Origin of the sequence: Qipengyuania oceanensis (assembly GCF_009827535.1) — a bacterium.
Lineage (GTDB): Bacteria > Pseudomonadota > Alphaproteobacteria > Sphingomonadales > Sphingomonadaceae > Qipengyuania_C > Qipengyuania_C oceanensis.
Genome location: NZ_WTYN01000004.1, coordinates 1 through 57,671 on the forward strand (window position 1 = coordinate 1; position 57,671 = coordinate 57,671).

The following is a 57,671-nucleotide window of genomic DNA, read 5'->3' on the forward strand; positions in this document are numbered from 1 at the left end:
TCAGGCCGCCCAGCAGGGCGACAACAACCGCCGGAACTCTAACTTAACCGGTGGACCACCCTAATGGGGCAGGTCAGGGATCGGACCCAACTATCACAAGTTCGGCGGTAGTGTTCGCTATCATATGGACGAGATCAAGCGCTTCGAAGAAGCGTGGTCCACCTGCCTCAAAGACATCTGACGAGTTCGCTTCCGCAGCTCCGCTGCGGTCGGCGCATTCGTTTGGTTTGAAACGTTTGGGGATGCGCCCAAAACATTTCCGCTACCAAATGGGGTGAGATCATAGCGGAAGCCCGAGTCCGAAAGGCAGAGCGGGGATCTCCGGATCGGCACATAGTTTCGAGAAGCAGCTGCTAAGCAGGTGGGCCAGTGCCGGCACCACTTGCGCCCGAATGCGACGGCTGGCTCCGAGGAGCATCTCACACGCATCTGGGGAGGGCCAACCCGGCCACTTGGCGGGGGTTGGTCGTCCTATGCCCTCCGCTCCGACTTCACCAAGGATCATTGAGGGATGTTCAGGGAGGAGGTCCAGGGAATGCCTGCGACGCGGGAGTAATCCAAATAGCGGAGCGGCGCAGGCATTCCCGTTGGCCAAACGATTAAGAAAGAGGAGCGAGCGCGCATGCGTCAGCATGCGCGCTCGCTCGATAGCTGGAGAGGGGGAGGGGGGGGATTCAAAACCCTGGCACCTTTTGAGCGGACACCGGCGTGGGGCAAAAATTTGTCTAAGGACGATATTTTCAATTTCGCATCGGTACCGCCGACCACTTTGGTGTCCGTTTCTACAACGCCCAACGTTTTCAAACTTTCTCCCGTGCTTACCGCAGCAGTCGAGCGATTCAGCTCTTGGAGGAAAGATAAATGGGACGTCGTAAAAAGCCCACCAATCTGAAACTGATCGAGAACTCTCGCGATCGAAGGCATCTGATGTTGATCAAGGGCGAACCACTTCCATCAACACCAATTGGCAGCGCACCCGCTCATTTCTCATTAGAGGAGCGAGCGACATGGGACGATGTCGTCGAAAACGCCCCCCGCGGGATGCTGAAGGCATTGGATCGATACGTTCTGGAGGCATTCGTTGAAGCCTGGGAAACGCGCAGACAAGCTCAGGAGAAACTGCGGAGGTCGCCGATGGTCATCCGCACGCCGTCCGGCAGTGCGGTGCCGTCGCCCTACGTGCGCATCGTGAACCAGCAGACGGTGATTATAAAAAGCTTGATCGCTGAGTTAGGCTTCTCTCCCGCTGCTCGAACCAGCATCGCGATTGAAGAAGAACCTGACGAAGATCCGACCGATCGCTTTTTCCGGTAATAGGTCCCGCGAGCGGCAGCCTGGCGCGTATTTTGCGCACGTCCAGGGCCATGAACGTTTGAGAGACGGATGACCCTTTAGTTGCCGCCTGCTACCACCGAGTTTCGTTTGGCATTATTTGGGCTCAATGCGCGCTGCTTTGGCTTTTTTACTGGCGGGCAGTCGTCGGAAAGTGGGCCGATAGCGGAAGGTCTGCTGTTGGCTTTACCTCCGGCGATATCGACTTCCACGGGCCCATAAGTTGGTGCGAGACGTTACCATTACATGACCATGTACTACACGCGCGCAGGGCGCGGAAAACCCCTCCTCCTTGTCCATGGACTGGGGGCAACTGGCGGCTCGTGGGACACGATCTCGCCTTCGCTTTCTCGAGTCAGGGAGGTAATCGCCGTGGACTTGCCTGGCCACGGGCAGACATCCGAAGAGGCCGACAGCGGTACGTTCAACGGGCTGGCGCGCAGTCTGGACGACTGGCTCCGCACCGAAAATCTCGTCGGGATCGATATGGTGGGCAGTTCGCTGGGTGCTCGCCTGGTGCTCGAGATGGCGCGGCGCGGCCAAGCGGGGGCGGTTGTCGCACTCGACCCGGGCGGCTTCTGGCAGGGGTGGGAGCGCACCTTCTTCAAATCCACCATAACGCCATCGATTGCTTTAGTTCGCGCTCTGCGACCGGCGCTTTCTGCCATCACCGGAAATGTCGCAGGCCGGACCGCGCTCATGGCCCAGCTCTCTGCAAGGCCGTGGGCGCTCGACCCGGCCTTCGTTGCGCGTGAACTGAAGTCATTGGCTGCTACGCGCACCGTCAATTCGCTTGTGAAAGATCTCGCCAACGGCGCAATGCAGGAGGGCCCTGCGAACACGGCTGCGCCCGTTGTCATCGGCTGGGGGCGCAAGGACCGGCTGTGTCTACCGCAGCAGGCGGATCGCGCGATGAAAGCCTTCCCTGAAGCGACATTGCATTGGTTCGAGCGTAGCGGACACTTCCCGATGTGGGATCAGCCGGAGGAGACCGTTCGCGTGATCCTGGATGCAACGAGCATCTCGAAATCGACGTAATGCTGCTGCACATGAGCGGTTAGCAAGACGAGGGCTATGCAGGAGCTGCCCCTATCGTAGGGTCCTTTGTTGGGCCGGTTTCGCACCGCCCGCTTCCACGCGTGAGGCGTGACGATGGGCTCAGCTGCCGTTTGGTCGGTTAGTTGCGTTAGTCGGTACCGCTGACAAAGCCGTCATTCACTGGAGGCTTCATGTGGATTGCCGTGTTGTCGTGTCGTTGCCTCCGGGTGGTGTACCCTGCGCAGCGGCCATGGAGTCTCTAGACCATAACAACAGGAGCAGCGTGGCTGCAGCCAGAAGGCCGATCGTCAGCACACTGCTCTCCGGCCCAGCGGGTCCGCCGGTAAGGACGTCCGGGCCGGAAGGCGTCAGTTGCACAAGCAAGGCCGGCAACTGCAGATCGAGCCCGGTTATCGGCACGGCGAAGCCGACGCCAGTGAACCAGTTCCAGCCCGCATGCCAGCCCATCACGCCCCAGATGCTGCCAGCACGCCAGGCCCAGGCGCAGGCAAACATCCCGAAGGTGAACGTCATGACAATTTCGCGGACCGGCTGGTGCGGTGAAAAGTGAAGAAATGTGAAAGCAATCGAACTGGCGATGAACCCGGCTGTCAGGTTCCAGCGGCGCGTGGCCGCCGATAGCAGCCAGCCGCGAAAGATGAACTCCTCCGCGCCTGACTGGAAGGCGAAGCAGGGCAGCAGGATCGCAATCCAGAACAGCGATGCTGGCGAGGAAAGGGCGGGAAGGATATCTCCGCCGACATAGCCACCGGCGAGCCAGACCGAGCCGACCGCCAGGGCGATCATGCCGACTCCTATCGCCAATCCGGTCAGATACTTGCGCAGCCTTTGCCCGCCGGTGAGGCCCAAGGTAGCAAGGCTGCGGCGCTCGACAAACCGCGACCAGGCCCAGACGGCAGCGCCCATCGCCGCGAATGGCAACAGCAGGAACACGCAAAGCTCGAATGCGGACACTGGCTTTCCCTCGGCATCGACCACGCCGATCCATTCAAGACCAATATCGATCGGGACACTGGAGAAGGCGACAAGCAGGATGCAGACCACTGGCGAAATCCAGGCCCAGGGCAGCCAGCCGCGATGCGGTTCGGGCGAAAAGATTGTATGTTTCATTCCGGCTGTTTAGCCCGGGGGCTGGTCAGGCTTATAGAATGATTGTGCGCGGCTGCCCGGGCCGGTGCCAGGCCAATGGCGTGGTCCCGAAAGTGCGCCTGAAGACCCGGCCGAAGTGGCTCTGATCCGCGAAACCGGCCTCGTGGGCAGCTGCGGCCATGCCAAGCCCGCTGCGCAGAAGCTGTCCAGCTAGCTCAAGTCTGCGGCATTGCAGATAGCGATAGGGACTGGTCCCAAGCAGCGCACGGAAGTCGCGCGAAAGTTGCCAGCGGTCATAGCCGGCGAGTTCTTCGAGCTGATCGAGGTTCGTCTCGGGGCCCGGAACGCCGTCGAGGAATTCCTGCACCCGCATCACGGCTTCGCGATTGACACTCCGCCTGGCCGGCGGGCCGTCTTCGCACCGCTGCATCGCAGACACGAACTGGTGGAGTGCGTCCTGATAGCCGAACAGCTCATTCCCGGCAGAACACATCGCGATCAGGCGAAGCACCGAGCCGACCAGATCGGCGTCGGTTGAAACCCCTTCGGCCAGAAATGGAAGCGCCGCGCCCCCGATCACGGTCTGGACATGGGCAGGCGGCAGATAGGCCGCCCGATAGGAAAAGCCCGTCTGGTTGCAGCAGTACCCATCGTGCACTTCGTCAGGATGCAGGATCACCACTTGCCCGGGCAGCGACTGCCAACGCTTACCGCGGTAATTGAACGACTGGACGCCAGACGTGGTCACCGCGATTGTATAGGTATCGTGGCGGTGCGGCGAAAACGCACCCACGCGAAGCTGCGCGTCAATCAGCTCAACTCTGGAACCATGCAGGCCGACATCTTGATTTTCCGATTTGGACTGCATCCAAGCGATATTGCCCCGGAACCGGGGGTTCGCAAGTGCCTTGACCTTCCGCCAGTTTCGAATTGATGTCCGCTTTCAGGCAATCGGTTGCAGATCGCCAATTGGGGTGCAAAGCGGACCGTCTGGAACTGGGCCGTAAGTTGTTAGTCAGCTTCGGGTGATTGAGCTTCGGAAGGGGCCATTCCGCGAACGACCCAATGCGGACGCTGCCGGACAATTTGACCGCTTCTCAACACGGTCATTCAGCTATCAACGACGTTGACGAGATTTCCTGCCGGATCGCGAAAGAAGAAACGTCTCAGCCCCCACTCTTCTTTCACTGGACCGTAAACGATCTCAGCACCCGCAGCTCGGATCGCTTCTTCGCATCCTTCGAGATCGTCCACTCCAATTGAGATTACCGGCACGTCGGTTCCATTGCCGCCCTGGGAAGCCGCGTGCATCTCCACTTTCTGTTGGGAGTCGCCTTCCAGAAATGTGATCCAGCCCATGTCCAATGCCAAATGAAGGCCGAAGACCCGACGGTAGAAGTCAGCAATTCGGGCTGGATTTTCTGCTCGAAGGTTTGCGACGATCCGCGTGACAGCCATGAGGTTTTCTCCGATCGAAGAACATTGATCTGGCAAATTCAAATTACGGTCAACTTCCGGTTCTCCTCCAAGAACCAGACTGTCCGCTTTCCACCTACTTCTCGCCGTTCCAAAGTTCTTCGGATTTTATTGAAAGCGGTCGTCGAGAAAGCTTCATGTGCTTGTTATGCAATTTGGCCGCTGGCCGTCCGCGTATATGCCGATGCTCGGTATGAGCAGCCCTTTTGCAGGGGTTAAACACAAAGCCTTTTTGGTATCTGACTGTGAGACTTCACAGATCACTTCGAACACTTGCTTGCAGCTACAAACCGATTATATGATGCCTATCATATAAAAAAGGGCCGTTTGATGCGCTACCCGAAGGATCAGAAGGCTGACACCAAGCGACATATCCTCGAGGTGGCTGCGCGAAGCTTCCGGGCGAAGGGGCCCGACCATGTTTCGGTCGGCGAAGTCATGTCCGAAGCCGGACTGACCCACGGCGGGTTTTACGCGCACTTCAAATCGAAGGATGCTCTGGTAGCTGAATCTGTAGCCGCTATGTTCAGCGACGCCCGAAGCCGGACCTCACCACTCGACGACGCATTGGCCGGAGCGGGAAGCGACGTGCGCGACGCACTTCTGCGGTACTGCCGATCGTACCTCTCCTCCGCCCATCGTGATCGACCAGAGCGTGGTTGCCCGCTGCCATCGCTGTCGGCGGATGTCGCGCGAAAGGGCGGCGCGGCAGCAGACGCACTAACGCGGGGACTTGGCGCCATGTCGGATCGCATGGCCCGCGTTCTCGACCGGCTTGGAGAAGACGATGCAATCAACAAGGCGACAGCGATAGTGGCGCAAATGGTCGGCGCAATCACCCTGGCACGGACGCTTGGCCAAACACCTGAGTCCGACACACTTCTGAACGCCTGCTACGATGACTTGGCGCGGAGATACGGAGCGTGAGTGCTGTGACTGAACTCACCGGGCTCGAAAAAGTCAGGGTCTTGCTCGCTACGGGCGGACGCCCCCCGATCGGGGAACGGCTGGAATTTTCGCTCGTCGAAGTCGAATTGGGCAGTGCAGTGTTCGAAAGCGTGCCGGGTCGTTTCGCTTACAACCCTATGGGCATAGTGCATGGCGGATATGCGGCAACACTGCTCGATTCGGCATGCGGCATCGCGACCGCCAGCATGCTGGATCCGGGAGAAAGTTTCACGACGCTAGAGCTCAAGGTCGCCTATCACCGCTCGATGAACGAACTGACAGGGATGGTCAGAGCCCAAGGGAACGTCGTCACGTTGGGAAGGCGTATCGCCTATTGCGAGGCGAAGCTGACGGACACGAGCGGACGGTTGCTCGCGTCGGCGACATCTACCCTGCTGAGGATCCCAGCATGACGCAGCTCGAAACAATCGAGATTCCGGCCGAGGGACCGGAACTGGCGATCGAGGCAGAAAGCCCGGCCGAGCGGCGCGCCCGGATGATGGTGGAGGGCCCGATCCTGGCGACGCTCGCCAAGTTGAGCGTGCCCAACCTGATATCGTTGTGCTCGGCAACGGTCGTATCGATCGCAGAGACGACATATGTTGGGCGTCTCGGGCTCGCCTCGCTGGGCGGCATCGCCCTTGCCTTTCCGATCTTCATGCTCATGCAGATGCTATCGGCGGGCGCACTTGGCGGCACCGTTTCCGGTGCGGTCAGCCGCGCTTTCGGCGCCCACGACAAGGCGCGGGCGGAATCGGTGGCGATCAGTGCGCTTGCCATCGGTCTTGCCTTCGGGCTCGCGTTCGCCACCCTGATCCTGCTGCTTGGGTCGCCGATGTTCCGCCTGATGGGAGGCCAAGGCGACATCCTGCACGAAGCGGTCGCGTTCTCGAGCATGGCTGCCTTGGCGGTCATTCCGATCTGGGCCACCAACATGCTGGCTTCGGCGGCGCGAGGATCGGGAAATATGGTCGTGCCCGCTTATACCTTGCTCTTGGCCGGATTGGTTCAGGTCGGCGTGGGCGGAGCGCTCGGGTTGGGCCTGGGGCCATTCCCCCGTTTTGGCATCATGGGTGTTGCCCTGGGCCAGGTCGTCGCATTCACCGGATCGGCGCTCTTTCTCGCCGCCTACCTGAGATCGGCCCGCTCGCGCCTGCGGATGACGTTCGACTTCCGCAAGGTATCGATCGCGCAGATCGGGGCGATCATGCGTATCGGCGGGATCGCCATGTTGTCGCCTTTGCTCTCGGTTGCCGCGGTGCTGACGTTGACGACGATTGTCGCTCGGTATGGCGATGCGGCGCTTGCGGGGTATGGCGTCGCTGTCCGGCTCGAATTCCTGCTCATACCCATAGCGTTCTCGGTTGGGGTTGCCTGTGTTCCGCTCGTCGGAACAGCAATCGGACGCGGAGACGTTACAAGGGCACGTGCAGTTGCTTGGACCGCAGGTTCACTCGCAGCGGGCGTGCTCGCAATCGTCGGCGGGCTTTTGTCGCTGTATCCAGGTCTATGGGTAGCTATTTTTACAAGCGACCCTGCGATCACGTTCGCTGCAGAGACGTACTTTCGTATCGCCGGTTTCGGCTTCCCGTTCTTCGGGCTTGGGCTGTGCTTATATTTCGCGGCCCAAGGCGCGGGGAGAGTTGGGGGACCGATCTTCGCACAGGGCCTGCGCCTCTTTCTCGTCCTGGTCGGGGGCGCATACCTGGCAATTTTCGAGACACCACTCTGGTCGGTGTTCGCCATCTCTACCGCCGCGATGATCACGATGGGAATCGGCACGGCTGTCTTCGTCAAACGGGCAAGGTGGTGAATCGTCGACTGATTTTCGATCAATGCAGTTTCTCGATTGACTGAGATTGGGCCGAGAGCAGAACTACGGCTTCCGACGCCAAGCACGTGTAAGCTGCCTTTAGCGAGGAGCGCCGAGGCCTTAGCGAAATTTCGCTATCGGGGGATCGACTGGGCCACACTCGATTTCAAACCAGTCATCGTCATAGCGGCCTGCGCTCACAACCTTCATCGAGGTCGGCAGATGTCCCTGATCCAGCATGAGTTGGAATGAGTTGGTCTTTTTGGCAGGCGCGCTTTCTCTACGCGCCTTCCAGTGGCGCATCTTGTTCATCCGTTCGACCGGCATATCTCCCGAGAGCAGCTCCGTTAGCTCGCGGGCCCTTATGGTTATCTTCGATATCGGAACACCATTTCCTCCAGAAGTTCAGCCACCACCTCAGTGTAAACCGAGCTTGTAAATCGGATCTCGAGCTCGCTGAGCCCCGTTTACCGGTGCGCAGACCGGCGGTTGGAGCTCAGCGATGATGGCTCGAAAAATTTTTCCGGATTATCGACGGTACCTAGAGTAGGTTGAGTTCGAAAGATGGCACGACCGACGCGGCTGGGAGACTTCGTGTGGCCGAACTTCCGCTGCTCCTTATCGACGGTGATCGCGAGAATGGTATCTGCGAAGATGGACAATTTGGTCATTTGAGCGCCAAATTCGCGCTGGGACGTGCACCGCCATGGTCGAGCGAACAGGACACGCGTTCAAAATAATCGGTAAGTCTCCACCCGAGCGATACCCGTCCAGAACTTCACGGTGGCTTCAAAAAAAGACGGGGCGGGTAGATCCCGCCCCGAGTGGTCGAGGATGACCTCTCTCGATGGTATTTAGCCGATGCGTGGAAATAAATCCGATTCGACAGCATAATCAGGGTGGTTACTGTTTGGGACCATTGTAATTTCCTGAATCGCCGAAACTGCCGGAATACTGATCTTGCTATTCATTTTGGTCAGGTAATCGTTGGTCGGAAACTGGCATCGATTATTGATTCCGCCGACTAACAAAAATGAGGCGTCTCATATCTTTTAGATAGTCGGCGCAAATCGCCGATGCCGATTAAGCTTGTCCGAACGCGTGGCGCGCAAGCCATCGCAATTCGGGAGAGGAATTGAAATGGGAAAATGTGGATCGAGGGCTTACTATCTGCTCGCCACAACTGCTGTTCTGGCAATGGTCGGAACGCCGGCCCTTGCGCAGGACGCAAGCGCTGACGACTCGCAGGTCGACCGGCAGGAGGCTGCCCCGGCAGACCGGGCGGGTGGTCTGGAAGAGATCATCGTCACGGCGCGCCGTCGCGCCGAGACAGTCCAGTCGATTCCTGTATCCGTTCAGGCCATTAGCGCGGAACAGATCCAACAGCGCGACCTGACCAGCTTGGAAAAGATCGCCGCAGCGACCCCGCAGTTTTCCATCGGCCGCTCCTCCAATGGCGCCGGTGCGCAACTCACCTTGCGGGGCATCGGTTCATCGGCAACTTCCATCGGGATCGAGCAATCGGTCGCCGTGGTCGTCGACGGAGTGTATTACGGACAGGGCCGGACCATTAACGAAGGCTTTTTCGACCTGGCGCGTGTCGAGATCCTGAAGGGCCCCCAATCGCTTTTCTATGGCAAGAATGCCACCGCCGGCGTGATCTCACTCACCACCGCCGATCCCGGCTCATTGCCCGAATACATGGCCCGCGTGGGCTACGAATTCGGTGCAGAGAATCTTTACGGCGAGGCCGTCGTCTCCCAACCGCTGACCGACAATCTCGGCGTCCGCGTTGCGGTGCGTGCATCGAAGATGTTCGGCGGCTACTATAAGAACGAGCAGGTACCGATCGATTACGGGACCCTCGATATCGCCACCGGCGACTTCAATCCGCATGTCGCGGCGGCGGCGGCTGAAGACCAACCGCAGGAGCGCAACCTGATCGGCCGCGTGACCTTCAAGTACGAGCCGGATTCTCGTCTCACTGCAACGCTCAAGGCTAGTGGCACGATCAACAAGACCGACGGTAACGGCTGGAACTATGTCGCGATCCGCTGTCCCAGCGGGTCGACTACGATCGCCCCCAGCTATCCGTGTGACGGCGGGTTCGTCCTCCACCAGAACGACATGCCCACCGATATTGCGGCCGTGTACCCCTATGCAAAACCCAATGGCGGCCTCTTCAACGACTACAAATCGTGGCAGGTTACCGGCAATCTCGAGTACGGGCTCGATAATGTCACGCTCACGTCGGTGACGAACTACAACAGGAACACCAACGAGTTCCTGTGCGACTGCGATTTCCTGAGCGGCGCAGTCTGGGCAACGGAGAACGCGGGCTACCGCGCCTTCAGCCAGGAATTGCGAGCGCTCACGAGCTTTGACGGACCGGTCAACTTGCTGGTCGGTGCGCTCTATCAGGATACGCGGCGCGACTTTTTCCAAGCGGTCATGTTCGCCAATATCGAGGATTCCTCGGCCGCGCCCGAAGATCGGTATGTCGCCTACAACAAGTTGTCACAAACGGATGGCCGCACATGGTCCGCTTACGGCCAGGCGATCTGGGAAATCACTCCGACGCTCGAGGCGACTGCGGGCGTTCGGTACATTCACGAAACCAAGGACAGCTTCTTTACCCAACCTTACGTCAACGCGGCTCTGACGGGGATTTTCAGGCCCGAAGGCGCCGGGCCCAACGGCACGCTCTACGGCGATCAGACCTTCAACGATTGGTCGCCCGACATTACGCTGAGCTGGACGCCGAATGCCGACATCCTCGTCTACGGCGCGTATAAGGCGGCCTACAAATCGGGCGGCTACTCGAACAGCGCGATCAATTCCTCGCTTGCACCAAATCCCAATGCCGATCTGCAATTCCAGCCGGAGAAGGGCAAGGGCTTCGAGGTTGGGATCAAATCCACAATCCTCGACAACCAATTGCGCGCGAATCTGACGCTTTACGACTACAAGTACACTGATCTGCAGATCGATTACTTCAACGCGCAGATCTTTGCCTACGTGACGTACAATGCGGGCCGCGCGCGAACGCGTGGGGCCGAACTCGAGCTCGAGTTTGCGCCACGTGCTGCTCCCGGGCTGACACTGTCGGGGACGCTCAACTACAACAAGGCCCGCTATTCGGACTTCATCGCGCCTTGCTATTCCGGCCAGTCGATCGCGCAGGGCTGTACGTCGATCGACGCCGATGGCGTCCCCCGCCAGGATCTCAACGGCGTCCCGACGGCGAATGCGCCCAAATGGACTGGCACGGCCGGCGTCTCCTACGAAAGCGATATCGGGACGAATTTCCTCGTCGGCGGCAATCTCAACATGCGCTACAGCAGCTCGTATCTCGGCTCCAGCTTCGGCGACTATTATACGGAGCAGAATGCCTACGCCGTGATCGACGCGGGGCTTTACTTCGGCCCTGCCGACGAAAGTTGGCAGCTTGCGCTGATCGGCAAGAACCTGACCGACAAGTTCTATTTCATCGGCGGCGGAACGGCACCGCTCACCGGCTCGGGTACCGGCACGGCTGCCGCGGTTCCAGGCGATAACATCGGCTATGGTTCGGTGCCGCGGACCGTGGCGGTCCAGGCAACGGTGCGCTTCTGACGATGGACGCAATCGAGCACCAGCGTCGGAATCCGGGAGAGGATCGATGCCCCGGGCCAAGCACCCGGGACATCATCCTTGCTGACGGGTGCGAGGTCCCGGACGCGCTGGTGGCCGAAAGCTACGAATTTCTCGGCGATGGCGAGATTGCCTACGATCGCTACACCTCGACTGACGCGATGCAGCAGGAGATGGAGCGGCTCTGGCCAAAGGTATGGCAATGGGCCTGCCGGATCGAGCACGTCCAGGAACCGGGCGACTTCATCACCTATGATATCGGTCGATATTCGGTGATCGTCACCCGGACCGAGGATGGCCGGATCAAGGCCTACCGCAATGCCTGTCTCCATCGCGGGACGCAGCTGAAACCGCCGGCGTCGTCCGGCGCGGCAGACGATCTGCGCTGCCCGTTCCATGGTTGGACCTGGAACCTTGACGGGTCGTTGAAAAACATTCCTTGCCGGTGGGATTTCCCGCATGTGAAGGACGAAGAATACAGCTTGCCAGAAGTGCGTGTCGACACGTGGGGCGGGTTCGTCTTCGTCAATCTCGATCCCGATTGCGCACCGCTGATCGATCACCTGGGCCCCTTGGCGGAGCATTTTTCCGACCGCTGGGACCTAACCGATCGCCGCATTCGCCTACACATCCAGAAAGAGCTGCCGACCAACTGGAAAGCCGCGCAGGAGGCGTTTCTCGAAGCCTACCACGTCTACGAAACTCATTCCCAGGCTCTGGCGACTGCGGGCGATGCCAACGCCCAGTATGACGTATTCTGCGATACGGTGACGCGCTTCGTCCACACGATCGGAACTCAGAGCCCGCACTACGAAGGCGAGCAGACCGAGCAGGATATCCTCGATAAGATGCGGCTGCCGGAACAGGCTAGCGTGCCGGAAGGCAAGTCGGCTCGCTCGGTGGCCGCCGACATCCTGCGCCGCCAGATTGGTGCGGCCAGCGGCGTCGATCTTGCACGATATTCGGACAGCGAGATGCTCGATTCAATCGAGTATCATCTATTCCCCAACATGTGCCTGTTTCCGGGCGTTTCGCTGCCGATGATCTATCGCTTCCGTCCTGTCGGCGAAGACCCCGGGCGTACCGTTTTCGACCTCCTGTTTCTCGACATGGTCCCCGACGGTACGCCAATGGATTATCCGCCCGACCCAGTCGTGCTCGGCGTAGATGCCTCCTATGCCGATGCGCCGGGCATGGATCCGGGCCTGGGCGCGGTCTACGACCAAGACACTGGCAACCTCGCGCTGCCGTCGCGAAAATGAAGGGAACCTACCTGCCGATCACGATCGACGGCACGGAGCCGCCGCTCGGTTTCAGGCAAGTGCAGGTTCTCCCGCTGGCCGGGTGGGACGGCGTCCAGCAAGCGAGCGAGTTCAAGGCCCTCGTGCGGGCGATCCGGGCGCGGCTCGGCCACAGCTCGGTCCCCAAGCGTGTCGCGCCTTCGCCCGACCAGCCGCAAACGGTATCCGCAAGGGCAATTGCCGATCATCTCGACCGACCGTCGATCGCGGTCCTTCCGTTCCGGCATCCGCCGAACGACGAAGACCAGGCCTATTTCGCTGAGGGCATGGCGGACGACATCATCGCCGGCCTGTCGCGATCGCGCCTGCTGCGCGTCACCTCGCGCCAGTCATCGCTGTCCTACGATGCCGAGTCGGCGAGCACGGCGCAGGCCTGTAGCGACCTGTCGGTCCGTTATCTCGTGCGCGGACAGATCCGGCGCATGGGAGACAAGGTGCGGGTCCGCATCGATCTCATCGACGGCGATACCGACGAAATCGTCTGGACCGGCCACCAGGACCGGCCGGTCGACGAGGTATTCGAACTGCAGGACGAGATCACGCAAGGGATCGTCTGCACGATCGAGCCGGCCTTGCTCGGGCGCGAACAGGAACTGGCTGCGCGCCATCCGCAGGACGTCAAGCACTGGGACCTGTTCATCAGGGGGCGCCACCACTACTGGCGGTCGACCTACGAGGATTTCCGCAAGGCCGACGAACTGCTGCTGGCGGCGCTGGAACAGGATCCCGATCACGCCCCGACACTGGTGCTGCTGGCTCTGTCGAAACTCGGCAACATCTGGGGCGGCAAGACCAAGAACTTCGACAAGACCATCGGCGAGGCATTCGATTATGCCTCCCGGGCAGTCGCCGCCGATCCGCGCGATTCGGCCTCGCACCAGGCGCTGGGTGTCGTCCTTACGCTGACCGGGCAATTCGAACAGGCCACCGCGGAGCAGCGCCGTGCGCTCGATCTCAATCCCAGCAACGCGCCTGCGCTGGGCGAGCTGGGTCGACTGCTCGCCTTTCGCGGCGATCCGGAGGAGGCCATCGTGCTTTCCTCCGAGGCATTGCGGCGCAGCCCGACCGATCCGCACGACTGGCTGTGGCTGCGCGCCATGTCGACGGCGGCGCTGCGGGCAGGCCGCCCGGTCGAGGCGCTGCGGCACGCGCATGACGCGCTATCCCGTCGGCCGGACTTCTTCTTCCTGCATTTCCAGGTGGCCGTGTGCAGTCAGCTGCTCGGCGAGACCGAGGCGGCGCGATTGGCCTGCGAGCGGGGCGTGGCGCTCAACGAGAACTATTCGCTCAAGGCGCTTCGTCTCGGATATCCCTACGCCAACGAAGAAGATCTGGACACATTCGTGAACGCGCTGCGCGCATCGGGCTGGCAGGGGTAGCGCTTACAACAACAAGAGGGGGGGATATTATGGATCAAGGCACGACGAGCAGGAAGGTGGCGATCCTCGGCGGGGGGATGGCTGCACTGGCGACCGCTTACGAGCTGAGCGCGCAGGACGACCTCGACATAACGATCCATACCCTCGGTTGGCGGCTTGGCGGCAAATGCGCATCCTCCCGCGGTCCGGATGACCGGATCGAGGAGCACGGCATCCACGGGTTCCTCGGCTCCTACTACAATGCCTGCCCGATGCTGGCGGACGTTTACGCCGAACTCGCTCGCCCGGCGGGCTCGCCGCTGGCGACGTTCGACGAGGCGATGGTCGGCATGGATGCGCTGCAGATGTACATGTACAAGAACGGCGTACCGCAACCGTTCTACGCGCGTTTCCCGCCGAACACCGACTTTCCCGATCCGGCCAAGCCGCTCGCCATCATCGGCGTCGAGGAACTGGTGCAACGCGTCATCGCCTTCTTCGAACGCGCGCACTCAATGGCAAGGCCACACCCGCACACGACCTTTCTGCGCCGTTTGTTCGACCGCGCGCTAGCAGCGCTGGAAGACGAGATGATCCGCGAGATCGGCGCAGTCTCGAAAGCGATCCTGCCCATCCTCGACGAGGGGCACAAGCTCGTGAACGAGGTGCTCAAGCCGCTGGTGGAAGGCAACGAGCTGTCGCTCGAGATCTTCACCATCCTCGACTGGGGCTTCGCCATCCTCCGCGGCGCTCTGGCCGACGACGTGGTCGAAAACGGCTTCGACGCGCTCGACGAGTTCATCTGGTCCGACTGGCTGGCGAAGAATGGCGCGGACCCGATCACGATCGCCTCGCCGATGGCGGTCAACACGATCAATCTCGCCTACCAGTATCCCCACGGGAACACGAAAGAGAAGGCGACCATGGGGGCGGGCGCCTACCTGCACTGGTCGCTGCGCGGCCTCGCCTTCTGTGGCCACGCGATCTACGCCTTTGCCGCCGGGACGGGCGAGACCGTGATTGCGCCGTTCTACGAAGTCCTGCTCGCGCGCGGCGTGAAGTTCGAATTCTTCTCCAAGGTGACCGCGCTCAATCTCGATAGCGACGGCACCAGCATCGCCTCGGTCGACATCGATCTGCAGGCGACGCTGAAGCCCGGGATCGATGCCTATTCGCCGCTCATGGATCCTGCGCCGCAAGGCCTCCCGTCCTGGCCCGGGGAGCCGAACTACGAGCAGCTGAGCGAAGGCGAGGCGATGAAGGCGGCAAAGGTCGACCTGGAATCGTGGTGGACGCCGTGGCAGTCGGTCGGGAAGAAGACCCTGACCGCGGGGGAAGATTACGACGAACTGGTCTTCGCCCTGTCGATCGGCGCGGCTCCTTACGTGTGCCAGCAGCTGATCGCCAAGTCAGACGCCTGGTCGAAGATGGTCGAGGCTTTGCCCGCAGTCCAGACCCAGGCGTTCCAGATATGGCTGTCAGATTCTATGTTCGATCTCGGCTGGCCGACTCCGCTCAAGGGCCACGATACAGCGCTGGCCGATACCTACATTCCCCCGTTCTCCGGCCATTGCGAGATGCGCCACCTGATCAAGTGGGAGGGCTGGCCGAGCGACAACAAGCCCCAATCGCTATGGTATTTCTGTGACGAGATGGCGGAAACCGGCTGCCCGCCGTCGTTCACCGACCACGACTATCCGGCACGCATGGCCGCAAAGGTCGCTCAGAATTCGGTCGATTATCTGAACCGTGCGATCGGTCCGATGATGCCGAAGGCGATCAATCGCAATTCCGGCGGAAGCGGTCCGCCCGAAGCGCTCGATTACTCGCTGTTGGTCGATACCAGGCCCGAGCCGGGCGTCGGCGTGGAACGCTTCGCCAGCCAGTTCTGGCGCGCCAACATCGATCCGACCGAGCGGTATGTGCCGACCCCTGCGGGCAGCACGAAATACCGGCTGGCACCGTGGGAAAGCGGCTTCTCCAACCTCACGATCGCGGGTGACTGGGTCTATACCGGTCTCAATGTGGGAAGCGTCGAATGCGCTGTGATGAGCGGGCGTCTCGCCTCGCATGCATTGACTACGCAGCCGCCGCTCGACCAGATTTGGGGCTATTCGGTCAACGGCCGGGCATCGCCGCATGATTCTCCGTCGGATCGGCGCGGGGCCTGAGGAGGTTCCGGCATACCAATCGTTTGAATTGTCTTCGCGGCGCTTGCAATCCCGCTGCACTTCGACCTAATCTTGCCCGTACTCCGGAATCGAAAGCGATCCGGTGAAGGGAGAGAAGATGGCTCTACGTTTGGCTACCCGACCGGCTTGGGTGGGCGCTTGAAGATGGCGACGCAGGAAAAGAATCTGGCGACTGCGATCGGATGGGTTCCGCCGCCGGGCTGGCCCGCGCTCAGCCGTGCCGAATGCGCAGAGAAGCTTACCGCTCCCGGAATGCGCTTTGAGATGGAGACGATCGACATCGACGGGGTTCAGACCCGCGTGTGGAAGAACGCGCCGTCGAGCCTGCGCGAGATCGCCCTTGCCGGGCGCAGTCACGGCGATCGCCTGTTCACCATCTACGAAGACGAGCGGGTGACCTACGATGCCTGGTTTCGCGCCGTCGCCCGTTTGGCGGTTGAGTTCCAGGCGCGCGGCATCGCCAAGGGAGACAGGGTTGCCATCGCCATGCGCAACCTGCCCGAATGGCCCGTCGCCTTTTTCGCAGCGACCACGATCGGAGCGATCTGCGTCCCGCTCAATGCCTGGTGGACCGGGCCCGAGCTTGCCTACGGGCTCGCCAATTCGGGTACGAGGCTGCTGGTCTGCGACGAAGAGCGCTGGGACCGCATCGCCGAGCACAAGGCGGACATTCCTTCGCTCGAAACCGTCTTCGTGGCGCGCGCCGCGGGTTCGCTCGAAGGGGCCGAAACACTCGAGAGCGTGATCGGTACGCCGCCGGAATATGCCGGATTGCCGGACGCCGAATTGCCGGACGTTTCCATCGCGCCGGACGACGAGGCGACGATCTTCTACACCAGCGGGACCACCGGCAAGCCCAAGGGCGCGCTCGGCACCCACCGCAACCTGTGCACCAATCCGCTCTCCAGCGCCTATGGCGCGGCAACCGCTGCCCTGCGGCGCGGGGAAGTGCCACCTGCACCCGTGCAGAAGGTCGGCCTCACCGTCATTCCGTTGTTCCACGTGACCGCCTGTTCGGCCGGGCTGATGGGGTCGATCCTCGCCGGCAACACGATGATTTTCATGTACCGGTGGGACCCGGTCGAAGCCTTCGGGATCATCGAACGCGAGAAGGTCAATTCGACCGGCGGCGTGCCGACGATTGCCTGGCAGCTGATCGAACATCCCGAGCGAAAGAACTACGATCTCTCCAGTCTCGAGGCGATCGCCTATGGCGGCGCGCCCTCGGCCCCGGAACTCGTGCGCAAGATCCGCGAGGTTTTCGGTGCGCTCCCCGGCAACGGCTGGGGCATGACGGAGACCATGGCCACGGTGACGAGCCATTCTTCCGAAGACTACCTCAACCGGCCGGACAGCTGCGGCCCCCCGGTGCCGGTCGCGGATATCAGGATCATGAGCGAGGATGGCTCTCGCGAGTTGCCCACTGGCGAAATCGGCGAGCTGTGGGCGCGTGGGCCGATGGTGGTGAAGGGCTACTGGAACAATCCGGACGCCACCGCGGAAACATTCATCGACGGCTGGGTACGGACCGGTGACCTTGCTCGCGTGGACGAGGAAGGTTTCTGCTACATCGCGGACCGGGCGAAGGACATGATCATTCGCGGCGGGGAGAACATCTATTCCTCCGAAGTCGAGAACGTGCTTTACGATCACCCGGCGGTGACGGATGCCGCGCTGATCGGCCTGCCGCACCAGCAACTCGGCGAAGAGCCGGCCGCGGTCGTCCATCTCGCTCCGGGAATGACGGCGACCGAGGAGGAATTGCAGGCGTTCGTCGCTGCCAGGCTTGCCAAGTTCAAGGTGCCGGTCAAGATTGTCTTCGTGGAGGACACCTTGCCGCGCAATGCGAATGGCAAGATACTGAAAAAAGATCTCTCATCCCTGTTCGCCAGGGAAACGGAGAGCGGCGCGACCTAGGAAACCGGGTCGACGGCATGGGAAATGGGGATCCTGTGGCAAGCAAGAGTGCGGAAACGAAGCGATACGGCGAAAAGCGGCAGGCCATAGTCCATGCCGCGTCGGTGCTGATCAACGAAGCCGGGGTCAAGGCAACGACTTTGTCCGAAGTCGCGCGCGCGATCGGGCTCAATGCGACGAGCATCACCTATTACTTCTCGCGCAAGGAACAGCTGGTCGTCGCGGTTTACGAAGAGACGCTCGACCTGATGGAGCAGATGGCGCGCGAGGCCTTGCGCGAGCCCGACCCGGAAAGCCGCCTGCGCAAGTACATCTCGCTTCATGTCTCGCTGCGCAGGCGCATCCGCAAGGGTGCGCAGGGCCTCGTCACGGCGCTTTCGGAAATCCGCACGCTCGATCCCGAATGGCAGGACCATCTGCTGCTGCGCTATCGCGCCATCGTAGAGACCATCCGCGCCTTCTTCGGCCCGGCGAACAGCGATGCGGAACGTGCCGCCCAGTCGGCAAAGGCCCATATCCTGCTCGAGACGATGATGTGGTGGCCGGTGTGGTCGCTGCGCTATTCGATCCTCGACTTTCCCCGGGTCGAGGACCGTCTGTTCGATGTCCTCGCGCATGGCATCCCGTCGCAAAAGGGTGCGTGGGAGCCAGTGCCGTTCGCCGAGCGGCCATGGCGCACCGACGAGGATCACCCGCCGAGCCAGAACGAGGAGTTCCTGCGCGCGGCGACGGTCATGATCAACCAGCGTGGCTATCGCGGCGCCTCGGTCAACCGGATCGCGGAATCGCTGAACGTCACGAAGGGCAGCTTCTACCACCACCACGACGCCAAGGACGATCTGGTGCTCGCCTGTTTCCAGCACAGTTACGATCGGCTGTCGGCTGTCCAGATGGCTGGCGTGGAGGGCGAGGGCAGCTACTGGCAAAGACTCGTGAGCGTGCTGCACGAACTGCTCGACCTGCAGTTCGCAGACCCGACGCCGCTCCTGCGCACGACCGCGCTGCAGTCGCTCGATCGCGATCAGAAGACAGACGTGGTGACTCGCTCGAACAGGTTGGCCCGCCGCTTTGCCGGCATGCTGATCGACGGCATGGCCGACGGATCGGTGCGCATGATCGACCCGCTCGTCGCCAGCCAGGTGCTTATGCCGGCGTTGAACGGGGCCTACGAGGCGCGCCGTTGGGCCGAGCGGTTCGACGATCGCGAACAGGCCATTCGCACCTACGTCGAGACGCTGTCGAAGGGCCTTCTCGACTGACGCACCGGTCGCGGCTCAGTTGCGGTGGCGCGGCTCGCGCACTTTCCACACGAGCAATCCCAGCGCCGTCAGCAGCGTGCCGAGAACGAGCGCGAACAGCGGCCCGAAGCCGGTGGCGGCCACCATCAGCCCGATGGCGACCGGCGCGACGGTCGCGATGGCCCCTTCGGCGGTAGTCATGAGTGCCAGACGCATCGGCGTGTCGGCGCTGCTGCCGAATTCGAGGACCATGGTGGTCGAGGCCAGCATCCATCCCGACGCGCCGAAACCCAGCAGCATGAAGCCGAGATAGATGGGGATCGCGCTCGATCCGAACAGCAAGGCGAGGACGCCTGCGGTCGAGCAACTCAGCGCCAGCACATAGACGCGCTTGAACCCCAGCCGGTCGCCCATCGGCCCCCAGATGGCGTTGGCGATCGTGTCCGACGCGAGAAACGCGAAACTCAGCCCGCCGATCAACGCCCCGTCGAGGCCGAGCTGGCGCCCGGCATAGACCGTCCAGAAGGGTGCGCCCGCACGGGACATCGTGGCGAAGCACTGGACCCAGAGGAAATTGGCGAAGTCGCGATCCTCCAGCATCTCGGGAAACTGCCGGATCCGCTGCACCAGCGGGATTTGCGGCCGGGAAATCGGCGCGGTCGGTTCCCGGATCATGGTCTTCAGCACCACCAGCCCCATGCTGGTCAGCACAAAGGCGAGCAGGAACGTGGTCGCGTACCCGTTGCCCAGCCATTTTTCCTCGATGAAATAATGACCGGCAACCCAGGCGAGGACCGCGGCGATCGCGCCCCCGGCAAGATTGCGATAGCCTTGCAGCCGCCCGCGTTTGGAAATCGGAATAAGCTTTCCCATCAGCGCCTGGAACGCGACCCGCTGTGCCCCGGTGAAGAAGCCTAGCAGCAGAAAGCAGACGAAGGTCGCCGCCAGCAGGGCATTGCCCGTCAGGAACCAGCCGGACAGCGCCAGGCCCAGGATCATCAGCCGCATCAGCGAACCGACCTTGATCGCATAGGGCAGGATATGCGTGCGATGCTCGATCCGCGCTCCGCTGACGATCGGGCTGATGGTCGCGCCAAGCTGCAGCAGCGCCGTACCGAGACCCACGGCCGCCGCGCTGCCGGTCAGCAAGACGATGTAGGCAGGAATGATGGTCGGTGCATAGATCAGCCGGAACCCGGTCATCCCGAGCACGCCGTGGATGAAGTTCGCGCGGTAGTTGCGCTGGAGGTTCTCGTCCATGAAGCGCGCGTGATCGTCCAGCGCGCGCTGATGCTCGTCCACTTGCGGAGTCAGTCCTTCGGGATCGTCAAGCGGGTCCAAGAGTACGGTCGGCTGTTCCAGTGGTTTCGATCCGGCCTAGGCCCGCCACTGCGTCTCCGCCAGTCGCAACTTGCCAATCATCGCGCCGGTCCTCCGATCGGCGCATCGCGCAGCTGCTGGTCGCGCGCCTCCGCCTCGCGCGCACGCAGGATCTCGATGTTCCGCTCGTGCCGGGCCCTGGTGATCGGGTAGAAGGCGAGCATCAGTGCGCCGATCGTCCACAAGGTGATCGAGGTCGGGATGTAATGGATCAGCAGGCTGTCGACGACTGCACGCGGTAGTGTTTCCGGGTCCGCGCGTTCGGGGAAATCGGACCAGGCGAGCACTTGGCCGGCCATGAAAATGCCGAGCGCGTTGGAGCATTGCTGCATGAAGCTCGACGCGGAGAAGAATGTGCCGGCCGTGTGCCGGCCGGTCTCGACCGCGCTGTCCTCGACGACATCGGCCAGCATGGCGGAGGTGTTGATGAGCGAGATCGCGACCATCGCACCGTAGACGGCCCCGACGATGAACAGCGTCGGCACCAGCAGCGGATCGCCCGGCACGAAGAACAGGTCGAAATAGCTGAGCACCAGCGGGGTCAGGCCGATCGATACGCCGAGAACCGCGAAAATCATCGAACTCGCGCGCTTGCCGATGCGATCGGACAGGATCGGCGCGAGCGGCGCGGCGAGTGTTGCCGCGACGAAGCTGTCGAGCGTCAGCAGCGCCAGCGCACCGGTGCTCAGCTTGAACAGGTAGGTGCCGAAATAGAGCGTCGTCGCGCTGTAGAGGCCGATGGCGGTGTATTTGAATACGCCGAAGCCGAAGATCGCGAGAAACCCGCGGTTCTTGAAAGCAGCAAGCATTTCGCCTGCGTGCTGGCGCAACGTGAGCTTGGGCTCGCCGGTCCGCGCGTCGGCCTGCCGCATGTAGGGGATGCGGTTCTTCGTGCCGATCCCGCAGACCATGATTGCAAGGAAGATCAGCAGCGCACCGAGCCCTGCGAAATTCACGTAGCTCGCAGGGTTCAGCTGACCTTGCGGGAAGGCCTCGCTCTCGACGAAAATGAACGCGAGACTGAAGCTGGTGAAGCCGTATGCGCCGGCATAGCCGAACCAGTAGCGCAGGCTGAACAGCTTGGTCCGCTCCGAATAGACCTCCGTCAATTCCGAACCCATGGCGGAGGTGTTGATCTCGAAGGCGCTGATCGAGGCGCGCGTCGCGGCGGCGAGCGCGAAGATCCACAGGCCCAGCTGGACATGGCTCAGCCCGCCGGGCGGAAACCAGGTGAGGAAGAAGAATACGGTCGTCGGGATCGCTGCGGCGAACATGAAAGGGTGGCGACGGCCCCAGCGCGAGCGGGTGACGTCGGCCCAGCGCCCGAGGAACGGGTCGACGATCGCATCGACCAGCAGCGTGCAGGCAAGCGCCGTGCCCACGATCGCGGCGGGCACGCCGACGACCTGGTTGAAATAGAGCATCAGGTAACTGGAGAATGCGGCGCTCTTCACCCCGTTCGCCATGGCCCCGGCGCCGAACGCCAGGCGCGTCGTGCGCGTCAGCGGCGGGATGGGTGCGGACCCGTCGATCGAAGCGGTCATTCGGCGGCTTCCGCAGCGTCGGCAAGCTCTTCGACGGGATCGTACATGTCCCTGGCGCGCGCGCGCCGCTCCAGCAGCGAGTAATCGGGGAACATGGGATCGGCGACGTCGCGATAGGCGCGCAGATGCTGCTTCGCGACGGTGACCTTGTGGACCTCGGTCGGACCATCGGCGATGCCCATGACCAGCGAGCCGATCAGGCTGCCGACGAAGGGCATCTCGTTCGATACGCCAAGCGATCCGTGGATATGGATGCAGCGGTGCGCGATGTCGTGATAGACCTTCGGCATCAATGCCTTGATCGCGGCAATGTCCTTGCGAACCTTGCGATAATCCTGGTACTTGTCGATCATCCACGCGGTTTTGAGAACGAACAGCTTGAACTGCTCGAGTTCGATGTAGCTGTCGGCAATCTGCATTTGCACCGCCTGGTAATCCGCGATCGTGCCCGTGCGCGTAGTCCGGCTGACGGCGCGGCGGCTCATCGCGTCGAGCAATCGCCGGCAATTGCCGACGGTGCGCATCGCATGATGGACGCGCCCTCCACCGAGCCGGGTCTGCGAGATCGCGAACGCACCGCCCTGCTTGCCGAGCAGGTGGTCGGCCGGCACACGCACATCGGTGTAGCGGATGTAGCTTTCCGAGCCTTCTTCCTGCCCGTAGACCCCGACATTGCGGATGATTTCCACGCCCGGTGTATCGACCGGCACGATGAACATGCTCATCCGCTCGTGGCGTGGCGCATCGGGATCGGTGACAGCCATCACGATCAGGAAATCGGCCCACTTGCCGTTGGTCGAGAACCATTTCTCGCCGTTGATCTTCCAGTGATTGCCGTCGAGTTCGGCCTTGGTGACGAAGGCGGTCGGATCGGAGCCCCCTTGCGGCTCGGTCATGGAGAAGGCCGAGACGATCTCGTTATTGAGCAGGGGTTCGAGATACCGCTCTTTCTGTTCGGGCGTTCCGTAATGCGCGATGATCTCCGCGTTTCCGGTATCGGGAGCCTGGCAACCGAACACGATCGGCGCAAAGCTGGCGCCGCCCAGGATTTCGTTCATGAGACCCAGCTTGACCTGGCCGTAGCCCTGGCCGCCCAGTTCCGGGCCGAGGTGACAGGCCCACAATCCCTTGTCCTTGACCTCCTGCTGGAGAGGCCGGACGAGTTCGTTGCGGCGCGGATTCTTCACGTCGTAGGGATGGATGCCAAGCAGGCCCAGCGGCTCCACCTTCTCGCGGACGAATCGCTCCATCCAGTCGAGCTTTTCCTGGAATTCGGCTTCGGTCTCGAAATCCCACGCCATCGTCTCTCTCCCAACGGCCATGCTTTGCACGTGCGCGAATCGAGCATACCCGAAATTTAGAAGACGGCAATCTACCTATTTTCACGGGCAGTCGTGCAAACGTCCCAGAGGCCATCCCGAGATTGTTCATGGACCTATGCATCTGTCTTTCGGCTCCTTGGGCGGTAGCTGATGCCGATAGTTGCCGGAAAACTTCGACGACAGGCTCATGCGCACTGGAAAACCCTTCCTGCCTGTGCAATCCACGCGCATGGCCGGGTCGCGCAGATTGGGGCCGAAGAACTGATGACCAAGGCGTACAGCAACAAGGCATTGCCTTCCGGCACCATCCTGCGGGAATGGCGGCTCGAGGAAGTCCTCGGCGTGGGCGGCTTCGGCATCGTCTACAAGGGCCGCGGGATCTATTTCGACGAGCTCGTCGCGATCAAGGAATACTTCCCGAGTTCGATCAGCGAGCGCGACGCCGAAGCGACCGTCGTACCGATCGATTCCGATGCCGAGGAAGTCCACGCGCTCGGCCTGAAAAAGTTCGTCGAGGAAGCGAAGCTGCTGTGGAACCTGTCCACGCCCAGCCGCCATCCGAACATCGTGAGCGTGCGCAGTCTCTTCGAGGTTCATGGCACCGCCTACATGGTCATGGATTTCGAGGACGGCGTTTCGCTTACCGACCTGCTAAAGAAGGGCGAGACCTTCGACGAGGACAAGCTGCGCGAAATGGTGCTGCCCGTCGCTTCGGGCCTGGAACGTGCGCACCGTGTCGGCGTGCTCCACCGCGACATCAAGCCATCCAACATCCTGATTTCGGAAAGCGGCGCCCCGGTGCTGATCGACTTCGGATCGGCCCGCTTCGAAACCGAAGGCGTGACCAGCACGACGGTCACCTTCCACACGCCGCCCTACGCGGCGATCGAGCAATATGTGAAGACCTACGCGCAAGGGCCGTGGACGGATATCTATGCGCTCGGCGTGGTCCTCTATGGCTGCATCACCGGAGAGAAGCCGGCCGAAGTGCTCGAGCGGCTGCATGGCGAACAGGAACCGCCGTTGGTCGATGGCGACTGGCCCGGATACAGCCGCAAGTTCCTTGCCGCGGTCGATGCCGCGATGATCATCAAGCCGAGCGATCGACCGCAGTCGCTGGCCGAGTGGCTGGCGATGTTCGACGACGAGGGAGCGGATGCAGGTGCGGTCACGGCTGCAACCGGTTTCGACGAAGACGACGACGAGGCGACCCGGATCGTCCCCATGACCTCGAGCGAGACGATCGTGCCGGTCAAGCCGCCTGAACCGCAGGCCGAACCGCCTGCCGCTGTCGAGCCACCTGCGCCGGTGCCACCGCCTGCGACGAGCGCGGCGAAGCCCGAGACGCCGCTCGATCGCAAGGCCGAGGCCGTGATGGCTGCCGAAACCGCCGCAGCTGCCGCCGCGAGCAGGGGTGACACCGGATCGCGTGGCCGTCCGCCGATTGACCCGGCAGACGACACCGCGAAACCCGCTTCCGCAGGTAGCGACAAGCCGGTCCGGAAAAGCGGCACCGAGCCCGCCGCACCCAAGAAGTCGAAGATGCCGCTGTTCCTTGCCGGTGCCGTGGTCGTTGCGGGGGGTGCCTTGATCTGGGGTGCCATGGGCACAAGCGACGAGCCGCCGGCACCGGAGCAAACCGTCGCGGTGGAAGAAATCTCGCACGACGACGGGTTCGGGCCGGCGCTTACTCAGTTGGTCGCGCTTGCCCGCCAGAACGGCATCGACACCGATGCGGTCGAACTGCTCGAAACCCGAGCCCAGCGGATCGCTGGGCTGGAAGCCGAGAACGTGGCGATCGCGGAGGATCCGGCGCGCGAGAAGGACGTCAGCTTCAACCGCTTGCGGATCGCCGACATCACCCGATCGAGCCTGGGCGCGCTGGCTATGAGCCTCGCACGCGATCTCACTGCCGAAACGCGCCGGCTGGTCGCCGCGGCTCCGTGGGCCGATCCGCGGGTGGAGAATTCGGCGGCGGGCGAGAGCGTGCAATTGCAACAGATCGCCGCGCGGCTGGAGCAGTCGATGCGGGCATCGCGCCAGTCGATCGAGGCCCTGCGCGGAGCGGAATCGGCAGAGGATGCCGTCCCGCTGGCTCAGGCGATGATCACCAATTACGCGGCTTACAAGGCAGCGGTGGACGATGCGATCGAAGCCAGTCCGCAGGTCTCGGTCGAACCCACCGCGACCGCATCCGCACGCCCTGCTGCCACCGCCACCGGGACACCGATCGCGACGGAATCGCGCGAGGTCGTTCAGGAGACGAGCAGCGGCGGACGCCCCGTCGATGCCATCCGCGCCGATCTCGACCGGATTGCCGATACGGCTGAACGCTCAGCCAACGAGGTGATCCAGATTGCGCGGGCGCGCGACCCCGGTCGCAACGCCACCCCGGACCAGAAGCAGGCCTACGACACGCTGCAAGTCAACGCCAAGGCGGCCCGCGACTACAAGTCCTATCTCGACACGCTGAAACGGTCGGCCCGCGGCGCAGCCACCTCGGCCGATGCCGAGCGCTTGCTGGCGCAGGGGCGGCAGACCAACGATTACCTTTCGGCGGTGGTCAGGAGTTCGCGAGCGGCCCGCGCCAAGCTCGACTGAGCGCCTGCCGCAGGGATTGTGCCCGGCGGCTAGACCACCCGGACGACGATGACGCTGACATTGTCGGGTGCGCCTCGCTGCAGCGTCATTTCGACCAGGGTTTCGCAGGCTTGGCCCGGATTGGCAGTCGAAACGACGCGGCAGATCTCATCGTCCGCGACGCAGCGGGTCAGCCCGTCGCTCGCGAGAATGAAAATGTCGTTCGGCTGCGCGACGTCGACGACGTGATCGATTTCGAGGTCCTTGTCCGCACCCACCGCGCGCGTGATGACATTGGCGTCGGGATGGTGCACCGCCTCTTCGGGCGAGATCAATTTGTTGTCGACGAGCTTCTGCACCAGGCTGTGGTCGCGGGTGACTTGCGCGATCTCGCCGTTCCGTACCCGGTATCCCCGGCTGTCCCCCACCCAGAACATCACGTGTCGTCCGTCGTCGGCGATGAGCAGGCCGACCGCGGTGCTGCCCATCTTCTTGTTCGCCTCGCCGATCATCGCCTGGACCATCCTGGTATTGGCGGCCTGGAGCGCGGCCTCGATCTGTTGCAGCGCGGGGCCCAGTTCGATCTCGGTCACTGCGCTCTCGAGCGCGTCCACGACCATGCCGCTCGCGACCTCGCCGGCTTCATGGCCGCCCATTCCATCGGCAACGACCCACAGCGACTGGTCCGGTCGTTCGAGCAACGCGTCCTCGTTTACCTTGCGCTTGCACCCGACATCGGTGCGACTGGCAGACTGGAACCGCATGACGATTTCCTAGGCCTGCCCGGGGCGCTCTGGCAATGGCTCTCGTAGCCGCGAGCCTGCATTTGCGAGCAGGGCTTGGCCCATGCGCCCCCCGCATGGCATAAGATGGTCCGGACGCGTTATCATCCAAGGGGGGAACGAGAGCGTGCTGATTACGCTGGCTATCACGGTCGCGGCCATCGCTGCGTGCAATGCGGTCCATTTCCTGTCGCTGCGCCGACTGGCCCACGTGTTTCGCGACGAGGTTCCACCGGTCAAGCATCCGATGCTGGTCGTCTCTTTCGTGATCATGCTCATCCATCTGGTCGAGGTCATGATCTACGGGCTGGCGATGTGGGTCCTCGCCATGCTGGAGCGCGGCAAGCTCGCCAGCACGCACCCGATCGACTTCCACGGCCCGGCGGAATTCTTCTACTTCTCGATCGCAAGCTACACCACGCTCGGGATCGGCGACATCGTTCCCACCGGTCACCTGCGCATCGTGGTCGGGATCGAGGCCTTGCAGGGACTGATCCTGATCGCTTGGAGCGCGTCGTTCAGCTACCTCGTCATGGAGAAGTTCTGGAGCCGCCACGGCGGCAAGCTGCTCGACGACGCGTGAGCGATCGCCGCCCGGCTCCTCAGGCGGGAACCTCGAGCGAGCGTTCGCTGTAGGCGGTGGTCCATTCGTTCAGGTCGGCCAACATGATGTAGGACGTGGTCTGCAACTCCTCGGCGAGGCCTTCGATCGTGTCGATCTCGGACAGTCGGCGGGCGTTTTGGCGCAGCGCTGCTGCCGATTCCGCCGAGCGGCTGGCCTGCAACAGGTGTTCGCCATGGCCGCGCATGCCGAACACCGCAGCACCGGCAGCAGGGAGACCGGCGGTGAGCACGACCAGCAAATTGGTCATCGACTTCACGACCTCGTGCATCGCGAAATATCCGATGATGTAGAGGATGCAGGTTGCGATCACGAAGCCCATCAACAATTCGCCCACCTCGTGCAGGCGGTGATCGAGATGTCGCATACGCTCGGCATTGACGTCGTGATACTCGGCCTGCGGCATGACCTGTTCCTCGATCGCCGCCCGCGCCAGCGCGGCCACTTCGGCATCGGTCATGTCGCCGCCGGGACTCGCCATTTCGCGCCAGATTGCCGCGGCATACCAGCGGGTCCAGTCTGTACCGGCCTCGCGTCGGTGCGCACCGGATATGAAATCGGTCCGAAACGGCGGGCCCGAAAGGCCCGAGCGCTTGAGGTAGACCAGCGGCCGCAGGGATTCGGCAAGGTGGCGATATTGCAGCCACCGCCGATGCCAGTCGCCCTTCTTGCCCGCAGAGGTGTTGTAGAAGAGCAGGCCGATGAGCACGAGTTCGGTCATCACCAGGAAGATCTTGATCTCCGGTGCCAGCAGCCCGGTCAGCGCTACGATTACCGCGGCGGCGGACAGGGCGTAATTGGTGATGTGTCCCGAGCGGAACATCTGCGCATAACGGATGGCGAGGAAGTTCGCCCAGCCGTAGCTGCGCTCGAGCGGCATGCGCATCGACGGACGGAAACTGCGCCGCAGCACGGAACGTTCGCGCTCGATATCGGTCTCGATCGAATCCTGTAGCCACAGCGGCCGCGGCAGCTTCTTGATCCGCAGCAGCCAGAGGAGGACGGGATACTCGATCCTGTAATTCCGCCGGTTCTCGATCTCGGCATAGTAATCGAGGATCTGCGCGCGCTCGATCGATTCGTGCGGAGCGAGAATGTCGGCCAGCAGGGCGGTGAAATCCTCCTGGGTCGCGAGCGGAACATAGTCAGGATCGTCGAGCGTGCCGCCGCTGATAAGGCGCGGCTCCGAAGCCGTGCCATTGCCGCGGTCGATGTGGAGATGGATGACCGGGACATTCTCGCGCAGCGCCAGTTCGACCACATGCGCCGTTCCACCGGGCCCGTTGCCGGGCTCGCCGTCCCAGATCGCCACGATCACGTCCGATGCCGCGATCACGGCCTTGCCGACCAGCACGTAGGCATCGTGCGCCGTGCGGTCGCCAGGCAGCGTCATCACGGTATTGGCGTCGGACAGAAAGGTCTTGAACAGCGCCAGGTCCGCACCCTGGAAATCGCGCTCGTACTCCTCGATCTTGAAGGGCAGGAGAGCGCGCAATATGAAATCGTTGGCCTGCGCAGCCTCGGCCGCCAGCTGATCCGATCCGCTCGCCAGCGGCGTGTGCAGGCGGACGATGGGATCGTCGTCTGCGAAAATGGCGCTCTCACGCTCGCGCAGGTCGAAAGCTGCCTGTTTCAGCTGGGCGAAGATCCCCCGCAGCTGTTCGCGCACCGGCCCGGTGAGTTCTTCGCCGATCGCCTTCGCGCGGTGACCGGTGATCCCGACATTGAGCGCCAGCCGCGGGCGAGGCGGATGGTCGAACGTCTCCACGGACGCAGCCCTAGTCGAGGTCGGCGAATGCACGGACGCGGTGGGTGAGGACGATATCGCCCAGCTGGAGTTCGGACCCGGCTGCCAGCACCGTTGGCTCGTCGATTTGCTGGCCGTCGATGAAGGTCCCGTTCGTCGACTGGAGGTCGGTGACGACGAGTTCGCCCGCAGTAAGGTCGATCTTGCAATGCCGGCGCGAAATCCGCTTGTCGGAAAGGATGATATCGGCCGGTGCGGCACGACCGATCTTCGCGCCGAGCAGGCCGATCGGATGGCGGACCAGGGGCGCCTCCTCGGGTCCGATCTCGAGGCAGTGGATTTCGCTGCCATGCATCCGCCGCTCGGCATCGGCCGGTGTGTAGAACGCCGTCTGCTCGGTCTCCGAACCGGGCAGGGGTTCCGCGGCAGTGGGCTGCTTGGGGATGGACGGAATGTGCGCGGCCAATGGTTCTGGTGCCGGCGCGATCGGTTCACGACGCGGATCGGCCCGGTAGGCCGGCGCGGCTGGCGGATCGTCTGCCAGCAGAAAGCCGCGGCTCGGCCGCGCTGGCGCGGGACGAGTGTCCGCGGGCGGGCTGACGAGGTGGCGGATATCGCCGATCAGCCGCTGCCAGATGGCCGCATTGCGATCGCCGTCCCAGCTCGAAAGATCGGTCGTATGGGTCAGCTCGAACATGATCGGCAGGTCGCACGGTTCGATGATCACCGGGCACAGGATGCCCCGGCGGTCCGCCAGGGTGGCTTCGGCGCGGACCCAACGAGAGGCGACCGAACGCGGGGACCACAGGATCACCGCCGCCCTTGCTGCACGCAGCTGCTGCTCGATCACTTCGTCGAAGGTTTCGCCCGAATGGATTGCGGCATCCCACCACACTGAGAAGCCTTCGTTCTCCAGTCGCGCGGAGATGCGTTCCGCAGCGCTGCGGTCATCCCGGCTGTAGGATACGAATATGTCGTGCCCTCGCACAACCACTCCTTCCGATTGTCCCTGGCCGAAACGCAGTGCGCCGACCCCCTGTAATCCCGTCTGGAAGACCACGTGCGCCCCGTCATCGCATGTTGTTCGTGGCTTCGGCGCGGCAGGCTCATGCAGCGCTCAAGGGCAAGATCTTAAATTTTTTAACCGTGTCTCGCAAGTGCGAGAGAAACCAAAGCGCGCAGGTGACCTGAATCGGGATTCGCGGCCGAACACAGGATTTGCCTCCTTGAAAGGACGGGCGTCTTTCGGTGGCATTTCGATTGCGTGGCATGACGCGTGGTTGTAGCGGCCGTTGAAATGAAAGCGCATTTCGACGGCAACGACTTTCCGGACGGGCTCAAGAGCCTGTTCGAAAGCAGCAGGGTGTCGCTTTCCATTGCCGACTACACCGCGCCGGACTGCCCGCTGGTCGGTGTAAACGACATGTTCTGCGAGATGAGCGGGTACGAGGCCGGCGATGCATTGGGCCGCAATTGCCGTTTTCTCCAGCCGGAAGGCGGTGCGGGGCCGGTGCGGCAGCGGATGCGCGAATATCTCGCCGAAGATGGTCCTGGTAACGCCAAGTTCGTCGTACCCAATGTCCGGCGTGACGGCAGCCAGTTCCTCAACCTGCTCTACATGGCCAAGCTCACGCGCGACGGTAAGGTCCGGCTGGTCCTGGGCTCGCAATTCGCGATCGATGAAAATACGGGCGAGAGAGCCGGAGTGTACGATCTTGCCTTGCAATCGGACTTGCGCCAACTCAATCTTCTGACTGCCGACGACAACTGGGCGCTGCTCGGCAGTTACGACGCGCTGGCGTCGAGCCATTCGATAATCGCCCAGGCGAAGCTGGACTGATGAATGTGCAACCCGAATTGACGCCGGACGACAGGACCGGCTTTCCCATCATCGGTGTCGGTGCATCGGCTGGCGGCCTCGAGGCGCTGCGCGAGATGTTCGGCGGCTTCAAGGGACAGAGCGGCATGGCCTTCGTGGTCGTCCAGCATCTCGATCCGACCCATGAATCGCTGATGGCGCAATTGATCGAGCGGTTCACCTCGATGCATGTGAAGCAGGCGGAAGGCGGCGAGACGCTGGAGCCCGATCACGTATACGTGATCCCGCCCGGCCATGGTCTCGCGCTGAACGGCGGCATTCTCAGCCTCACCGAATTCACCGATCCGCGCGGCATGCGCCGGCCGATCGACGATTTCTTCGAAAGCCTGGCGGAGGATCGCGGCGAACGCGCGGCCTGCGTCATCCTGTCGGGGACCGGGGCGGACGGCAGTCGCGGTTTGCGCGCGATCAAGGAGCACGGCGGCCTGTGCGTCGTCCAGGAACCCGACACCGCAGCCTACGACGGGATGCCGACATCGGCGATCGGGACCGGGCTGGTGGATATCGTTGCCGAGCCCGGCAAGGTACTCGACACGCTGGCGAGCTTCTTCGATCGCGGGACGATCACCGAAGACCAGGTGGAAGAGGCGGGAGCGGTCGCAGATCACGTCGACGATCTGTGCGAAGTCCTGCGCGAAGCGGTCGGACACGATTTCTCGCGCTACAAGCGCAGCACGCTCAACCGCCGGATTGCCCGGCGCATGCAGGTCCTGGGGATAGAGGATGGGGCGGCCTATCTCGCGCGACTGCGCAGCGATGCGGACGAATGCGACGCGTTGTTCCGCGACTTGCTGATCAACGTCACCAAGTTCTTCCGCGACCCGGAAGAATTCCAGACGCTGAACTCGCTGGTCATCGATCGCCTGGTGGCCAATGCCCGCAATCGCGAGGAGATCCGGGTCTGGGTGCCGGGCTGTTCGAGCGGCGAGGAAGCCTATTCGCTCGCGATGATGTTTGCAGCCGCCAACGAACGTCACGGCAAGCACGCCTATGTCCAGATCTTCGCGACCGACATCGACGATGCGATGCTCGATATCGCACGATCCGCGACCTATCCGGCATCCGCTCTGACGGATATCCCGGCCATGTACCGCGACGAGTACATCATCGCCGGCAGCGACAAGTTCGCGATCGCCCCGCGCGTGCGGGACATGGTCCGCTTCAGCGTGCACAATCTCGTGCGCGATCCACCCTATTCGAAAATCGATCTCGTCAGCTGCCGCAACCTGCTGATCTATTTCGACGAATCGCTACAGGAAACCGCGGTCCCGCTGTTCCATTTCGCACTCAAACAGGACGGAGCCCTGTTCCTCGGTTCGTCCGAGGCGATCGGCCGTTTCGAAGATCTGTTCGAGCCGATCGATCGCAGCGCCCGGGTATTCCGTCGCAGGAGCGTGAAGGGCAACTACAGCCTGGTCCTGCCCAATGAAACGGGCGCTACCGCGCGGCGTCGTCGGTCGCCGCGGGAAACGTCGCCGCCGGTACGCGCGGGCAGCGCCGAAATCACCGCGCTGCGGATGGTCGCCGACAAGTACGCTCCGGTCAGCTTGCTGATTGATCGCGACGGTTGCCTGCTCGACCGCTGGGGGCCGGCAGCCCGCTTCCTCGATTTCCCCGAGCGGCTCGAACGTACGGTGCACGTCCCGTCGTTGGCGAGGCCGGGGCTGCGCGAACTGATCGGTCCGCTGATCCGCCAGGTCGGCGAAAGTGGCCGGCGTGCCGGTGCGAACGACGTCGAGATCCGCACGCAGTTCGGCGCGGTGCCCGCCCGCGTGGTCTGCGAGAAGGTGGACGAAAGCTCGTTCCTCTTCGTCATCCGGGAAACCGGCGAGCTCAAGGTAGCGGACGACGACTTCGACGAGATCGATCCGGAAGACGGCCAGCGCCAGTTCCTCGAGGAAGAGTTGCAACTGACGCGCCATCGGCTTCGCTCGACGGTCGAGGAGCTCGAGACGAGCAACGAGGAGCTGAAGAGTTCCAACGAAGAAATGATGTCGATGAACGAGGAGCTCCAGTCGACCAACGAGGAGCTGACCACGGTCAACGACGAATTGAAGAACAAGGTCGACCAACTCACGGTCGCCAATGCCGATCTGCGAAATTTCTTCGACAGCACGCAATTGGCCGTTCTGGTCGTCGATGCCGAGATGAACCTGCGCAGCTATACCGATGCTGCCCTGGATCTTTTCCCGATCGGAGCAAATTTCATCGGACGGCCGCTCGCCGACCTGCCGAGCAAGCTCGACGCACACCGGTACGTGGACGATGCGCGTGCGGCCGCGATCGATGGCGAGCAGACCGAAACGAGTATCCACTCGGCCGTTCTCGGTGCCGAGTTCATCCTGCGAGTACTTCCCTATCGCCTGCTCGACGGAAAGATCGATGGTGCGACGCTGGTGTTCACCGACGTTACCGAGGCACTTTCGCTCGAGCGCAACCTGCGCGAAGAGCGCGAACGCCTGCGCCTGGCGCTGGAGGTCGCGGAAATCGGCATCTGGGAATACGAGCCGGCGACCGATCGGATCATCCTCGACGAGACTGAGCGCCGCCTTCTTGCCCTTTCGCCCGACGATCCCGGCGATTCCATGGAACGGATCCTCGCAAGGTTGACCACGGAAGATCGCGACCGGATCAACCGGGCGCTGCGCATGGCGATCGAGGGCGGTCAGGAGTTCGACGAGACTTTCCGCCTGCCGCTGGGCGACGGCGAATATCGCTGGCTTCACGGCCTCGGCAAAAAGATCGACATTGCCGGTAAACGCAAGTTCATCGGTACGACCTTCGACATCACCTCCGATCGCATCCTGCTCGATCAGCGCGAACTGATGATCCGCGAGATGAACCACCGGGTGAAGAACCTGTTCTCGGTCATCGCCGCAATGATCACGATCGCCGCGCGCGAGAAGGACGACGTCGAAAGCTTCGCCGAGAGCCTGCGCGAACGCATTCATGCGCTCGGCCGGTCACATTCGCTGACCAATGAAGCGGGCGTTAGCGGTGAAGGCCGGGTCCAGCTCGACCACCTCGTCGATACGGTCATCAAGCCGTCGCTGGCCGGTCAGTCGATCGACACCGATGGCGAACCGCTGACGATCGAGAACTACCAGATCACATCGCTCGCACTGATCCTGCACGAATGGGCGACCAATGCCAGCAAGTACGGGGCGCTGGCGACGAAAGACGGCTCGATTCGCGTCGAGTGGGCCGAAACGGACGGCAATGTCGAACTCACCTGGACCGAGCAGGGTAGCGCTGTCGGCAATAACGAGGAACCTGCGACCCCCGGATTCGGGACGCGCCTGGTCGAAACGGCCGCACGGCAGCTCCAGGGCAGCGCGACCGGTGGCCCGACCGAGGATGGTTACCGGCGAACGCTCACTTTCCCGATGGCGACAACTACCGGCTGAGGCAGGTCAAGCCTGGCCCAGTGCTGCCGAGAGAGCCGCACGGATTTCGTCCGGCGATACCGGCTTTTCCAGCTTCTGTGCGCTGGCGAACTCCTCGCACAATTCACGATGCGAGAGATTGGCGCTGACGAAGACGATCGGCCGGCCGTGTTCGGCTACCTTGCGCGCGAGCGGCCATACCGGCTCGCCGCCGACGTCGATATCGAGCAGGGCGACATCGGGTTCCGAACCGTCCAACTGTTCCAGCGCACCGGTCACGGTCGTGGAATCGGAATGGACCTGATAGCCCAGATCCTCGACCATCATCACCAGGTCGAGCAGGACCATCGCCTCGTCATCGACGACCATCACGCTCTGCATGTCGAACCTATCCATATCCCCATCAAGCCGGATAACTGACGATCGGCGGATCGGGTTCCTGCCGAACTGCGCGGAAAACCGATTTACCCGGCAATTGCAGCGCGTTCGCGTCACGAATGCGTCACAACCGCGCGCCAAGGTCCGTTCGAGCAGGGGCAGCGGACATGAACGTGGTCAACATATTCCTCACCGATCCGATTGGCGAGACGCTCGACCCGTTCGAGCAGGACCAGGCATGCTTCGTCTTCGACTGGCTGCCCAAGGATGGCCCGCGCCGGCTGGTCGAGGGGCCTGTCTGGGCTTTCGTCGACTGGGTCATGGACGATATCGCCGGGCTCGAGATGTGCCGCCGCCTGCGCGCCGACCCGCGCACCAGCGATGCGCATATCACGATGGTCCTGGAAGAGGATGATGACGAGGATCGGCGCCGGGCGCTCAAGGCCGGGGCGGACGATTACATGATCGGTCCGATCGACAGGACCGCGGTGCTCGACCGGGTGCTGGCGTTGCAGGCAGCGCCGCAGCACCGTCACGCGGCCCGGCTTATCGAGAACGGCCCGCTTGCCATCGACATGGTCGCCCTGCGCGCGAAATGGGGCGGCGTTCCGCTGGACATCCGGCCGAACGAATTCCGCCTGCTGCGCTTCTTTGCGGAGAATGCCAATCGCGTGCTCGGTCGGCAGGACCTGATCGCCGGGCTCGGCAAGCAGGAGCCGGCGATTGACGAGCGGACGGTCGATGTGTGGATCGGGCGACTACGACGCGCCTTGCGCCGGGCGGGGGCGGGCGATCCGCTGCGCACCGTGCGATCGGTCGGCTACGTCCTCGACCTCTGACTCCCCCAATCGTCGCAGCCGGTAAAAAACCGCCCCCGTCATTGCGACGAGGGCGGCCAGGCGGGGTCGGGACTACAGGGACCCTGTCCGTGTCGAGAGATCAGAACTCCGTCGAGATGCCGAGCGAGACGCTGGTCCCGACGCGGTAGCTGTTTATCTCGATCCGGTTGTCGGCATTGGCCTGGTATTCGAAGTTGTCGCGGCCGACAATGTTGCGCACTTCGAATTCGACTTCGAACGGCCGCCCGAACGCATCGACCTCGCCGCGCGCCACGAAGTCCACCGTCAGTCCGGGATTTTCTATCACGTCGGGACGCTGGAATCCGCGGCTGGTGACGCGGTTGCTCGCATAGTTGAACAGCACGGTCATCTGCTCGGTTCTGTCCGTGTCCTCGATGCCGATCTGGAAGTTGGCCAGGTGGTCCGATTGTCCGGTCAGGCGGTCGCCGTCGTCGAAAAGCAGCGAGGCATCGGTCTGGCCGGACGGCGGAATGAAAGTGATATCCCCTTCGGCCACCGCGATGTCGGACTGGGTATAGGTGTAGTTGGCGATCAGCATCAGCTGCTTGGTCTCGAACCAGCCGCCCCAGTCCGCCAGGTCGATGCCATAGACCGCGTCCAGTTCCGCGCCCCACAGTGTGGCGGCCGGCGCATTGGCGAAGCTGGTCAGCGTATCGCCCGCGGCAGTCGTCACGAATGCCTCGATCGGGTTGTCGATCTTCTTATAGAAACCGGCAAGGCTGACACGGTTGGCCCCGCCGAGGTAGTATTCGGCTCGGCCCTCGAAATTGGTCAGCTGGCTGTCGGTCAGGAACGGGTTGCCGCGATAGGCGCGGTTCGATTCCGGATCGAAGTAGAGCTGTTCGACCAGCTCGCGGAACTGGGGCCGGGCGATCGTCTTCGATGCGGCGGCGCGCAGTTGCAGGCTGTCGGTGACTTCCCAGGTGATGGTCGTCGCGGGAAGGATGTAATTTTCCGCGTTGTCGGTCGGCGTCGCTCCGACGATCGGCTCGTTGAAGATCGTCTGGTCGAGCGCGACGGTTTGCTTGGCGTCCTCGTAGCGTGCGCCGATTTCCACCGTCAGCCGGTCGGCGGGAAAGATCCGCGCCATGGCGTAGGCACCGTGGACTTTCAGCGCGGCGTCGAAAGCCGGAAACTGGCTCGTTTCGTCGAGCCGGATGTTGAAGGCGGCAAGGCTCGCCCCGTTGATGATGTCGCCCGGGCGGCGCAATCCGATGTAGGGCACGAAGCTGTCGTCGAGCACGTCGCCCTCGGCGCGGGGGGAATATTCGCGGCGAACGGAATAGCGCGAGGTATCGCTGTAGGCGTAGCCGACCGTCGCGGTGACCAGATCACCGATCTGGTAGCTCGCGTCGATGCTTCCGAACCAGAGCTTCTCCGTCAGATCGTCGAAGCTGACCGAGGTAAGCCCGGTGTCGCTCTGGCGGTTGAGATAGACCGCATATTCGCTACCCAGCGGACTGTCGGCGAAATTGGTGCGGGTGTAGCTGAAGGTGGCGTTGAACGGCGCCTCGCGATCGGTCTGGGCGTAGCCACCGCGCAGGTCGAGCGAGAACGGGCCGAACTCGAATTCGCCGACCAGCTGGCTGTCGATCAGCTGGCGCTCGAACCAGGCGGTGTTCTGCTCGGCGAAATCGAAGCCGGTCTCGCCCAGTTCGAACTTTGTGCCGGTGGCGAGCCGCGCGGTCTTGAGCGTGTCGCGGATGTAGAGGTTGGTCCAGCGGATCGTGTGTTCGCCAAAGTCGAGCCCGAAGCCGAGCAGCCCGTTCACCAGCACGTTGTTGTCGGTAATGAAGGTGCTGAAGTCCTCGGTCAGTACCGACAGGTCGGTATTGGCTGCCTGGCTGATGACGGTGCGGTTGCGCCAGCCGTTCTTGATGCTGGCAGTCGCGATCACGCCGAGGAAATTGCCGTCGCCGATTTCGAACGATGCGCCCCCGGTGATCGAGCCGGAGAAATTCGCCGGCAGGTGGTTGTCCTTCTGGAGCGTGACGAGGTTGAGGGGGAAGATCTGGCTGGCGATGCCTTCCTGCACCGCGATGCTGGAATCCTCGATCCGCTCGCCGCTGTCCCAGAAAGCCTCGAGGTTGGCCGGGATGTCGCGATTGCCGTTGTCGAAGCCGAACGGGTCGAGGTCCGATCCGTAATATGTCAGTCCGTCCTCGAGCGCGGTCAGGCTGTCGCCGCCGACGCTGGCGCTCAGTTTTAGGAAGTTCTCGGTCGGGATGGCGCGGGTCGTCAGGTTGATCACGCCGCCGCCGAACTCGCCGGGGTAGTTGGGTGAATAGGTCTTCTGGACCAGGCTCGAAGCGACGACATTGGTCGGGAAGATGTCGAGCGGGACCACGCGGCTCAGCGGTTCGGGGCTGGGCAGCGGCAGGCCGTTCAGCAGCGCGAGCGAATAGCGATCGCCGAGGCCGCGCACGAAGACGCGCCCGTCACCGACCACCGAGAGACCGGTGACGCGCGTCAGCGCGCCGGCGATATCGCCCTCGCCGGTCCGCGCGATGTCTTCGGCGGTCAGCACGTTGAGCACCTGGCTGGAAGAGCGGGTGGCATCGCGGAAGCGGCGCCCGGTCACGACGATCGTACCGCCCGGGGCCGAAATTTCCGGTTGCTCGACCTGTTCGTCCTGCGCGACCGGCTCGATCGCCTCGTCGATGGTGTCCTCGTCGCTCTGCTGCGTGCTGGGATCCTCGCCCGGCGGAATGCCGATATCCTGCGCGAAGGCAGTGGCGGGTATGGTCAGCGCGCTGGTTACGAGAAGCAGGCCTGCGAAACGCGTGCCGGTCGACATGGTCGGGAACCCCCTGATGGAAAATCGAAGCGGGGCTCGTCCGGGCCCCGGAAGTGGTGAGGGGAGGGGCGGGCCGCCCAAGGCGGCGAGCGCGACCCTCCCCCGATGTGTCATGCGATCAGTAGACCGGCAGCGTGGTGCACGCTCCGGTGCTGCTGCCGAGGTCGAGCGTCGCCGAGTTGCAGGTCCAGTTGCGATACCAGCTGTCGTTCGCACTCGAGACCGCGCCGATGAAGGTTGTGGTGTCGAAGTAGGATGACAGAGTCTTGGGATCGAAGGCCGGGACCGTCGTGGTGTAGAACAGGCCGGTCAGCGTGATGGTCGCCGCCGCATTGTTGTTCGAACCTGCGTCCCACTGCCCCTGGACCTGTGCATTGGTCACGCCGGCGTCGCCGCGGAAGGCACTCGCCGGATCGCAATCGGCCTGGATCGAGTAGAAGTCCGGATCGGCCGAAAGCGTCACCATCTCGTCGATGCGGATGCAGGTCTCGTTGTCGGTGTCGATCACGCCATTGGCGAGCACCAGCTTGGCGCCGCCGCGGGCCCGCACCACCTGGGAATTGGCGGTGCTGCGCTCGATGAAAGTGAAGTTCGCGACCTGCAGGACCGTCTGCGGCAGGGCGGCTGTCGAGAAGTCGCCATCCGGCGAATCGAGTTCGATCAGATTGTCGCCGCCGTTCGTGCGCTGGGCGCCAATGACGTACTGCAGGTTCGCCTTCGCGCCGGTGTCGACGTCGAAGCTGTCATCGTCGGCGCCGACGGCCACGACGTATTTCATGTTCACGCTGCCGCCGAAGAATTCCATGCCGTCGTCCGAGCTGTTGAACGACTGGAAGTGGTCGATCGTGGTGCCCGAGCCGATGCCGCCGGTGGTCAGCGACTGCAGTTCCTTGCCCGGCGCCAGGCTGAAGCCCGAATAGCGGATCTGGAAATACTTCATCGTGCCCGAGCTGTCGGCCGAGTCGGTGCCGCCGAACAGGGTGACCGTGTTCGCACCCTCGAGTTCCTGCTCGCAGCCGGCCTGGTTGAACGGCGCGCCGGTGTCGGAGTTGACCCCGCCACGGTTGAAACCGCCGAGACGGCAGTCGGAAACCGGTGCCCGGCCAAGGAGCACGAAGCCGCCCCACTGGCCGATCGAGCTGTCGGTGCTGAGGCCGAGGACGTTGTCGCGGCTGGTGAAGACGATCGGGCGGGTGGCGGTGCCGACCGCGTTGATCTTGTTGCCGCGATTGACGACGAGGAAGCTGCGGCCGGTGCCGCCGAAGACCATCACGCCAGCTTCCATGCCGAGTGTCACGCTGGTTCCGGTGCTGGTCGCGCCGCGATCCGTGCCGACGTCGACACGGCCCGGCAGCGAGTAGAGCAGGCCCGCGATGTAGGGCAGGGTGTCGTTGGTATCGATTACCGCGGGCAGTTCGCAGACGCGATAGGTGCCCGTCGGGCCGGTGATCGTGCCGGCATCGGTCAGCCCGCCGGTCGAGTTGATGGTCGGGCATCCGGCCGCCGCGACCACGCCGGTCGAGCCGGTCGGCGTCGGGGTCGGCGTTGGCGTCGGAGCGGGGTTGTTTATGATGATGTCGCCGCTGGTTCCGGGCGAGACGATCTCGTCGCCGCCGCAGCCGGCGAGTGCTGCCAGGCTGCAACCGATGACGATGGTACGCTTGAAGTTTTTCACGAGATTGGCCCCCTCATAAGGCGAGAATCGAGACGACCCGGACGGGTGTCGCAATTCGCGAGGTAGGACCCTTGCGTGACAGTTTGTTTGCAGATTCCCTTACGTTTTCAACGACATGAAAAAGACCGCAATGTGACAATTATGACCGCACCTGCGCGGGCACAGGCAAATGTTACGCTTCGATGACAATGTTTCATTTTTATTGCAGCCGGGCTCGTCCCGGCGCAGTCTCCGGCACAGGTAATACGTGGGAGAACTGCCATGATGATCACCGCCAGCCTCGCTTTGGCCTTTCTTGCAGCCGGTCCGGCAGGTTCCGTCGAGGAAGTCGACGTGGCTTTCGAAAAGCTTGCAGCCGGTCAGAACGCAGCCGCGATCCGCCAGATCGAAGACAACGACAATCTGCGCAGCGACGATCCGGCGCGGCTCGTGAACCTGGGCGTTGCCCATGCGCGCGAGGGCGACCTGGAAGCCGCGCGGGCCTATTTCCGTGCGGCCATGTTCAGCGACGATCGCCAGATGCTCGAGACCGCGAGTGGCGAGTGGGTCGACTCACGCGTCCTCGCTCGTCAAGCCCTGGCGCGGATCGATGCAGGGCGGTTCGACGACCAGCCCAGGATGGCAGCCCGGTAGCGCTGTTTTCCACACGGAATTCTATCGGGGCCCGCCTTCAACGGCGGGCCTTTTTCTTTGTCGTGTTCAGCCGTTTGTCACCATCGTGTCATGTAGAGTATCCAGGGGAACTGGACGGAGGGCGCGATGATTCTTGGCGCGAGCCTGCGGTCCTGCATCCTGGCAGGGTTCGCATGCATGTCTGCCCCGGCGTGGGCGGACGTATTGGAAATTTCAGGCGAAAGCGCGCATTGGGTAACCGGCGATCGCGCCGGTGTGCCCGTCGATGGCATGCCGGTCGCAGTGGCGGATGCAGAAGGCGTGCCTCTGCCGGCCGAAGCCATTGCCGATCCGCAAGTCCATGCTCGCGCCGTACCGGTGAACTATAGCGCGAAGGTGGCCGAACTCGCCGCTCGCTATGACCTCAGCCCGGTGCTGATCGAGGCGCTGGTCTGGCAGGAAAGCCGCTGGAACGCGGGCGCAGTGTCGCCGAAGGGCGCGCAGGGTCTGGCCCAGCTTATGCCGGGCACGGCCCGCGAACTCGGTGTCGATCCGCGCGATCCCTTTGCCAATCTCGAAGGCGGCGCGCGATACCTGCGTGCGCAGCTCGACCGGTTCGACGGCGATCTCGAAAGGGCGCTGGCTGCCTACAATGCGGGGCCCGGCCGGGTCGAGCGCGCCGGCGGCGTGCCCGACATCCGCGAAACCCGGAACTACGTGGCGGCGATCATGACCCGCCTGTCCAATCACTCACGGAGCGAATGACCTTGACCCAATTGCTTGCCCGCCTGGCCGCGTTCGTCGCGCTTGCCGTCCCTTCCGCGGCCATGGCCCAGACTGCCGATCCCGCGGGCTCCGGTCCGATCGTCGCCGCGCTCGGCTGGCTGCAGGGAACGCTGCTCGGCAATGTCGCGACGGCGGTCGCGGTGATGGCGGTTGCCGCGGTCGGCTTCATGATGTTGACCGGACGCCTGAACTGGCGCTTCGGCGCGACGGTGATCATCGGCGTCTTCATCCTTTTCGGCGCGGCCTCGATCGTCGCCGGTATCCAGGGCGTGGCGGCCTGACATGAGCGACGTGCCGACATCGCTGGTCCGGCATCCGGTCCACCGCGCGCTGACGCGGCCGCAGATGTTCGCCGGCGTCACTTATAATTTCTTCATCATCAATGCCGCGGTCACGACCGAGATCTTCCTCATCACGGGAAGCTGGTTCGCGATCCTCGCCGCGCTGGTGATGCACGGCGTCGGCTATTTCGCGTGCCTGCGCGAGCCGCGCATCTTCGACCTCTGGCTGACCAAGGTCAGCAAGTGCCCGCGCGTGAAGAACTACCAGCGCTGGGGCTGCAACAGTTACGCCGCGTGACCGGCGGGAAGGAACCGACGCGATGAGCAAGTGGAAGGGAGCAGCGGCCTGGAGCGCGAAGGAAGCGCGCGCCGGCGACCGGCTGCCCTATGCCCGCCTTCTCGACGAGCACACCGTGCAACTGCGCGATGGCTCGGTGATGACCGCGCTGCAGGTGCCCGGCCTGCTGTTCGAGACCGAGGATACCGACGCGCTCAACGGCCATGCGGCGACACGCGAGGTCATGCTCCGCTCGACGCTCGATGCGCGCTTCGTGCTCTATCATCACGTCATTCGGCGCAAGGTCGAGGTCGCACTCGATACCGAGTTTCCCGATCCGCTGAGCCGCCACATCGATGCGCGCTGGAAGGAACGGCTGGGTTCGGGATCGCTGTTCATCAACGACCAGTTCGTCACGCTGATCCGCCGTCCCGCACGGGGCAAGGCGGGCCTCGCCGAACGTGCCAGCAAGGCGTGGTCCAGAAAGGGCAAGCGCGAGATCGAGGCCGATCCGAAGGACATTCGCGCGCTCAAGGCCGCGGCGACCGGCCTCGTCGCCTCGCTCCAGCCCTATGGCGCACAGCTGCTTGGCGATTACGCGAACGGGCAGGGCGGCACCAATTCCGAAATGCTCGAGTTGCTCTCGGCGTTATACAATGGCGAGATGCGCCCCGTGCGCCGCCCGGTGGACGACACCGACATCGGCCAGATGCTGCCCTATCGCCGAGCGAGCTTCGGGCTCGACGCGATGGAACTGCGCGGGGCGGGCGAGCCGGATTTTTCCGCCATTCTCGGCCTCAAGGATTATCCCGAGGCGACCAGCCCGGGGATGCTGGACGCCTTGCTGCGGCTGCCGTTCGAGATGGTGGTCAGCGAAAGCTACGCGCCGGCGGAACGCCAGACCGCGCGCGAGCGGATGAACCTGTCGATCCGGCGCCTGCGCTCGGCCGACGAGGAAGCGGCTGCGGAACGGGCCGACATGCTCGCAGCGCGCGACGCGCTGGGCAATGGCGCGGTCGGCTTCGGCGATCATCACCTGACGGTGCTGGTGCGCGAAAGCGACCTGGCCCGCCTCGACGAAGCGAGCGCGGCCTGTGCCGCCGCCCTGGCCGACACCGGCGCGATCGCGGTGCGCGAGGATACCAATCTGGAGCCGGCCTTCTGGGCGCAATTCCCCGGCAACGAGGGCTACATCGTGCGCCGCGCGCTGATCAGCTCGGCCAACATGGCGAGCTTCGGGAGCCTGCACGGCTTTGCGCTCGGCCAGCCCGAAAGCAATCACTGGGGCCAGGCGGTCACCCTGCTGCAGACGACCAGCGCGACGCCCTTTTTCTTCAATTTCCACCACGGCGACCTCGGAAATTTCTCCGTCATCGGCCCGTCGGGTTCGGGCAAAACGGTGGTGATGAACTTCCTCGCCGCGCAGGCGCAGAAGTTCAGGCCGCGAACGATCTTGTTCGACAAGGATCGCGGTGCTGAGCTGTTCGTGCGCGGCATCGGCGGACGCTATGAACGCATCGTCTCGGGTGCGCCTTCGGGCTTCAACCCGATGGCCTTGCCGGACAGTCCGGCCAACCGCGCCTTCCTGCGCGACTGGCTCTCCGTTCTGCTCGCCGCCGACGGTCCGGAGGAACTGGCGACGATCGCGGGTGCGGTCGACGCAGCCTATGCCAACGACGCTTCGCTTCGCCGCCTGCGTCATTTCAAGGAACTGCTCGCCGGTGCGCGCCGTCCGCAACCCGGCGATCTTGCCGACCGGCTTTCCGCCTGGATCGGCAACGGCGAGCATGGCTGGCTGTTCGACAACGAGCGCGACGAGCTGGACCTGTCGACCCGCGTGCTCGGTTTCGACATGACCGCGCTGCTTGAATCGCCGCGTCTGCGTACGCCGGTCATGATGTACCTGTTTCACCGGATCGAGGAGCGGCTCGACGGCGAGCCGACGATGCTGCTGATCGACGAAGGGTGGAAAGCGCTGGACGATGCGGTCTTCGCTGACCGCATCCGCGACTGGCTCAAGACGCTGCGCAAGCGCAATGCGCTGGTCGGCTTCGCCACCCAGAGCGCGCGCGATGCGCTGGAAAGCAAGATCGCGACCGCGCTGGTCGAACAGACGGCGACGATGGTCTTCATGCCGAACAGCCGCGCGCGTCCCGAAGACTATTGCGACGGCTTCGGCCTGACGCAGCACGAGCTCTCGGTCATTCGCACGCTGCCATCGCACAGCCGCGCCTTCCTGGTGCGCCAGCCCGACGCGAGCGTCGTCGTGCGGCTCGACCTGTCGGGCGCGCCCGAAGTGCTCACCGTGCTGTCCGGCCGCGAGCAGAGCGTGCGCCGGCTCGACCTGCTGCGCGAGGCTGTCGGCGACGCGCCGGCCGACTGGTTCCCGACGCTCACCGGCACGGCATGGCCGGGCGGGGCGAACGATAGCGGCGCCGACGACGGCGACGACTTCGCCTTCGACAGGGCCGCCGAATGAACGCGACCTGCCAGGGCGCCGCCCAGGAGGCAGGCACCGGGGTCGGCGCGGCACTGCGCGCGGTCGACTGCACCGCGAGCGAGATGACCGCGAGCGCTTTCGGCCGCCTGTTTGCCAGTGGCGGGGCGCTGGGCACCGTGCTCACGATCCTGCTCACGCTGTTCATCGCCTTCTTCGCGATCGCGCTGCTGCTGGGCCGCACGAACCTGTCGGTGCGCTCGCTCACGCCGCGGATGATGACGTTGGGGCTGGTGCTGACCTTTGCGACCAGCTGGCTCGCCTATCAGAGCGTGGTGTGGAACCTGGCAACGGGCGCGCCGGACGAGTTGGCGACGATCATCGCCGGGACCGACGGTTCGGCGACGCAGGTCTTCGCGAGCAAGCTCGATGTCGTCTTCCTGGCAATTCAGGAGACAACCCAGGGGACGCAGGATTTCTCCGCCTTCTCGCCGCCGGGAATGATGTGGCTCGGCGCAATGCTGTTGCTGCTCGGAACTGTCGGCGTTCTGGTCACCGCGCGCATAGCGCTCGCGGTGCTGGTCGCGATCGGTCCGGTCTTCGTGGTGATGGCGCTGTTCAACGGGACGCGGGGACTGTTCACCGGCTGGCTCAAGGGGCTGGTGATGCTGGCGGTCGTCCCGATCTTCGTGGTGCTCGGCGGCTCGATCATGCTCGAACTCGCCGTACCGATCCTCGCCGCGCTCACCGCGACGCCCGGGGCGATCGACCCGCAGGCCGCGATGGCTTTCTTCGTGATCGGCGCGGTGCATTGCGCGCTGATGGCGATGATGGTGAAGGTCGGCGGCACGATGGTATCGGGCTGGACGGTCTTCGGCCTTGTGCCCGATGCGATGGACAAGCCAGTGCGCGGGACTTCCGCTTCGGGCGCGTCCCCGGCAGCAGCCCAGGCCTATGCACGGGCGGCGGCAACGCCTTCCCAACGAAGCGAGCCCTCGCGCCAGATCGCCATTCCTGCAACCGGCACGCTCACCGCCGCAAACGACAGCGGCGCTTCAGGGTCGGTCAATCGCACGACAGTCATCCAGTCCGGATCGGCGGCAGCACCCGCCACGACCGCGAGTTCTGTTGCACCGTCCCGCGTGCAGGGAATCGGAAACCGGTTCCGGCCCGCCAATATTCGAACGGAGAAGTTCTCATGATCCGCGCGGCTCTCATCACCTTCGCGCCTCTTGCCCTGCTCGCTGTCGCATCGCCGGCATCCGCGCAGGACAGTCGGCTGGTGGAAGTGGCCTATGACGAGGCCCAGGTCTTCCGGCTGGAAGGCCGCGTCAACGTGCAGGCGACGATCGCCTTCGCAGACGACGAGCGGATCGAGAACGTCGCCATCGGCGATTCGCAGAGCTGGCAGATCACGCCCAACAAGCGCGCGACGCTGCTGTTCGTGAAGCCTCTTTCGCCCAGTGCTAGCACCAACATGACCGTCGTCACCGACAAGCGGACCTATCTGTTCGACCTCGTTGCCGGCCCCCGCTCGAAGCCGGTCTATGTCCTGCGCTTCAGCTACCCGGAAGAAGAGCGCAAGGCAGCATTGCAGCTGGCCCAAGGGCCGAGCGCGGAAGAACTCGCCGCTGCCACCGCGCCGGAACAGATCGTCGATCCGGCGGAACTCAATTTCGCCTGGACGACGAGCGGCGATGCCAACCTGCTGCCGGCGCGCAGCTACGACAACGGCACGGCGACCTATCTCAGCTGGCCTGCCGGCCGCGCGGTACCGGCGATACTGATCAAGGATGCCAAGGGCACCGAGGGCCCGGTCAATTTCACCGTGCGCGGGGACACCATCGTGGTCGACGGCGTTCCGCGCGAGATCGTGCTGCGCTCGGGCAAGGATGCCGCGCTGCTGGTCAACGCCGGCCCGGCGCGAGCCGACCGTCCCCTAAGCAGCGGCAACAAGGCTGCCCTGGCCGCCAACATGGAGAGCAACTGATGCGCCTCGCGATGCGCCTGCCCGCGCAAAAGGGCTCCGATGGCGTCGCCAACGATGTCGATCCGCGCGACGAGGGTACGCCCGATGTCACCGATCTCGCCAATCGCGTCTCCTATCCGGCAGTCGCCAATCGCAACACCCGCAGCGACGGCATGGGCCTTGCCGCAGGTGTGCTGATCGTCGCGGCGCTCGGTGCGGTGACGCTCTGGAGCATGAATGCCGCCCGGGTCGAGCCGCAGCAGGGCATCGGCGGCGAAGTGCAGCCGGGCCCCGCACCCGATGCCATGCCCTACGTTCCGCCCGAAGCGGTCACGGTCGTGCAGCCGGTCGAAACGCTCGCCGCCGCTCCGCAGCCGGTCGGCATGCCGCCGCCGGTCACCGCCTATGCTCCGGCCCAGCAGGCCCAGCCGTCGGGCAATCGCTACGCTTCGCCGACGGTCGTCTTCGACGCAGGCGCGATGCCGGTGGGCATAGTTCCGGCAGGCGAGGCGGTAGCTGCAGGGGAAGGAACCGCGGCAGCAGGCGGTTCGGCCAACGATTTCGCCAGCCGGATCGGCGGCGTGGGTGGTGCGCCCGCGCAAGCGAGGGCAATGGTCAATCCGCAGACCACGGTGACGCAGGGAACGCTGATCCCCGCGATCCTCGAAACCGCGATCGATACCAACGTCCCGGGCTATGTCCGCGCGGTCGTCAGCCAGGACGTGCGCAGCTTCGACGGCAGCCGCGTGCTGGTCCCGCGGTCGAGCCGCCTGATCGGCCAGTATCAGTCGGGGATGCAGGGCGGGCAGAAGCGCGCCTATGTCATCTGGACCCGTCTGATCCGGCCCGACGGCGCCTCGGTGCAGCTCGCCTCGCCTGCGATCGGCTTCGACGGAACGACCGGCCTGCAAGGCAAGGTCTCGGGTAACGGTTTCTTCAAGCGCTTCGGCTCGGCCATGCTGCTGTCGGTCGTCGGAGGCCTGTCGACCATCGCGTCGGGCGGGGCATCGGTGGTGCTCGGCGGCGCGGGTTCGTCGGCAGCGGCCACTGCCGCGGAGCAGGACGGACAGCGCAGCCCGACGGTGCGCGTGCGCCAGGGCGAGCCGATCCGCATCTTCACCGCGCGCGACCTCGACTTCAGCCAGGTCAGCGGCTGAGGCAAGTCCAGCGATGAGCGCCGATATCCATTCCCTGCCAAGCGACAACCCGGTCGAGCGCAGCGTCTATCTCGACGCCTACCTCGCTCCATTCCGCGAATGGCTCGAGCGCGACACGGTGACCGAGATCCTGGTCAACCGGCCGGGCGAGGTGTGGGTGGAAGATGCCGCCCAGCCGGGGATGCAGAGGATCGAGACCGACGCGATCGACGACCGGCTCGTCCAGCGGCTCGCCGAACAGGTCGCGCGGGTCAGCCACCAGGGGATCAATCGCGAGCATCCGCTGCTGGGCGCCACTCTGCCTGACGGTGCGCGCGTGCAGTTCTGCGGCCCGCCCGCCAGCCGCAAGCACTGGGTCATGGCGATCCGTCGCCACCGGCGGCTCGATCTGCCGCTGGATGCCTACGACACAGGTCCGCTCGCGGGCGACCGGCACGAGGCGATGCCCGACGCGCAAGCCGAGCCGATCGCTTACCTGCGCGAGACGATCCGCCAGCGCCGCACGATTCTGATTTCGGGCGGCACCAGCACTGGCAAGACCACCTTTCTCAACGCCATGCTGCAGGAAATCCCGCAGCACGAACGCGTCGTGCTGGTCGAGGATACGCCCGAGTTGAAGATTCCCGGTGCGAACGGCGTCGGCCTTGTCGCGGTCAAGGGCGAGCTGGGCGAGGCCAAGGTCACCGCCAACGAATTGCTGCAGGCGGCGCTACGCTTGAGGCCCGACCGGATCGTGCTCGGCGAATTGCGCGGCGCGGAAAGTGTCAGCTTCCTGCGCGCGATCAACACCGGCCACCCGGGCAGCTTCTCGACCGTTCATGCCAACAGCCTGCGCGGTGCGCTCGAACAGCTCAGCCTGATGGTGATGCAGACCGGCATCGGCCTCACCCGCAGCGACACGATCGCCTATGCGGCGAGCGTGATCGACGTGATCGTCCAGCTGAAGCGCGATGCCAACGGCAAGCGCGGGATCGCCGCGATCGCAGAGAGCAGCACGCTGGTCGAGTGAGACTGCCTCAGCGCGGGCCGCCATCGACCTGCAGCAATTCGCCGGTGACATAGCTCGACGACGGGCTCGCCAGCATCAGCGCGGCGGTGACGATCTCTTCGGGCCTGCCGGGCCGACCCAGCGCGACGGGCGACGTCTCGCGCGCTTCCTGCGTCCAGGCGTTCGCGATGTCGGTCAGGAAGGGGCCGGGCACGATGGCGTTCACGCGCACCTTGGGCGCATATTCCTTCGCGAGCGATACGGTCATCGCGTTGATCGCGGCCTTCGCGCCGGAATAGGGCACGACGCCGGGCATAGCGTGGAGCGAGGCGGTGGAACTGATGTTGATGATCGTACCGCCATTGCCATCGGCCATGCGCTTGCCGACCTGGCTGGCCAGCCTGAACGGCCCCTTGAAATTGAGGTTGAGCACCGAATCGAACAATTGTTCGGTGACCTCGTGGCTCGGGCAGGCAGGCCCCATGCCGGCATTATTGATGAGGATATCGACGCGGCCGAAAGCGTCATATGCCGCAGCGATCAGCGCATCGATGTCGTCCCAACGCCCGCAGTGCGCCGCATGGGCCAGCCCCTTGCGTCCCATGCTCTCGACTTCGGCCACGACATGCTCGCAGGCATCGAGCTTGCGACTGGCGACGATGCAATCCGCGCCGCGCGCGGCGAGCGCGAGCACCATTTCGCGGCCCAGTCCGCGGCTGCCCCCGGTCACCAGCGCGACCTTGCCGGTGAAGTCGAACAGCGGGTCGCGGCTTTCCAGCGCGATCACGAGATGCGCTCCCAATAGGCGATGTCGTCTGTGTCGCGCACCACCGTCCCGCTGGTCCCGACCGGCTCGACCTTGCCGTCCGTCAGGAAGGCGATCGTCGCCGTGTCGTCGGGCGCGACCATCGCCAAAGTGCGCGTTCCGTCGGGCGTGCGGGCGAGCACCGTGCCCATGCGCGGGCTGCCGTCGCGGCGATAGTGCACCGTATAGCTCTCGATCTCGGCCTTGCCTTCGTATTCCTGATCGAGATCGGGCACTTCGCCGCGGGCCTCGTCCGCTTCTGCCTGGTAGTCGAAGTCCTGCGGGAAGCTGGCAGCCGCGATCGGAGCGGAGGCGAGCAGGATGGTATGGTTGTGCGTCGCATAGCCGCCATTGGCGAAGAGCAGGCCCTTGCCGCCCGTCTCGCGCAGCTTGAGCACCATGCTGGCGACCGCGTGGCTCATGTAATTGCCGATCGGCCCGCCGCCGAACGTCAGCCCGCCGAATACCGTCATCGGCTTGTCGAGCGGCCAGTCGATCACACGCCGTGCCATCTTGGGAACGCAGGGGAAGCAGGAATAGAGCTCGATATGGTCGATGTCCGACGTCTCGACCGCGTTGAGTTCCATCGCGCGCCGCAATGAAACCGCCATGCTGGGCGAGGCTTCGAAAGTGTCGCGCTCGAGAAAATCGTCCGATTCGTGGGCCGCCGCCCCCATGCCGACATAGACGATCCTGTCGTCCGGCACGCCGCGCCGCCGTGCCTCTGCCAGGCTGGTGACGATGAAGCCCGCGCCCTGGTTGACCGATGAATTGGCGACCTGCAGCTTGGTATAGGGAAAGGCGATCGGGCGATTGTTCTCGTCGGCCGCGACGATCTCTTCGGGTTTTCGCGGATCGTGGATCCAGGCTGCCGGGTTCTCGTTCGCGACCTCGCTGAAGCCCGACCAGATGGCCCCGCTTTCCGCCTGCGCTTCTTCAAGGCTCTGCCCGTAGGCTGCGCGGCCCGCGTTCTCATAAAGCGGATAGACATCGACCGGGACGGTCAGGCCGTAGCTCTGGCGGTAGCCCTTTTTGACCCGATGCGCTGCATCGCGAAGGGCATTGGGCGTATGGTCGCTCCCGGCCTTTGCGGCCGCAGCCTTGGCGTGCGCGGCCGCTGTCCGCAGTGCTTCGGCACCGACGACGCAGGCGATCGTGCCTTCGCCCGCGCCGATCCGGTTGGCCGCGCGGTTTAGCAGCAGGATCGGGCTGTCGCCATTGGGGAGCGCCGTCTGGAAAGTGTGGGCCGGCGACATTCCGCAACCCTTCGCGACACTGTCGGTCAGGGGATTGAGCTGGGGGAACGAGAGTTGCGAGACGATCTCGAGCGAATCCGCATCCGCCAGCCAGCCGCCGCCCGCGTCCTCGTCCGCCGCACCGAGGGCGGCGACCATCAACTCGCCCGAATCCATGCCTTCGAGCGGGTCTTGGGGCCGGTCGTTGACCTGGCCTACGCCGACGATGACGGGAATGCGTTCTGGGTTCGGGTTCGCCATGCTCTCTCCTCTTCGCGTCCGGATTAGCGGGCCGGTAGCGTTTTGCTACCTTTACAAATGCCAGCCGAAGGGCAAGCGTAACTCGCAAGCCAATCAAGATTCCGGGAGCTTTCCAGCCATGCTCGATACTGCAAACCGCACCGCCTACAACGAAGACCACGAGGCTTTCCGCGACACGGTCCGCAAGGTCTTTGCCGAGCACATGACGCCCAACCTCGACAAGCACGAGGAAGAGGGCATCGTGGGGCGCGAGGCGTGGAAGGCGCTGGGCGAGGCGGGTATGCTGTGTCCGACCGTCAAGGAAGAAAACGGCGGTCTCGGCCTGGATTTCGGATTCAATTGCGTCCTGACCGAGGAACTGAGCTACCTCGGCTCTTCCGCCGGGTTCACGCTGCAGAACGACATCACGGCCAATTATTTCGAGCGGCTCGGCACCGACGAGCAGCGCGCTAAATATCTGCCCGGCATGGTGAGCGGCGATATCATCACCGCGATCGCCATGACCGAGCCGGGCGCGGGAAGCGATCTGCAGGGCATTCGCACGACTGCGGTCAAGGATGGCAACCACCTGGTCGTCAACGGCTCGAAAACCTACATCACCAATGGCCAGAACGCCGATGTCGTGATCGTCGTCGCCAAGACCGATCCGACTCTCGGCGCGAAGGGTACCTCGCTGGTGCTGGTCGATGCAGACACGCCCGGCTTCGAGCGCGGTCGCAATCTCGACAAGATCGGCCAGCATTCGGCCGACACGTCGGAACTGTTCTTCAACGACGTGCGCGTTCCGATGACCAATATCCTCGGGCAGGAGGGCAGGGGTTTCATCCACCTGATGGAGGAACTGCCGCAGGAGCGCCTCGGCATCGCGGTCGGTGCGCAGGCCGCCGCGCAGCGCGCCTTCGACGAAGCGGTCAAGTTCACCAAGGATCGCAAGGCATTCGGGCAGACCGTGTTCGAATTCCAGAACACCAAGTTCACGCTCGCCGATCTGAAGGCGAAGCTCCAGGTCGGCTGGGCACACCTCGATTGGGCGATCCGCAAGCATCTCTCTGGCGAACTGACCACCGACGAGGCGAGCGCCGCCAAGCTGTGGCACACCGACCTGCAGTGGGAGGCCTGCGATGCCGCGCTCCAGTTGCACGGCGGAGCGGGCTACATGAACGAATATGCCATCGCACGCTTGTGGCGCGATGCCCGCGTAACGCGCATCTTCGGGGGCACGAACGAGATCATGAAGGAAGTGATCAGCCGCTCGATCTGAGCGCGAACCAAGCATTCCGTAACGTCGAAAAGCCCGCGGCGCGCCGCGGGCAGGCGTGGATTCGCGTCGTGCACAGGCTTGTAAAAGCCCACTTGCCAGACTGGCCGGTTGTGGCTTAGCTTCTCCATTCCACAAGCCGCGCAAAAGCGGCATGGAACAAGGAGAGGATCATGAGGGTCAAAGCCGCCCTGCTTGCCGGCGTGTGCGCCGGATTCACTGCATTTCCCGCTATTGCCCAGGACGCCACGGGAGACGACCTGGAAGATCCGCAAATCAGCAGCAACACGATCATCGTGACCGCGCAGCGCCAGGCGCAAAGCCTGCAGGAAGTGCCGATCGCGGTCAGCGCGTTCGATGCCGAGGCACTCGAAGCGCAGCAGATCGAGAATGCGAGCGACCTACAGCTCACTCTTCCGAACGTGACCTTCACCAAGGGTAACTTCACCGGCGCCAGCTTCACCATACGCGGGATCGGCGACCTTTGCGTCGGTACGACCTGCGATGCCGCAACCGGCATTCATACGAACGGCTCGCCGCTGTTCGGCACGCGCCTGTTCGAAACCGAGTATTTCGACCTCGAGCGGGTCGAGGTCCTTCGCGGACCGCAGGGCACGCTGTTCGGTCGCAACGCGACCTCGGGCGTCGTCAACGTGGTCACCGCGAAACCCGACCTGTCCGGTTTCGGTGCAGCCGCGGAGTTCGAGTACGGCAATTACAACTCGATGAAGGCCAAGGCGATGATCAACGTACCGATCGGGCAATCGCTCGGTCTGCGTGTCGCCGGCTTCTGGCTCGACCGGGATGGATACACCGAGAACGTCTACAATGGCGACGATCTCGATGACCGTGAAATGTACGCGGTCCGCGGTTCGCTTCGTTTCGAACCGGGTCCCGACACCACCCTCGACCTGATGGCATACTACTTCCGCGAGGAAGACAACCGTATGCGTATCCAGAAGCAGCTGTGCCAGCGCGATCCGGTCGGCGTCCTCGGCTGTCTCAACAACCGTCGCGATTTCGAGAAGCTCAACGCCAATTCGACCTTTACCGGCACGTTGGGTTCGCAGGAATTCTTCAACGTCATTTTCGGCGCCACGCCGCTTGGGCCGCTGACCTCGACGCTCGGGCTGAACAGCCTTTACGGGCCCGATGCCTATGCGAACTTCCAGGAGCCTGCCGACGTTCGCAAGATCAACACGCAGTTCACTCCCGAGTATTTCGCGGACGAATTGCAGTTGCAGGCGCATCTCGACCAGAACTTCGGTTCGATGAACCTGTCTCTCACGGGTATCTACCAGGAAACCACGGTCGATTCCCGCCAGGACTACAACCAGGGCATCGGCGAAATTCCCAATGCGGCGCTCGCATTCGGGACGGTGCAGGCCTATGCGGCCGGCGCGGCGGGGCCTGGCGTCCAGGCCTATTTCGCGCCGGTGGCAGCCGCCCTGTTCGATGGCTCAGGCAATCTGTGTACCTCTGACACCCGGCTCGACAATCTCGGTCTGTTCGAAGGCTACGGGGTCTGCACGGCCGACGGGACGCAGTTCGACCGCTCGGTATCTACGGGCGAGTCCTGGTCGGGAGAAGCCATCCTCAGCAGCGACTTCGATGGCTCGTTCAATTTCCTGCTCGGTGCGATCTATGCGGAGGCCACCGCGAAGGACACGGACTATTTCGTGAACGCTTTTGCGATCGACTACGTGTCCGGCACGCTCGGCTCGCTGCTCAGCCTCGGTGCCGGCATCGCGCCGTCCTATGCCGGGACGTCGTTCTACCGGAACAACACGCAGGACTTCAAACTGAAGAGCTACGGCATCTTCGGCGAGGTCTATTTCGACATCACCGACCGGCTCAAGCTGACCGGCGGCCTGCGCTACAACAACGACAAGAAGTCGGTCACCGCGCGCACGACGCTCGCCAACTTCTTCGTGCCCTACACGAACACCGGCGATCCGTTCGACCCGACCAACAACCCCTATTATCCGATCAATCCGTTCGGCGGTGTCTACGATGCCGACCCGGGCCTGGACGGACGGCAGGACGTGCAGCAGCGCTCGGTCGGATTCGACGAGATTACCGGCCGTGCGGTCATCGACTACGAACTGTCGCCGGACAACCACATCTACGCCTCGTATTCGCGTGGCTACAAGTCGGGCGGTATCAACCCCCCGCTGTCGCCGATCTTCGAGGTGTCCGACAGCTTCGGACCTGAATCGATCGATGCGTTCGAGATCGGCAGCAAGAACACCTTCCTGAACGGTGCTCTGCAACTCAATGCGACCGCATTCTACTACAAGTACAGCGGCCTGCAGCTGAGCCGGATCATCGCCCGTACGTCGGTGAACGATACGATCGATGCGAACATCTGGGGCGTCGAGCTGGAATCGATCATCCGTCCGTCGGACAACTGGCTGGTCAACATGAACTTCAGCTACCTCAATGCAAAGGTTGCCGGGGACCAGTTCCAACCCGCGCGATCCGGGTGGTGGCGATCCGGATGCGGTCATCATCAAGGACATCACCAATGGTGCCTTGTGCGCGGTGACGGGTCCTGCTCCGGGTGCGGCGGATTTCTTCGTGGCCGGCTTCAACAGCGTCATCGGTCTGGGGGCTCCGGTCGAGTTCCCGTCGGACGGCGGGATCGCTTCGTCTGGTGCCTTCAGCATCTGTCAGAGCTTGGCGGACAATGCTCCGGCTGGCTTCTCGGTTCTGAGCCCCGGCGTCGAAACCAACCTCAAGGGCAACAAGCTGCCGCAGGCGCCGAACATGAAGGCATCGGTCGGTGTTCAGTACACGGCAGAGTTCGACAGCGGCATGACGCTGGTTCCGCGCGTGGACGTTGCGCTGACCGGCGAGCAGTACGGCAACGTCTTCAACGGCCGCGTCAACCGCATCGCACCCTTCGTGCAGGCGAATGCGCAGATCCAGTTGAATTCCGCCAACGACCGCTGGTTCGCCCGCGCCTTCGTGCAGAACATCTTCGACAGCAACTCGGTGACCGGTCTTTACGTCACCGACGCCTCGTCGGGCCTGTTCACCAACATCTTCACGCTCGATCCGCGCCGTTATGGCGTGGCCGTCGGAGTGAAGTTCTAAACTCGTTACTTCTCGAGGGGAGAGGGAAGGGTCGGATCGAAAGATCCGGCCCTTTCGCTTTGCCCGATCGGGATAGCCTTCAGTCGCCGCTTCGCGCGAAGGGCGAGAAGTCGGTCGTCTCGTCGTAGATGTCGACGCCTTCGCGCCGCTTGAGCCAGCCGACCACGGCATAGGTCACCGGCGTCAGCACCGCTTCCCAGGTGGTCTTGATGAGCCACTGGGAGAGGACCACCTGCCACAGCAGTTCCGGCGGCCAGCCGGCGATGCCGTAGAACGCCAAGGGGTAGAAGATCACGCTGTCGAGCCCCTGGCCCACGACGGTCGAGCCGATCGTGCGCATCCACAGGTGGCGTCCCTGGGTCCACACCTTCATCCTGGCGAGCACATAGCTGTTGGCGAACTCGCCCGCCCAGAAGGCGATCATTGACGCGGCGACGATGCGCCAGGTGTTGCCGAATACCTTTTCGTAGGCTTCCTGTCCGTCCCACCCCTCGGCAGGCGGCAGTGCAACGACGACCCAGGCCATGAACGCCATGAACAGCAGCGCGGCAAAGCCGGTCCAGATGACGCGCCGCGCCCGGGCATATCCGTAGACCTCGGTCAGCACGTCCCCGATGATGTAGCTGACGGGAAAGAACAGCACGCCCGCGCCGAACGACCACTCGGTCCCGCCGGGCAGGGTCACGTAGCTGGGCTTGGATGCGCCGATCAGATTCGACAGCAGCAGGATCGTGACGAAGCCAGCCATCACGAAGTCGTAGTAGCGGAAGCGGTGCTCCTGGCTCGCGGACAGCCTCTGCGGCGCGGAATCGGTCGGATCGGAACTCATGGACAGGCTAGCTATCGCGATTTGCGGCGCGCGCAAAGCACGCTATGGCGCGGGTGCGCGCGCCCGTAGCTCATCTGGATAGAGCGCGAGACTTCTAATCTTGAGGCAGCAGGTTCGAGTCCTGCCGGGCGCGCCAGTAATTCTGCTCGATAGCGCCGGCTATCGATAGTTCAGCCGCGGGCCACGGTGTCGAGCGGTTCGCCGGTCACCGGATAGCCGTGTTCGGCACCGATCTCGAGCCAGGTCTTGCCCTCGCGTTCGCCCATGAAGGGCGTGATCGTTCGAACGGGAATTGCATCTGCCTGTGCCTTGGCCTGCTCGAAGGTCGAGAACTGGGCCAGCCGTTCGAGATTGCGGCGGGTGGGAAAAATGACCTTGATGTCGCCCCGTTCCGCCATGTCGAGCGCCCCTTGCGCACTCGTCCAGAACAGGTGCGTGTTCTCGGAGCCGTCTTCGGCGATATCGACCGCGCCGGTCCCGAGGTCCGCGAGATAGAAGCGGGTGTCGTAGACGCGGGGGATGCGCTCGTTTTTCGGAAACCAGCGGGCAAATGGCGTCAGCTGGCCGAGATCCAGCTCCCATCCGAAATGGTCGAGCACCGGAGCCAGTTCGCCGGTCTGCGTGAGATAGCGGCGCGCGGCACGGGCCTTGTCGGCATCGATGTCGCCCGAAAGGCCGATCACAAGGCCTGTCTCTTCCAGCGTCTCGCGCACGACGGCGATCTGGTGCGCAGCCTCGTCCGGTTCGAGCGGCCCGCCGATGCTCGCGCCGAGGTCGAAGTCGGCGGGGTCGACCCGTCCGCCTGGAAACACCGCCATGCCGCCGGCAAACACCATTTCTCTGCTTCGGATGGTCATCAGGATTTCGGCCGGGCCGTCATCGGGCCCGTTGCGAAAGATGACTACGGTTGCGGCGGGAATGCCCTGCGGGGCGGAATCGGCTGTATCACTCATCGTGTGCGACACTGCGCGCATCGCGCGCGAAAGCCAAGCGCGTAGCGCCATCGGTGTCGGGACAGTTTACATCTGCCGAAATCTGAAAACGGCGTTTACCATCGAGCTCCGCACGAACCCGTGGCTTGTGAGAACTGGCACGGGCCATGCATAGGAAGCTGCATCCCTTTGGGGTCTTCGAATAGAGGCGGGACCACCCTGGTCTCCCGGTCCCGCCTCCCCGAACTTTTTGCTTCCCCGTCAGCAGATACGAAAAAGCCGCCCCGAGAGGCGGCTTTCGTGTTTCAGGGCAGTGTCGAGCGGGTCAGCTGTCGGCCTTGGCGACCGCCTTTTCCTGCATCAGGGCCTGCAATTCGCCGGCCTCGTACATTTCCATCATGATGTCGCTGCCGCCGACAAACTCGCCCTTGACGTAA

General features: G+C 63.5%; 44 protein-coding genes, 1 tRNA gene and 1 pseudogene (1 of these 46 running past the window's edge). 29 read left to right on the top strand and 17 right to left on the bottom strand.

The features are described from left to right. Window positions 1–861 precede the first annotated feature (861 nt). A complete protein-coding gene (locus GRI48_RS12610; RefSeq protein ID WP_160676885.1) occupies window positions 862–1,314 on the top strand; it encodes a phage terminase small subunit P27 family in 453 nt (150 codons plus the stop codon). Between the two features lie 264 nt (window positions 1,315–1,578). Next, on the top strand, window positions 1,579–2,370 hold the full coding sequence (locus tag GRI48_RS12615; protein WP_160676888.1) for an alpha/beta fold hydrolase: 792 nt from the start codon (window positions 1,579–1,581) through the stop codon (window positions 2,368–2,370). A 189-nt stretch (window positions 2,371–2,559) separates the two neighbouring features. On the opposite strand, the gene GRI48_RS12620 is transcribed toward GRI48_RS12615, so the two are convergent. From GRI48_RS12620 to GRI48_RS12630, 3 genes are all read right to left on the bottom strand, one after another. Continuing rightward, on the bottom strand, window positions 2,560–3,435 hold the full coding sequence (locus GRI48_RS12620; protein ID WP_160676891.1) for a CPBP family glutamic-type intramembrane protease: 876 nt from the start codon (window positions 3,433–3,435) through the stop codon (window positions 2,560–2,562). A 97-nt stretch (window positions 3,436–3,532) separates the two neighbouring features. Next, the gene (locus tag GRI48_RS12625; protein WP_160676894.1) at window positions 3,533–4,348 is read right to left on the bottom strand and encodes an AraC family transcriptional regulator; all 816 of its coding nucleotides are present in this window, start codon (window positions 4,346–4,348) and stop codon (window positions 3,533–3,535) included. A gap of 242 nt (window positions 4,349–4,590) precedes the next feature. Then, window positions 4,591–4,938 carry a VOC family protein gene (locus GRI48_RS12630; protein WP_160676897.1) on the bottom strand — a complete coding sequence of 116 codons (348 nt, stop codon included), beginning with the start codon at window positions 4,936–4,938 and terminating at the stop codon, window positions 4,591–4,593. 348 nt (window positions 4,939–5,286) lie between these two features. Here GRI48_RS12630 and GRI48_RS12635 point away from each other — a divergent pair, with 348 nt between their 5' ends. The 10 genes from GRI48_RS12635 to GRI48_RS12680 all read left to right on the top strand — a co-directional run bounded on the left by GRI48_RS12635 (window position 5,287) and on the right by GRI48_RS12680 (window position 19,377). Further along, window positions 5,287–5,883, top strand: coding sequence for a TetR/AcrR family transcriptional regulator (locus tag GRI48_RS12635; RefSeq protein ID WP_160676900.1), 597 nt, complete (start codon window positions 5,287–5,289; stop codon window positions 5,881–5,883). A 5-nt stretch (window positions 5,884–5,888) separates the two neighbouring features. Next, window positions 5,889–6,317, top strand: a complete 429-nt coding sequence (locus GRI48_RS12640; protein ID WP_337190831.1) for a PaaI family thioesterase — start codon at window positions 5,889–5,891, stop codon at window positions 6,315–6,317. After that, on the top strand, window positions 6,314–7,717 hold the full coding sequence (locus tag GRI48_RS12645) for an MATE family efflux transporter (RefSeq protein ID WP_202389358.1): 1,404 nt from the start codon (window positions 6,314–6,316) through the stop codon (window positions 7,715–7,717). The genes GRI48_RS12640 and GRI48_RS12645 overlap by 4 nt, the downstream gene beginning before the upstream one ends. Before the next feature lie 596 nt (window positions 7,718–8,313). Further along, complete coding sequence (locus GRI48_RS12650; protein WP_160676906.1) at window positions 8,314–8,457, top strand: hypothetical protein; 144 nt, start codon at window positions 8,314–8,316, stop codon at window positions 8,455–8,457. Window positions 8,458–8,914: 457 nt separating this feature from the next. Further along, the gene (locus tag GRI48_RS12655; protein ID WP_237451957.1) at window positions 8,915–11,332 is read left to right on the top strand and encodes a TonB-dependent receptor; all 2,418 of its coding nucleotides are present in this window, start codon (window positions 8,915–8,917) and stop codon (window positions 11,330–11,332) included. Between the two features lie 2 nt (window positions 11,333–11,334). After that, window positions 11,335–12,612: an aromatic ring-hydroxylating oxygenase subunit alpha gene (locus GRI48_RS12660; RefSeq protein WP_160676912.1), complete on the top strand. Its 1,278-nt coding sequence runs from the start codon at window positions 11,335–11,337 to the stop codon at window positions 12,610–12,612. Next, a complete protein-coding gene (locus tag GRI48_RS12665) occupies window positions 12,609–14,030 on the top strand; it encodes a tetratricopeptide repeat protein (RefSeq protein WP_160676916.1) in 1,422 nt (473 codons plus the stop codon). Before GRI48_RS12660 ends, GRI48_RS12665 begins: the two co-directional genes overlap by 4 nt. 29 nt (window positions 14,031–14,059) lie before the next feature. Then, on the top strand, window positions 14,060–16,180 hold the full coding sequence (locus tag GRI48_RS12670) for an NAD(P)-binding protein (protein WP_160676919.1): 2,121 nt from the start codon (window positions 14,060–14,062) through the stop codon (window positions 16,178–16,180). 165 nt (window positions 16,181–16,345) lie between these two features. Further along, a complete protein-coding gene (locus GRI48_RS12675) occupies window positions 16,346–18,118 on the top strand; it encodes a class I adenylate-forming enzyme family protein (protein ID WP_160676922.1) in 1,773 nt (590 codons plus the stop codon). A 35-nt stretch (window positions 18,119–18,153) separates the two neighbouring features. Then, on the top strand, window positions 18,154–19,377 hold the full coding sequence (locus GRI48_RS12680; protein ID WP_337190832.1) for a TetR/AcrR family transcriptional regulator: 1,224 nt from the start codon (window positions 18,154–18,156) through the stop codon (window positions 19,375–19,377). 15 nt (window positions 19,378–19,392) lie between these two features. On the opposite strand, the gene GRI48_RS12685 is transcribed toward GRI48_RS12680, so the two are convergent. From GRI48_RS12685 to GRI48_RS12695, 3 genes are all read right to left on the bottom strand, one after another. Then, window positions 19,393–20,658: an MFS transporter gene (locus tag GRI48_RS12685; RefSeq protein ID WP_337190833.1), complete on the bottom strand. Its 1,266-nt coding sequence runs from the start codon at window positions 20,656–20,658 to the stop codon at window positions 19,393–19,395. Window positions 20,659–20,774: 116 nt separating this feature from the next. Then, complete coding sequence (locus tag GRI48_RS12690; protein ID WP_160676931.1) at window positions 20,775–22,280, bottom strand: MFS transporter; 1,506 nt, start codon at window positions 22,278–22,280, stop codon at window positions 20,775–20,777. Further along, window positions 22,277–23,602 (bottom strand): acyl-CoA dehydrogenase family protein, encoded by a 1,326-nt coding sequence (locus GRI48_RS12695; protein WP_237451958.1) that lies wholly within the window; start codon window positions 23,600–23,602, stop codon window positions 22,277–22,279. Before GRI48_RS12695 ends, GRI48_RS12690 begins: the two co-directional genes overlap by 4 nt. Window positions 23,603–23,866: 264 nt before the next feature. Between GRI48_RS12695 and GRI48_RS12700 the strand changes: the two genes are divergently transcribed. Further along, window positions 23,867–26,203, top strand: coding sequence for a serine/threonine protein kinase (locus GRI48_RS12700; protein WP_160676934.1), 2,337 nt, complete (start codon window positions 23,867–23,869; stop codon window positions 26,201–26,203). Window positions 26,204–26,232: 29 nt separating this feature from the next. On the opposite strand, the gene GRI48_RS12705 is transcribed toward GRI48_RS12700, so the two are convergent. Continuing rightward, entirely contained in the window at window positions 26,233–26,946 is a 714-nt protein-coding gene (locus GRI48_RS12705; RefSeq protein ID WP_160676937.1) for a PP2C family protein-serine/threonine phosphatase, read from the bottom strand. A 145-nt stretch (window positions 26,947–27,091) separates the two neighbouring features. Between GRI48_RS12705 and GRI48_RS12710 the strand changes: the two genes are divergently transcribed. Next, window positions 27,092–27,547, top strand: coding sequence for an ion channel (locus GRI48_RS12710; RefSeq protein WP_160676940.1), 456 nt, complete (start codon window positions 27,092–27,094; stop codon window positions 27,545–27,547). 19 nt (window positions 27,548–27,566) lie between these two features. On the opposite strand, the gene GRI48_RS12715 is transcribed toward GRI48_RS12710, so the two are convergent. Together GRI48_RS12715 and GRI48_RS12720 are read right to left on the bottom strand one after the other, a co-directional pair. Then, window positions 27,567–29,354 (bottom strand): hypothetical protein, encoded by a 1,788-nt coding sequence (locus GRI48_RS12715; RefSeq protein ID WP_160676943.1) that lies wholly within the window; start codon window positions 29,352–29,354, stop codon window positions 27,567–27,569. A 10-nt stretch (window positions 29,355–29,364) separates the two neighbouring features. Next, window positions 29,365–30,393 (bottom strand): TIR domain-containing protein, encoded by a 1,029-nt coding sequence (locus GRI48_RS12720; RefSeq protein ID WP_160676946.1) that lies wholly within the window; start codon window positions 30,391–30,393, stop codon window positions 29,365–29,367. 237 nt (window positions 30,394–30,630) lie between these two features. Between GRI48_RS12720 and GRI48_RS12725 the strand changes: the two genes are divergently transcribed. After that, a complete protein-coding gene (locus GRI48_RS12725) occupies window positions 30,631–31,173 on the top strand; it encodes a PAS domain-containing protein (RefSeq protein ID WP_160676949.1) in 543 nt (180 codons plus the stop codon). Next, window positions 31,173–34,619 carry a chemotaxis protein CheB gene (locus GRI48_RS12730; RefSeq protein WP_160676952.1) on the top strand — a complete coding sequence of 1,149 codons (3,447 nt, stop codon included), beginning with the start codon at window positions 31,173–31,175 and terminating at the stop codon, window positions 34,617–34,619. Before GRI48_RS12725 ends, GRI48_RS12730 begins: the two co-directional genes overlap by 1 nt. A 6-nt stretch (window positions 34,620–34,625) precedes the next feature. Here GRI48_RS12730 and GRI48_RS12735 read toward each other — a convergent pair whose 3' ends face one another. Further along, the gene (locus GRI48_RS12735; RefSeq protein WP_160676955.1) at window positions 34,626–34,994 is read right to left on the bottom strand and encodes a response regulator; all 369 of its coding nucleotides are present in this window, start codon (window positions 34,992–34,994) and stop codon (window positions 34,626–34,628) included. Between the two features lie 149 nt (window positions 34,995–35,143). Between GRI48_RS12735 and GRI48_RS12740 the strand changes: the two genes are divergently transcribed. Then, window positions 35,144–35,815 carry a response regulator transcription factor gene (locus GRI48_RS12740; RefSeq protein ID WP_160676958.1) on the top strand — a complete coding sequence of 224 codons (672 nt, stop codon included), beginning with the start codon at window positions 35,144–35,146 and terminating at the stop codon, window positions 35,813–35,815. A 100-nt stretch (window positions 35,816–35,915) separates the two neighbouring features. Here the strand turns inward: GRI48_RS12740 and GRI48_RS12745 are convergent, their stop codons facing one another. Further along, window positions 35,916–38,633 carry a TonB-dependent receptor domain-containing protein gene (locus GRI48_RS12745; protein WP_160676961.1) on the bottom strand — a complete coding sequence of 906 codons (2,718 nt, stop codon included), beginning with the start codon at window positions 38,631–38,633 and terminating at the stop codon, window positions 35,916–35,918. 118 nt (window positions 38,634–38,751) lie between these two features. After that, complete coding sequence (locus GRI48_RS12750; RefSeq protein ID WP_160676964.1) at window positions 38,752–40,308, bottom strand: hypothetical protein; 1,557 nt, start codon at window positions 40,306–40,308, stop codon at window positions 38,752–38,754. 261 nt (window positions 40,309–40,569) lie between these two features. Between GRI48_RS12750 and GRI48_RS12755 the strand changes: the two genes are divergently transcribed. The 9 genes from GRI48_RS12755 to virB11 all read left to right on the top strand — a co-directional run bounded on the left by GRI48_RS12755 (window position 40,570) and on the right by virB11 (window position 48,836). Beyond that, a complete protein-coding gene (locus GRI48_RS12755; RefSeq protein WP_160676967.1) occupies window positions 40,570–40,941 on the top strand; it encodes a hypothetical protein in 372 nt (123 codons plus the stop codon). A 204-nt stretch (window positions 40,942–41,145) separates the two neighbouring features. Then, entirely contained in the window at window positions 41,146–41,685 is a 540-nt protein-coding gene (locus GRI48_RS12760) for a lytic transglycosylase domain-containing protein (RefSeq protein WP_237451959.1), read from the top strand. Then, complete coding sequence (locus GRI48_RS12765) at window positions 41,682–41,987, top strand: TrbC/VirB2 family protein (RefSeq protein ID WP_160676973.1); 306 nt, start codon at window positions 41,682–41,684, stop codon at window positions 41,985–41,987. The genes GRI48_RS12760 and GRI48_RS12765 overlap by 4 nt, the downstream gene beginning before the upstream one ends. Before the next feature lies 1 nt (window position 41,988). Further along, window positions 41,989–42,285, top strand: coding sequence for a VirB3 family type IV secretion system protein (locus GRI48_RS12770; RefSeq protein ID WP_160676976.1), 297 nt, complete (start codon window positions 41,989–41,991; stop codon window positions 42,283–42,285). A gap of 22 nt (window positions 42,286–42,307) precedes the next feature. After that, window positions 42,308–44,743 (top strand): VirB4 family type IV secretion/conjugal transfer ATPase, encoded by a 2,436-nt coding sequence (locus GRI48_RS12775; RefSeq protein ID WP_160676979.1) that lies wholly within the window; start codon window positions 42,308–42,310, stop codon window positions 44,741–44,743. Beyond that, window positions 44,740–45,903: a TrbL/VirB6 family protein gene (locus GRI48_RS12780; RefSeq protein ID WP_160676982.1), complete on the top strand. Its 1,164-nt coding sequence runs from the start codon at window positions 44,740–44,742 to the stop codon at window positions 45,901–45,903. Before GRI48_RS12775 ends, GRI48_RS12780 begins: the two co-directional genes overlap by 4 nt. Further along, window positions 45,900–46,691, top strand: coding sequence for a TrbG/VirB9 family P-type conjugative transfer protein (locus GRI48_RS12785; RefSeq protein ID WP_160676985.1), 792 nt, complete (start codon window positions 45,900–45,902; stop codon window positions 46,689–46,691). The genes GRI48_RS12780 and GRI48_RS12785 overlap by 4 nt, the downstream gene beginning before the upstream one ends. Continuing rightward, window positions 46,691–47,827: a TrbI/VirB10 family protein gene (locus GRI48_RS12790; protein ID WP_160676988.1), complete on the top strand. Its 1,137-nt coding sequence runs from the start codon at window positions 46,691–46,693 to the stop codon at window positions 47,825–47,827. Before GRI48_RS12785 ends, GRI48_RS12790 begins: the two co-directional genes overlap by 1 nt. Window positions 47,828–47,840: 13 nt before the next feature. Then, window positions 47,841–48,836, top strand: a complete 996-nt coding sequence (virB11, locus tag GRI48_RS12795; protein WP_160676990.1) for a P-type DNA transfer ATPase VirB11 — start codon at window positions 47,841–47,843, stop codon at window positions 48,834–48,836. Window positions 48,837–48,843: 7 nt separating this feature from the next. Here virB11 and GRI48_RS12800 read toward each other — a convergent pair whose 3' ends face one another. Beyond that, the gene (locus tag GRI48_RS12800) at window positions 48,844–49,602 is read right to left on the bottom strand and encodes a glucose 1-dehydrogenase (RefSeq protein WP_160676993.1); all 759 of its coding nucleotides are present in this window, start codon (window positions 49,600–49,602) and stop codon (window positions 48,844–48,846) included. After that, on the bottom strand, window positions 49,599–51,116 hold the full coding sequence (locus GRI48_RS12805) for an acetyl-CoA acetyltransferase (protein WP_160676996.1): 1,518 nt from the start codon (window positions 51,114–51,116) through the stop codon (window positions 49,599–49,601). The genes GRI48_RS12800 and GRI48_RS12805 overlap by 4 nt, the downstream gene beginning before the upstream one ends. A gap of 118 nt (window positions 51,117–51,234) precedes the next feature. On the opposite strand from GRI48_RS12805, the gene GRI48_RS12810 reads away from it, so the two are divergent. Then, window positions 51,235–52,377 (top strand): acyl-CoA dehydrogenase family protein, encoded by a 1,143-nt coding sequence (locus GRI48_RS12810; RefSeq protein WP_160676999.1) that lies wholly within the window; start codon window positions 51,235–51,237, stop codon window positions 52,375–52,377. Between the two features lie 170 nt (window positions 52,378–52,547). Next, a pseudogene (locus tag GRI48_RS12815) lies at window positions 52,548–55,473 on the top strand (TonB-dependent receptor). Window positions 55,474–55,552: 79 nt separating this feature from the next. On the opposite strand, the gene GRI48_RS12820 reads toward GRI48_RS12815, so the two are convergent. After that, on the bottom strand, window positions 55,553–56,302 hold the full coding sequence (locus GRI48_RS12820) for a queuosine precursor transporter (RefSeq protein ID WP_160677002.1): 750 nt from the start codon (window positions 56,300–56,302) through the stop codon (window positions 55,553–55,555). 59 nt (window positions 56,303–56,361) lie between these two features. Between GRI48_RS12820 and GRI48_RS12825 the strand changes: the two genes are divergently transcribed. Beyond that, window positions 56,362–56,438, top strand: a tRNA-Arg gene (locus tag GRI48_RS12825). 34 nt (window positions 56,439–56,472) lie between these two features. Here GRI48_RS12825 and GRI48_RS12830 read toward each other — a convergent pair. Together GRI48_RS12830 and grxD are read right to left on the bottom strand one after the other, a co-directional pair. Beyond that, window positions 56,473–57,255 carry an NUDIX hydrolase gene (locus tag GRI48_RS12830; RefSeq protein WP_160677005.1) on the bottom strand — a complete coding sequence of 261 codons (783 nt, stop codon included), beginning with the start codon at window positions 57,253–57,255 and terminating at the stop codon, window positions 56,473–56,475. A gap of 304 nt (window positions 57,256–57,559) precedes the next feature. After that, window positions 57,560–57,671: the end of a Grx4 family monothiol glutaredoxin gene (grxD, locus tag GRI48_RS12835; protein WP_160677008.1), read on the bottom strand. 221 nt of this gene lie beyond the right edge of the window; the window shows 112 of its 333 coding nt (coding positions 222–333); its start codon lies beyond the right edge, outside the window; it ends in the stop codon at window positions 57,560–57,562.

Excerpts from the sequence above, each read along its gene's own strand:
- GRI48_RS12610 (WP_160676885.1), top strand. The coding sequence starts at position 862 with ATGGGACGTCGTAAAAAGCCCACCAATCTGAAACTGATCGAGAACTCT.
- GRI48_RS12615 (WP_160676888.1), top strand. The coding sequence starts at position 1,579 with ATGACCATGTACTACACGCGCGCAGGGCGCGGAAAACCCCTCCTCCTT.
- GRI48_RS12625 (WP_160676894.1), bottom strand. The coding sequence starts at position 4,348 with ATGCAGTCCAAATCGGAAAATCAAGATGTCGGCCTGCATGGTTCCAGA.
- GRI48_RS12630 (WP_160676897.1), bottom strand. The coding sequence starts at position 4,938 with ATGGCTGTCACGCGGATCGTCGCAAACCTTCGAGCAGAAAATCCAGCC.
- GRI48_RS12635 (WP_160676900.1), top strand. The coding sequence starts at position 5,287 with ATGCGCTACCCGAAGGATCAGAAGGCTGACACCAAGCGACATATCCTC.
- GRI48_RS12645 (WP_202389358.1), top strand. The coding sequence starts at position 6,314 with ATGACGCAGCTCGAAACAATCGAGATTCCGGCCGAGGGACCGGAACTG.
- GRI48_RS12655 (WP_237451957.1), top strand. The coding sequence starts at position 8,915 with ATGGTCGGAACGCCGGCCCTTGCGCAGGACGCAAGCGCTGACGACTCG.
- GRI48_RS12660 (WP_160676912.1), top strand. The coding sequence starts at position 11,335 with ATGGACGCAATCGAGCACCAGCGTCGGAATCCGGGAGAGGATCGATGC.
- GRI48_RS12665 (WP_160676916.1), top strand. The coding sequence starts at position 12,609 with ATGAAGGGAACCTACCTGCCGATCACGATCGACGGCACGGAGCCGCCG.
- GRI48_RS12670 (WP_160676919.1), top strand. The coding sequence starts at position 14,060 with ATGGATCAAGGCACGACGAGCAGGAAGGTGGCGATCCTCGGCGGGGGG.
- GRI48_RS12675 (WP_160676922.1), top strand. The coding sequence starts at position 16,346 with ATGGCGACGCAGGAAAAGAATCTGGCGACTGCGATCGGATGGGTTCCG.
- GRI48_RS12690 (WP_160676931.1), bottom strand. The coding sequence starts at position 22,280 with ATGACCGCTTCGATCGACGGGTCCGCACCCATCCCGCCGCTGACGCGC.
- GRI48_RS12695 (WP_237451958.1), bottom strand. The coding sequence starts at position 23,602 with ATGGCCGTTGGGAGAGAGACGATGGCGTGGGATTTCGAGACCGAAGCC.
- GRI48_RS12700 (WP_160676934.1), top strand. The coding sequence starts at position 23,867 with ATGACCAAGGCGTACAGCAACAAGGCATTGCCTTCCGGCACCATCCTG.
- GRI48_RS12705 (WP_160676937.1), bottom strand. The coding sequence starts at position 26,946 with ATGCGGTTCCAGTCTGCCAGTCGCACCGATGTCGGGTGCAAGCGCAAG.
- GRI48_RS12725 (WP_160676949.1), top strand. The coding sequence starts at position 30,631 with ATGAAAGCGCATTTCGACGGCAACGACTTTCCGGACGGGCTCAAGAGC.
- GRI48_RS12730 (WP_160676952.1), top strand. The coding sequence starts at position 31,173 with ATGAATGTGCAACCCGAATTGACGCCGGACGACAGGACCGGCTTTCCC.
- GRI48_RS12735 (WP_160676955.1), bottom strand. The coding sequence starts at position 34,994 with ATGGATAGGTTCGACATGCAGAGCGTGATGGTCGTCGATGACGAGGCG.
- GRI48_RS12740 (WP_160676958.1), top strand. The coding sequence starts at position 35,144 with ATGAACGTGGTCAACATATTCCTCACCGATCCGATTGGCGAGACGCTC.
- GRI48_RS12745 (WP_160676961.1), bottom strand. The coding sequence starts at position 38,633 with ATGTCGACCGGCACGCGTTTCGCAGGCCTGCTTCTCGTAACCAGCGCG.
- GRI48_RS12755 (WP_160676967.1), top strand. The coding sequence starts at position 40,570 with ATGATGATCACCGCCAGCCTCGCTTTGGCCTTTCTTGCAGCCGGTCCG.
- GRI48_RS12765 (WP_160676973.1), top strand. The coding sequence starts at position 41,682 with ATGACCTTGACCCAATTGCTTGCCCGCCTGGCCGCGTTCGTCGCGCTT.
- GRI48_RS12770 (WP_160676976.1), top strand. The coding sequence starts at position 41,989 with ATGAGCGACGTGCCGACATCGCTGGTCCGGCATCCGGTCCACCGCGCG.
- GRI48_RS12775 (WP_160676979.1), top strand. The coding sequence starts at position 42,308 with ATGAGCAAGTGGAAGGGAGCAGCGGCCTGGAGCGCGAAGGAAGCGCGC.
- GRI48_RS12780 (WP_160676982.1), top strand. The coding sequence starts at position 44,740 with ATGAACGCGACCTGCCAGGGCGCCGCCCAGGAGGCAGGCACCGGGGTC.
- GRI48_RS12785 (WP_160676985.1), top strand. The coding sequence starts at position 45,900 with ATGATCCGCGCGGCTCTCATCACCTTCGCGCCTCTTGCCCTGCTCGCT.
- GRI48_RS12790 (WP_160676988.1), top strand. The coding sequence starts at position 46,691 with ATGCGCCTCGCGATGCGCCTGCCCGCGCAAAAGGGCTCCGATGGCGTC.
- virB11 (WP_160676990.1), top strand. The coding sequence starts at position 47,841 with ATGAGCGCCGATATCCATTCCCTGCCAAGCGACAACCCGGTCGAGCGC.
- GRI48_RS12805 (WP_160676996.1), bottom strand. The coding sequence starts at position 51,116 with ATGGCGAACCCGAACCCAGAACGCATTCCCGTCATCGTCGGCGTAGGC.
- GRI48_RS12810 (WP_160676999.1), top strand. The coding sequence starts at position 51,235 with ATGCTCGATACTGCAAACCGCACCGCCTACAACGAAGACCACGAGGCT.
- GRI48_RS12820 (WP_160677002.1), bottom strand. The coding sequence starts at position 56,302 with ATGAGTTCCGATCCGACCGATTCCGCGCCGCAGAGGCTGTCCGCGAGC.
- GRI48_RS12830 (WP_160677005.1), bottom strand. The coding sequence starts at position 57,255 with ATGAGTGATACAGCCGATTCCGCCCCGCAGGGCATTCCCGCCGCAACC.